Below are 57,671 nucleotides of genomic sequence, written 5' to 3' on the forward strand. Positions count from 1 at the left end.
ATGATCCTGTTCTCGGTGCTCGCCTCGATCGCCCTGACCGTCCTGGTCAACCTGCTCCTCTGACGACGGCGGGGAGCACGGCGTGCACGCTCCCCGCCGGTCGACGTCACAGCGGTCGCCAGGTCGATTCGTCGTCGTGGTTGGCGACCGGCCGGACGGCGGCGGCCAGGTCCTGCGCCCCGTCCTCGCCACCGAGCGCGGCGCTGCCCGCCGGACTCCCCGTTCCCACCATTGCCCGGCAGCCGGCGCAGCCGGGCACGCCCCCGACCGACCAGGTGCCGGGCCCACCATGCTGGAGGAAGGTCCACGCCGGTCGGCCGTGCACGACGCCCGTCGGCTCATCCGGCCGGTCGCTGCGCTCCAGGCCGACGCTCAGGTCCCCACGGGCGGCAGCGGAACCGGGAAGCCGGTAGTCGAGGACCACCGTGTCCCACCGGCCGTCCCGCCAGCGCATCCGGGCCAGGTAGAGCCGGGCGTCCGACGGCAGCGCCACCGGCTGGAGCGGCACCCGGACCGGTTGCCGCTCCCACACCATCCCCTCGGCCACCCGCCGCAGCACCTCCGCAGGCCGGTCGATGGTGACCGCGGTGATCGTGACCCAGGCGTCCGGGGCGTACTGCCAGGAGAGCACCGTCTCCTTGCCGTTGGGGCTGGTGTGCAGGAACGCCGGGTGCCCCTGCACCGGCTCGACAGGTGAACCGGGCGGGGTGGCCCAGGGGGTCGGGCCGCTGCGCAGCCTGCCCGCGTCCCTGTTGTCCCGGGTCAACTGGTCGGCGAAGAAATCCACCCCCCGCGCGCCCACGGTCACCGAGACGCTGCCGACCAACCGGCGGACCCGGGTCGCCTCGACCGGCGTGAACCGGGACGCCCCGATCGTCTGCCGGTCCGCGGCGGTGGAGAGGTTCCGTTCGGACAGGTCGGCCGGTAGCCAGGTCAACCGGAAGAGCTGCCGGGTCGGATCGAAGGCGGTCGGCGCCACCGTCGGCGGCCAGGTGCGGTCGGCCGGGGTCGGCGACTGTCGTACCCCCAGCAGGGCGGTGACGCCGAGCAGCGCCACGGCGGTGACCACCGCCGTGGCCGCCACGGCCAGCCGGCGGCGACGCCGCACCGCGCGCTCCCCCGCCGTCACCAACGCCGGGGTGTCCGGGCCTCCGGTCGGTAGGTCGTCGGCGGCCCGGGTCAGCATCTCCCGGACCAGGGTCTCGTCGTCGTGGATCATCGGGTCACCTCCGTCGGGTCCGCCAGCGGCAACCGCCGGCGCAGCGCGGCCAGCCCCCGCGCGGTCTGGCTCTTGACGTTGCCGGGTGAGCAGCCCAGCACCTCGGCGGTCTGCTCGACGCTCAGGTCGGCGTAGAAGCGCAACACCAGCACCACCCGCTGGCCGGGTGGCACCGCCGCCAACGCGGCCCGCACCGCGACCGTGTCCACCACGGCGTCGGTCGGCCGAACTCCCCCAGGCTCCGGCTCCGGCGGGCGGTCGAGCAGGCGTACCCCGAACCAGCGGGACCGGCGCTCCTGCCGGAACGCGTTGACCAGCATCCGGTGCACGTACGCCCCGATGTCGTCGGCGGACCGTGCCCGGCCCCACTTCACGTAGAGCCGGGTCAGCGTCTGCTGCACGACGTCGTCGGCACGGTGGGCATCTCCCCCGGTCAGCAGGTACGCCGTCCGGCGCAGCTTCGGTGTCGCCGCCGTCACGAAGTCGACGTACTCCTGCCGTTGCATCGCGTGCATCGACCACTCCCCGTCCCGGGCGCTGGCACTGTCACCCGTAGCGATGGCGGCGGGAGCGCAAAGGGTTGCACGGGTTTCTGCGGAGGGGCGGTCAGGCAGGGTCGAGGTCCAGCTCGGCGACGACCGGGTAGTGGTCGGAGGCATACTCGGTGTCGCCGCCGCGTACCACGTGGACGTCGCGCAGCCGGGCGGCGAGCGCCGGGGTGCCGAGCAGGTAGTCCAGCCGCATGCCGGAGAACTCGACGCCACCGCCGTGCCGGGTCGGCGCGGTCAGCCCGGCCTCGACCGACCCGGCCGGATCGACCGACCCGGCGGCGGCGTGGGTCCAGAGGTCGACCAGGCCGGCGGCGAGCAGCCGGGCCACCGCCCGGGTGTCCACCGTCCGCCCGTCGCGGCGCAGGTGCCGCCGCCGGTACGCCACCGGCAGCCGGGCCACCCGCCCGGTGTGGTCGGTGCCCGGGTCGAGGGTGTTGAGGTCACCGGCGAGCAGCGCCAGCTCCCCCGGTGCGCGGCGCACCGCTGCGGCGAGCCAGCCGGCCTCGATGCGTCGCCGCAGCCCGGTGTACGGGTCGAGGTGGGCGCTGAGCACGGTGAGCGGCCCGGCGGTGGTGGCCAGCTCGACCCGCTGCGCCGCGTGGTGCAACGGCCGACGGACCGGCCCGGCCGAGCTGGTGCGCCACGGCGGGCGGACCAGCACCGCCACCGGCTGACCGAAACAGGTGCGGGCCAGGTGCGGACGCATCCCCAGCCGGTCGGCGAACCCGGCCAGCACCCCCGGCCGGTCGAAGCCGCGCAGCTCCTGCACGGCCAGCACGTCGGGGGTCTGCGCGGTGACGACCCGGCACACCAGGTCCCGCCGGTCCGGGCCGGTACGGTCCCGTCCGCCGGTCCTGATGTTCCAGGTCATCACCCGCAGCACGGTCGGCGACTCACCCGGGGCGGCCGGCCTTGGCCAGCTCGTCGTCCAACTCGTCGACCTGCTCCGACTCGATCTCGGGGCGGTTGCCCTCGTAGACGTCGGCGTTGGGGCGGATCACCCAGTAGAGCAGCCCGATCCACAGGCCGCTGAGGATCAGCGCGCCCATGAAGTCGGTCGGGTGGTGCATGCCCCGGTACATCCGGGAGACCGCCACCCCGACCGGCATGATCACGGCCAGCGCCACGAAGAGCCACCGCCACCAGCGGTCGGTGCGGACGAACACGATGATCGCGATGACCAGCCAGAGGCAGGTGGTCGCGGCGATGTGCCCGGACGGGAAGGACGAGGTGGGCATCTGCCCGTCCAGGTTCTCCACCGCCGGGCGGGGCCGGTCCACCACCCGGGCCGAGGCGAGGAACAGGCTCAGCTCGCCGAAGAGGGCCAGCACCACGAAGAGCACCGGCCGCCACCGCTTCCAGATGGCCAGCACCAGCGGGCAGAAGACCAACGAGACGATCAGGATGGCGTGGGTGTCGCCGAACTTGCTCCACCACCAGCTCAGCTCGGTGAGGAAGTCGGTGTGCCGGTCGGCGAACCAGCGCGGCACGTCGGTGTCCAGGGTCTCGAAGACGGTGCCCTTGGCGTGGTAGCTGACGTACGTGCCGAAGGCGTACAGGGCGCCGAAGACGATCACCCAGCCGACCAGCAGTTCGGCCACGGCGGAGCGGGGGTGCTCCAGCACGTGCTCCTCGGCCGGGGCGGGGGTGATCTTGTCGCCGGCCTCCGGTTCCAGCCCCTCGGTCAGCGGCGGCACCGGTCGGCCCCGCTCGCGCCGCCACAGCCGGAAGGCGTACGCGGTGACGCCGAGCCAGGCCGCGCCGAGCAGCCAGCCGCCGATCACGTCGGAGACGAAGTGCACGCCGAGCGCGATCCGGGTCAGCCCGATCAGTGCCACCAGCACTGCGGCGACGGCGATCGCCGGCTTGCGCCAACGGGGCGACATGGCCGGCAGGAAGACCAGCAGCAGCGCCCCGTACGCGACGAACGAGCCGAGCGCGTGCCCGCTGGGGAAGCTGTTGCCGGGGGCGCTGGCGACCGGCACGTCGACCACCGGGCGGAGCCGGCCGACCAGGGCCTTGAGCGACGGGTCGAGGATCAGCCCGCCCACCCCGGTGACGATCAGGTAGACCGCCAGCCGGGACTGGCGACGGATCAGCAGGGTGACCACGGCGATGGTGACCAACCAGATCAGCACCGGTCGCCCGCCCAGGTCGGTGACCGCCTGGAGCACGGTGACCAGCGCGTGGTGCGGGGCGACGAGCCCGTTGAACCACTCGGCCGCCTCGTGGTCGGCGTGGTACATGGGGCTCCACTTGAACCGGACGAGCATCAGCAGCAGCCCGAAGGCCACGCCCGCGCCGGCCACGGCCAGCAGGCCGACGACGCTCCGTTCGGCGAAATGGCCGAGCGGCCGTCGGGCCGTTGACTCCTTGACCGCGGTCACCCCGCACCTCCCTTGCGTCGACGTGGCGAGGCGCGCTGTACCCGATTCCGCCGCCGCGTACACGCCCGTCCGGTGTGGCGGGCTCAAAGTGCGGTCATGTCACCGGTGTCGAGCAGTTCGTCCCGCTCGGCGTCGGGCTCCCACAGGTCGGGTTGGGCGGGCTCCGGGGCCCCGATCCGCATCGCCTCCAACTGGGCGGCGAAGGACAGCCCACCGAACAGCGCCATGCCGGTGAGGTTGGCCCACAGCAGCAGCGCCATCATCCCGGTCAATGCCCCGTACGTCTGGCCGAACCCGCCGCCGAACCTGACGTACGCGGCGAGCAGCAGGCTGGCCAGCCACCACAGGACGGTGGCGATGCCGGCGCCGAAGAAGAGCCAGGACAGGCCGGGCTGCTTGCGCCGGGGCGCGTGCCGGAAGATCACCGCCACCGCGACCACGGTCAGCACGAGGCTCAGCGGCCAGCGCACCACCTCCCACACCCCGGCGGCGAAATCCCCCCACCGGTAGTGCCGCTGCACCGACTCGCCCATCGCCCCGCCGCCGACCAGGATCAGGAACCCGGCCAGCGCGGGCAGGCCGGCGACCACGGCCAGCACCGCCGCCCGCAGGTACTTCCACAGCGCGGGACGGTCCCGTTCCACGCCGTAGATCCGGTTGGCGCCGCGTTCGATCTGCGCCATCGTGGTGGTCAACGCGACCAGACCGGTGATCAGGCCGAGGGTCAACGCCAACTCGCCGGCGCTCTCGGTGCGGTCGCCCTCGCCGAGCAGGTCCTGCACCACCTGTTCGCTCTGCCCCGGGGTCAGCGCCAGCACGGTGTCGGCGACCACCCGGCCACCCTCCTCGACACCGAGGTCGCTGATCAGGCCGGTGAGGGCGATCAGGAACGGCACGACGGCGAGGCAGAGTTGCAGGGCGAAGGCCCGGGAGTGGCTGAACCCGTCGCCGTAGCGGAACCGGATGAACGCGTCCCGCATGAGGTGCCAGCCGCCGTGGCGGCGCAGCGTACGCCAGGCGTCGTCGGCAGCGAGTTCGTCCGACGCCATCAACCGGGTCTCGGGGACGAGCCGGGTGCTACTCACGGCGCGCTTCCCCGACCAGCTTCTCCCCGCGCCGCGCGGCCGCGTCGGCGTCGTGGGCCAGGTCGGGGTCGCCGGCCGGACGTGGCACGCAGAGCCAGAGCGACTCGGGTTTGATCTCGGCGGTCAGGGTCCGGCCGGGTGCGATCAGGTCGCCGTCGAGTTGCCGGGGCTGGGCCCGGTTGCTGGTGATGACGACCTTCCGGGCCCGGTACACCTCCATCCGGGGGACGCTGTCCCGGCGGCGGACCAGGGCCCAGCCCATGGCGAGCCAGTGCCGGACCCGGTTGGGGGTGAGCACGGCGACGTCGAGCCACCCGTCGTCCGGCTCGGCCTCGGTGAGCAGGCGCACCCCGCCCTGCAGCCGCCCGACGTTGGCGACCAGCACGGTGCGGGCCCGGCGACGCATCGGCGGCCGGTCGTCGATGCGGATGCTGAGCCGCATCGGGCGGTCCCGCAGGTGCTTCGCGGCCCCCACCACGTACGCGGGCCAGCCGATGCGGGCCTTGGTGGTCTCGGAGGTGTCCGCCAGCATCTGCGCGTCGAAGCCCATCCCGGCCATCACCGCGAAGCACCGGTCGTCGACGACGCCGACGTCGAGCCGGCGGCGGCCCCGTTCGACGGCCACCTGCAGGCCTGCGGCGAGGTCGTTGGAGAGCCCCAGGTTGGCGGCGAGCAGGTTGCCGGTGCCCTGGGGCAGCACGGCGAGTTCCACGTCGGTGCCGGCCAGCGCGGTGACGCAGGCCATCACCGTGCCGTCGCCGCCGCAGGCGAACACGAGTTCGGCGCCGGCGGCGACGGCCTGCTCGGTCTGCCCCCGGCCCGGGTCCTCGGCGCTGGTCTCGTACCAGGTGGGGGCGGGCCAGCCGGCGGCGGCGAGCGCCTCGTCCACGGTCGCGCGGAACTCGTCGAGATCGGCCACCTTCGTCGGGTTGACCACCACCGCCGAACGCGGGGAGCGGTCGCCGCCGGTCACCGTACGCTTCTGCTCTGCACCGTCCACGGCGTCAGTGTGCAGCACCCCGGCGCGGTCAGCGACCCGGCGACGACCGACGTTGCGTTGACCGCAAACAGGTTTGAGCCGGGCCGGACCCGTGGTGGCTGGTCAGGCCGCCGTGCGCAGCGCCGCCTCGACCCGGCGGCGCAGGTCGTCGAGGTCCGCGCCGGCCTCGGTGAGCACCGTCGCGCCCAGGCCGCCGCCCTCGCGGAGCACGCCGAGCAGCAGGTGTTCGGTGCCGATGTGCCGGTGGCGCAGCCGCAGGGCCTCGCGTAGCGCCAACTCCAGTGCCGTGCGGGAGCGCGGGGAGAGCGGCCCGCCGAGCGGCCGGCGCAGCCGCCACCGGCGGCGGGGGGCCGGGACCGCCTCGCGCAGGGCGTCGGGGCCGAAGGTGTCCTCGATCCGGGCGACGATGGCCGCGAGGTCGATGCCGATCTCGCGCAGCGCGGCGGCGTCGGCCTCGCCGAGCCCCGTGCCGCCGTCACCGGTGTGCCGCCTGATCCGGGCGCGCAGGTCGTCGGCGTCGAGGCCGGCGGCGGTGAGCACCCGGCGGGCGAGTCCGTCGCCGTCGGCCAGGACGGCGAGCAGCAGGTGCTCGGTGTCGACGGGTCGTCCCCCGTCGGCCCTGGCCTGCTCGACCGCGTGGTGGACGACCGCGCGGGCGCGGTCGGTGAACCGTTCGAACATCATGCCTCCCCGGTGCCGTGGACCGCCGGTCGCCCGGCGTGCTTCTTGTGGACCGCCTGCCGGCTGACCTCGAGCGCGTCGGCGATCTCCTGCCAGGACCAGCCCTGTCGTCGGGCGTTGTCCACCTGGACCACCTCCAGCCGTTCGAGGAGCCGGCGCAGGGCGCGCACGGCGCGCAGACCGACCCGGGGGTCGGTGCTGCCGGCGGCCGCCGCGAGTTCCGTCGCCTGACTCATGCTGTCAATGTACGTTGACACCTCCCGGGCGTCAACCTGAGTTGACGATGGCGTCGGGTACCCGACACGACGCCCGACGACCCGGTCCGGGCCGACGGCGGTGCTACGGTCCGCTGGTGTTCCGTCGCCGCAGTACCGCTGACCAGCCCGTCGAGGCGGCCCGCCGGCTGCCCGTCGGCCGGGTGGAGTGGGAGATCGCCGGCGGCACCGTGGCCGGCCACCGGTACTCGGCCAACTTCGACGCCCTGCACGTCGACCCGGAACTGCCGTTCGCGGTGGTCGTCGACGGCATGGGCGAGGGCGAGGGCAGCCGCGTCGCCGGCGACACCGCCCGGGACACCCTGCACGAACTGGTCCGCGCCGGCTGGCCCGCCGTCGGCCCGCGCGAGCTGCGCGCCGCGATCACCGAGGCCCAGATCCGGGTACGCCGGGCCGGCGCCGCCATCGACGAGCTGGCCGGCTGCACCCTGACCGCCATGCTCGCCCAGCCCGACGGCGAGCTGGCCTGGATCGTCCAGCTCGGCGACTCCCGGGCCTACCGGCTGCGCGACGGCCTGCTGGAGCTGGTCACCGTGGACCACACGATGGCCTGGCTCGGGGTGCTGCACGGCTGGTGGCCGGCGAACTCCCGGGAGGCCGCCCGCGCCCGCTACCAGCTCCTGCGCTACCTCGGCCACCCCGACCGGCCGGACCCGGACCTGCTCGGGGTGCCGCTGCGCCCCGGCGACACCTGGCTGCTGTGCACCGACGGGGTCAGCGACCAGCTCGACTACCACCGGCTGCGGGACCTGCTCGCCGAGCCGGACCCGACCCGGGCGGTACGCGGCCTGCTCGCCGCCAGCCTGGCCGAGGGCGGCAGCGACAACGCCACCGCCGTCGTGCTGCGCGTCCACCCGGCGACCGGCGGGCACCCGTCCGACTGATCCGGCTCCACCGCCCGCCCGGCGCGACTAGCGTCGGTGGGGACGGCGTGGCCGTGCCGTGCGGACGCCCGGGAGGTGAACCGGATGACCGGGTCCACGGACGGGCCGGTGGTGGTCGGGGTCGGGCCGGCACCGGCCGACCTCGCGGTGGTCCGGCTGGCCGCCCGCGAGGCCGCCGCCCACGGCCGGGGTCTGACCCTGCTGCACGCCTTCAACTGGGAGGCCGCCCTCGCCGGCCCGGCGGTGGCCGGCAGCCGGGACGTCGCCGAGGAACTGGTCGCCCGGGCCGCCACCACCGCCAACGAGGTCGAACCGGCGGTGCCGGTCAGTGGGGAGATCGTCGAGGGGGCACCCGTCGAGGCCCTGATCCGCCGCTCCGGGACGGCGTTCCTGGCGGCCATCGGGGACGGCGGGATGGCCGGCTGCGGCGGCTGCGTACCGGCCGACGCGCCCGCCGTGCAGCTCGCCGCCCGCGCCGGCTGCCCGGTGCTGGTGGTCCGCCGCGACCCCCCGCCACCGGGCCCGGTGCTGGTCGGGGTGGACGGCTCACCCAGCTCCCGGGCCGCGCTCGACTTCGCCTTCGACTGCGCCGCCCGCAGGCGGGCCCGGGTCATCGCGGTCCGGGCGGTCGAGCCGGGACGCCCCGACGACGACGTGCTCGGCGCGCTGGTCGCCGAGGTCGGCCGGCAGCATCCACAGGTGCCGGCGGAGTGCCACACCGTACGCGGCGACCCCGGCACCGTCCTGGTGGAGCAGTCCCGCTCGGCGCAGGTGGCGCTGGTCGGGGCGCGGGGCGACCAGCCGGGGCGGGGCATGCTGGGCGAGGTGAGCCAGACCCTGCTCTACCATGCGCCGGCTCCGGTCATCGTCGTCCGTGGACTGGTTTCCGTTGGAGCGGGCGGGGCATGACGTCCCCAACGGCCGGGACCAACGGCCCTGACCGGTGACCGCTCGAACGCGAAGACTGGGTCTGCCCGGGGCGAATCGGCGCTTCCGGGTGCAGAACCCCCCGACCCGCGAGAGGCTTTGGCAGCATGGACACCGCTCTCGACCTGCACAGCCCCCTGACCGACGACGAGCTGCGCCGGCTGGACGCCTACTGGCGGGCGGCGAACTACCTGACCGTCGGGCAGATCTACCTGCTCGACAACCCGCTGCTGCGCGAGCCGCTCGCCCCGGAGCACGTGAAGCCCCGGCTGCTCGGCCACTGGGGCACCAGCCCCGGCCTCAACCTGCTCTACGCCCACCTCAACCGGGTCATTGTCAACCGTGACCTGTCGGCCATCTTCGTCACCGGCCCCGGCCACGGCGGCCCGGCCCTGGTGGCGAACACCTGGCTGGAGGGCACCTACAGCGAGCTGTACCACTCGGTGAGCCGCGACGAGACCGGCATGCAGCGGCTGTTCCGCCAGTTCTCCTTCCCCGGCGGCATCCCGAGCCACGTGGCACCGGAGGTGCCGGGCTCGATCCACGAGGGTGGCGAGCTGGGGTACGCCCTGAGCCACGCCTACGGCGCCGCCTTCGACAACCCGGACCTGCTGGTCGCCTGTGTCATCGGCGACGGGGAGGCGGAGACCGGGCCGCTGGCGGGCAGCTGGCAGTCAAGCGTCTTCCTCAACCCGGCCCGCGACGGCGCGGTGCTGCCGATCCTGCACCTCAACGGCTACAAGATCGCCAACCCGACGGTCATGGACCGGATCCCCACCGAGGACCTGCTCAACCAGATGCGCGGCCACGGCTACCAGCCGTACCTGGTCGCCGGGGACGACCCGGAGCAGGTGCACCAGCTCCTCGCCGCCACCCTGGACCGGGCCTGCGACGAGATCGCCGAGATCCAGCGGGTGGCCCGCTCCGGCGGCCACGTCGAGCGTCCCCGCTGGCCGATGATCATCCTGCGGACCCCGAAGGGCTGGACCGGCCCGGCCCAGGTCGACGGCAAGCAGGTCGAGGGGACCTTCCGCGCCCACCAGGTGCCCATCGCCGAGGTACGCGACAACCCGGCGCACCGGGCCGAGCTGGAGCGCTGGCTGCGCAGCTACCGGCCGGAGGAGCTGTTCGACGCCACCGGCGCCCCGGTCCCCGAACTGACCGCGCTGCCGCCGAAGGGCGAGCACCGGATGAGCGCCAACCCGGTCACCAACGGCGGTCGGGTGCTGCGCGACCTGACCCTGCCGGACTTCCGCGACTACGCCGTCGACGTCAAGCGGCCGGGTGAGCCGGTGGTCGGCGCGGCCGGGGTGCTCGGCACCTGGGTCCGCGACGTGATCACCGCCAACCCGCAGACGTTCCGGTTGTTCGGCCCGGACGAGGTCGCCTCCAACCGGCTCGGTGCCGCGTTCGAGGTCACCGACCGGTCCTTCGACGGCCGGATCGAGACCACCGACGACCACCTCTCCCCCGACGGCCGGGTGATGGAGGTGCTCTCCGAACACCTCTGCGAGGGCTGGCTGGAGGGCTACCTGCTGACCGGCCGGCACGGCATCTTCACCAGCTACGAGGCGTTCATCCACATCGTCGACTCGATGGTCAACCAGCACGCCAAGTGGCTGAAGGTGACCCGGGGCATCCCCTGGCGGGAGCCGATCGCCTCGCTGAACTACCTGCTGTCCAGCCATGTGTGGCGGCAGGACCACAACGGCTTCTCGCACCAGGACCCGGGCTTCATCGACCACGTGGTCAACAAGAAGGCCGAGGTGGTCCGGGTCTATCTGCCGCCGGACGGCAACACCCTGCTCTCCACCATGGACCACTGCCTGCGCAGCCGGCACTACATCAACGTGGTGGTCGCCGGCAAGCAGCCCGCCCCGAACTGGCTGACCATGGACGAGGCGGTCCAGCACTGCCGGCGCGGCCTGGGCATCTGGGACTGGGCCAGCACCGACGACGGCCGGGAACCCGACGTGGTGCTCGCCTGCGCCGGTGACGTGCCGACCCTGGAGACCCTGGCCGCCGCCGACCTGCTGCACCAGCACCTGCCCGAGCTGAAGGTGCGGGTCGTCAACGTGGTCGACCTGATGCGGCTGCAGCCGTCGTCGGAGCACCCGCACGGCCTGCCGGACAACGAGTTCGACACCATCTTCACCCGCGACAAGCCGATCATCTTCGCCTACCACGGCTACCCGTGGCTGATCCACCGGCTCACCTACCGGCGGGCCAACCACGACAACCTGCACGTGCGCGGCTACAAGGAGGAGGGCACCACCACCACCCCGTTCGACATGGTCATGCTCAACGACCTGGACCGCTTCCACCTGGTCATCGACGTCATCGACCGGGTGCCCGGCCTGGCCGCCCGCGCCGCCCACCTGCGGCAGGAGATGGTCGACACCCGGCAGGCCTGCCGCGACTACACCCGCCGCCACGGTGAGGACGACCCCCGGGTCGCCGAGTGGCGCTGGATCCGGGAGACCCACCCGCAGCAGCTCGACGGGCAGTGACACCCCCGGGGCCCGTGGTGGGCCGGTCACCGGCCGGCCCACCATCGGCCACCCGCCAGGAAAGGACGAGACGATGAACCCCGACGAGATCCTGGTCGGCTACGACGGTTCCGCCGACGCGAGCGTCGCCGTGGACTGGGCACTGGCCGAGGCACAGCGCAGCGGACGCCCGGTCCGGCTGGCGTACGTCTTCGAGTGGATGACCGTCGCCGGTTGGGTCGGCCCGGGGGTGGCCCCCGGGGTCTGGCCCGACGACAACGCCCGGCGGCAGGTCGAGGAGCTGGTGCACCAGGCCGCCTCGGACGCCACCGCCGCCTGGCCCGGCGTCACCGTGCACGGTGAGGTCTTCGACGGCCCGCCCGCGCTGGTGCTGGAGGAGCGTTCCGCCGAGGCCGGGCTGCTGGTGCTCGGCAGCCGGGGCCACGGCGGCTTCACCGGCCTGCTCGCCGGCTCCACGGCGGTCTCGGTGGCCGCCCACGCGCACTGCCCGGTCGTGGTGGTACGCGAGGCGCAGGCCAAGGTCACCGGCCCGGTGGTGGTCGGCTACGACGGCTCCGAGCAGGCCGGTACGGCACTCGGGTTCGCCGTGGAACGGGCCGCCCAGCGCGACGCCCCGCTGCGCGTGCTGCGGGCCTTCGAACCGCCGGACGACCGCTGGCGGCCCTCCGACCCGGACGCCGAGGCCCGGCTCGCGGCGGACCGGGCCGAGATCGACCAGGCCCTCGCCGGATGGCGGGAGACCTTCCCCGAGGTGCCGGTCACGGTGGAGATCGCCCCGGCCCGCCCGGCTGCCGCGCTCGTCGAGGCGAGCCGGGAGGCGCAGCTCGTGGTGGTCGGCAGCCGGGGCCGGGGCGGGCTGCGCGGGATGCTGCTCGGCTCGGTCGGCCAGCAGCTCATCCAGCACGCGCACTGCCCGGTCGCCGTCGTCCGCGAACGCTGACCGGACGCTGACCTGGCGGGGCGGGCGGGGCGGGCGGCTGTTGGGCCGATGTTGCGGTGATCCGACGACCTGACACCGCACCATCGGCCCCGGAGCGTGGATCACCACCGGGGTGGGCGATCACCCCAGGGGCGGGTGGATCAACGCGGGGCGGGCGGGTCGGGGTCCAGGGCGAGGTAGGTCTCCTCCTCCTGGGCCAGATGCAGGCGCAGCACCGCGTCCAGCCCGTACAGGCTGGCGAGCAGGTCGGGCACCTGGTCGGGGCGCAACCGCCCGTCCGCCCGGACCAGGTGACCGCCGATCGCGTCCACCAGCCGGTGGATCTCCACGTGCTCCCGGCTCATCGTGGACGTCGCCTCCCCGCCGAGCGGGCCGGTCAACGCCGGATAGAGCTGCCGTTCCTCGGCGCTGTCGTGCGGCAGCACCTCGTCGGTGAGCCGGCGGTGCGTGTCGCGCAACGCCGGCAGGCACCCCTCGGCCGTCGGCCGGGTCGCCACCAGGTCGGCGGTGTCCCGTACCCGGGCGAGCACGTCCCGTACGCCGGCGTGCTGGCCCGCGTACCGGTCGAGCAGGGCGCGGGCGGCCGGCGGGACGTCCGGGCGGCGCAGCCCGCCGCGCAGCGCCCGCAACGCGTTGAGGATCACCAGCACGTCGATGCCCTCCTGGAGGAACGCGCCCGCCACCGGCGGTAGCCGGCCGGCGGCGGCGACCAGCATCGCGGCCACCGCCAACCCCATCCCGACGGCGGCGCTCTGCACCGCGATCCGGCGGGCGTGCCGGGCGATCTCGACGGCGTCGGCGAGCCGGTCCAACCGGTCCACGGTGATCACCGCGTCGGCGACGTCCGCCGAGGCGGTCGCCCCGGTCGCCCCCATCGCCACTCCGACGTGCGCCGCCGCCAGCGCCGGCGCGTCGTTCACCCCGTCGCCGACCATCACGGTGACGGCCCGCCGCGCCTCCTGCCGGACCCGGTCCACCTTCTGCTCCGGGGAACACCGGGCCAGCGCCTCGTCCACCCCCACCAGCCGGGCCACCTGTTCGGCGGTGCGCGGACGGTCCCCGCTGAGCAGCAGCAGCCGGGACAGACCGGCGTCCCGCAGCCGCCGTACCGTCCGCCGGGCGTCCGGGCGGACCGGGTCCTCCAGCAGGACCGCCCCGAGCGGGCCCTGGTCGTCGCTCACCCACACCGTCGACCAGCCGGCCAGCTCGGCCCGCTGGCGGGCCTGCTCCGCCCAGTCCGGCAGGTCGCCGGTGAGCTGCCCGACCCGCACCGGCCGGCCGTCGACCCGGCCGCTGACCCCGCGCCCCGGCTCCTCGGTCACCTCCGTCGGCGTGGTCAGCCGCAGCCGCCGCTCGCGGGCCTGCCGCACCAGCGCCACCGCCAGCACGTGCGGGGAGAGCTGCTCCACCGACGCGGCCAGCCGCAGCACCTCGTCCCGGTCGCCGCCGGGGCCGGCCACCGTCTCCGCCGCCCGGGGCCGCCCGGCGGTCAACGTGCCGGTCTTGTCGACCAGCAGGGTCCGGGCCCGGCCGAGCAGCTCCAGCGCACCGCCGTCACGCACCAGGACGCCCCGGCGGGCCGCCCGGGACAGCCCGGAGACGATCGCGATCGGGGTGGCCAGCAGCAGCGGGCACGGCGTCGCCACCACCAGCACGGCGACCGCCCGGACGACCTCCCCCGACCACCACCACGCCACCCCGGCCAGCAGCAGGGTGAACGGCACGAACGCCGCCGCGTACCGGTCGGCGAGCCGGACCGTCGGCGCCCGGTGGGCGGTCGCCTCCCGCGCCAGCCGGACGATCCCCGCGTAGGTGCTGCCCGCCGCGTCCCGGCTGGCTTTCAGGCCCACGGCGGCGCCCGCGTTGACCACCCCGCTGGACACCTGCTCCCCGGCGGCCCGGCCCACCAGCTGCGACTCGCCGGTCACCACCGACTCGTCGAGCGTCGCCGGGGCCGCGAGCACCCCGTCCACGGGCACCACGTCCCCCGGCCCGACCAGCAGGTCGTCCCCCACCGCGACCCGGTCCAGCGAGACCACCTCGATGCCCCCGTCCGGGGTGCGCCGCCGCGCCTGCCGGGGTGCCCGCGCCAACAGCGCCCGCAGGTCGCGGGTCGCCCGCCCCCGGGCGTACGCCTCCAGCGCCCGGCCGGTCGCCACCATCACCGCGATCACAGCCCCGGCCAGGTACTCCCCGACCAGCAGCGCACCGGCCAACGCCAGCACGGCGATGACGTCCACCCCGAACCGCCGCCGCCACCACTGACGCAGCACCGCCCCGACCGCCGGCACCAGCGCCCCCAGGGTCGCCGCCGCCCACACCGCGTCGGCGGGGCCACGCCGCCCGGTCAGCCACAGCGCCGCCCCGACCAGCAACGCCCCGCCGAGCAGGGTCAGGGGCGTCCACTCGCGCCAGCGCACCGGACGCCTGTCGACCGGCCGCTGCGGAACACACTCCTGCGGTGCCGCGTCCACCTGCGGATCGTCCCAGCAGGGGGCCGGCGGGGGCCGGGAACCGGGAAACCGTCGGGCCGAAATGCCCCCGAGGAGGGACCTGCGGGCCGTGCGCAGGGCCGGGTCGGCAGGCCAGGATGGAACGGTATCCCCACCCCGGGGCCGACGGGGTGGGGCACGATGGGAAAGAAACGGAAAGGTCGTGCCGATGAGCCACCAGACACCCGCGACGGACCGCCCGCTGACCACCGCGCTCGCGGAGGCCGCGGCGACGGCAGGTCACGCCCCCTCGGTGCACAACACGCAGCCGTGGCGCTGGCGGGTCCTGCCGGACGCCCTGGAGCTGCGGGTGGTCCGGGAACGGCAGCTCTCCGCCACCGACCCGGAGGGCCGGCTGGTGGCGGTGAGCTGCGGCGCGGCCCTGCACCACGCCCGGGTGGCGTTGGCGGCCGAGGGCTGGACGGCGGTGGTCGAGCGGCTGCCCGACCCGCAGCAGCCGGACCTGCTGGCCCGGTTGACCGGCCTGACCCGGTCCGGGGCCGACCCGGAGGCGATGCGCCTGGTGCAGTGCATGCAGGTGCGGCACACCGACCGCCGGCCGGTCAGCGACGAGCCGGTGCCCGCCGGGGTGCTCGACGACATCGTCCGTGCCGCCGACGCCGAGGGTTCCCGGTTGCAGATCCTCGACGCCGACCAGGTGATGGAGCTGGCCGCCACCGCCTCCCACGCGGGCACGGTCGAGGCGGAGGACCCGCAGACCCGCGAGGAGTTGCAGTACTGGACGCACCGGGCCGGGACCGGCACCGGCCTCCCGCCGGAGGTGCTGCCGCAGGACCAGCCGCAGACCACCGTCCCGGCCCGGGACTTCGGCAGCCCCGGCGACCTGCCGGTCGGCCCGGGGCACGACAAGGCCGCCGTGTACGGGCTGCTCTACGGTGACGAGGACGAACCGGACAGCTGGCTGCGGGCAGGTGAGGCGCTCTCCGCGCTGTGGCTGACCGCCACCCGGCACGGGGCGTCGGTGGTGCCGCTGTCCGGCGTGGTCGAGGTGGCCGGCACCCGGCAGACGCTGCGGCACCTGCTCAGCGGGCTCGGCTACCCGTACCTGGTGCTGCGGATCGGGATCGCGGACCCGGCGCACGCCGGCCCGCCGCACACCCCCCGGCTGCCGGCCGCGCAGGTGGTCGACACCTCCGCCGTACGCGACCAGCGGCCCTGACGATCTCGTGCCCGGCGGTCACGGGGCGGTAACATCGCCCGCGTGGCCGCCAGCACCCCTGCTTCCCGCAACGAACACCAGGTCCCCTCGCTCGGGCTGAGCCCGTTGTCCCGGGTCCGCCTCGACGAGCTGCTCCAGGAGATGCTCGACCGGGTCGGCGACGTGGTGACCAGCCGGGAGCGGCTGCGGGCACTGCTCGACGCGGTGGTCGGCATCGGCACCGACCTCGACCTGCGCAGCACCCTGCAACGGATCGTGCAGGCGGCCTGCGAGCTGGTCGGTGCGCGTTACGGCGCGCTCGGCGTGATCGGTCCCGACCGGCTGCTGCACGACTTCATCACCCACGGCATCGACGCCGAACTGCACGCGAAGATCGGTGACCTGCCGCACGGGCGGGGGGTGCTCGGCCTGCTGATCGACGAGCCCCGCCCGGTCCGCATGCCCGACATCACCCAACACCCCCAGTCGTACGGCTTCCCGCCGAACCACCCGCCGATGCACAGCTTCCTCGGCGTGCCGGTCCGTATCCGCGAGCAGGTCTTCGGCAACCTCTACCTGGCCGAGAAGCAGGGTGCCCCGGAGTTCACCGAGGACGACGAGGAGATCGTCGTGGCGCTGGCCGCGGCTGCCGGTGTGGCCATCGAGAACGCCCGGCTCTACGCGCTGGCCCACCGCCGGGAACGCTGGCTGGCCGCCACCGCCGAGATCACCTCGGTGCTGCTCGGCGAGGTACGCCGGACCGACGCGCTGACCCTGGTGGCCCGCCGGGCCCGCGAGGTCGCCGAGGCGGAGCTGGCACTGGTGCTGCTCTACGACGAGGACGCCGGCCACTTCACCGTCGAGGTGGTCGACTCCGCCGACGGTGCCGCCGACGGGCTGGTCGGCGCGCTGCTGCCGGCCAGCGAGACCAGCTTCGCCGGCCCGGTCACCGAACGTCGCCGGGAGCTGCTCGACAACCTGGCCGAGGCGGCACCCTGGCCGGTGCCGGTGGTCGCCGGCCCGGCCGTGGTCTCCCCGCTCGCCGCCGCCGACACCCTGCACGGGGTGCTGGTGGTGGCCCACCGGCCCGACGCCGGCCGGGCCGCCGACGCCGACGTCACCCTGCTGGCCAGCTTCGCCGGTCAGGCGGCCCTGGCCATGGAGCGGGCCCGCGGGCAGGAGGAACGGGAGCTGCTGGTGGTCCTGGAGGACCGCGAACGCATCGCCCGGGACCTGCACGACGTGGTGATCCAGCGACTGTTCGCCACCGGCCTGCAGCTGCAGAGCGGCGCGATGCACGCCCGCCCCGACGTCGCCAAGCGGATCAACGCGGCCGTCGACGACCTCGACGCCACCATCCGGGACATCCGCCGCACCATCTTCGAGCTGCGTACCCCGATGAGCGCGGCGCTGCGTACCGAGATCCGGGAGGCGGTCGACGTGGCCGCCGGGTCGCTCGGTTTCCGGCCCGCCGTCGAGTTGGACGGCCCGATCGACAGCGCCGTGCCGGAACCGGTCCGCCCCGACCTCACCGCAGTGCTCCGCGAGGCGCTGTCCAACGCGGTACGCCACGCCGAGGCCACCCGGGTCGCCGTCGCCGTGCGGGTCGACGCCGGCCGGGTCACCGTGACGGTCACCGACGACGGGGTGGGCTGTGATCCGGCCGCTGCCCGGGGCGGCCTGGTGAACCTGCGCGAACGCGCCGAGCGGCACGGCGGCGAGTTCCAGGTACGCCGGGTCGAGCCGCACGGCACCGAAATCTGCTGGTCGGTCCCGCTGCGCGACTGATCCGGGCGGCCGGGCGGATCGTGCTCAGCCGGCCGGTTCCTGCTCAGCCGGCCGACCGGCGCGGCCGGGCGGTTCCTACTCGGCCAGCCGGTGGTCCCCGCTCGGTCGGTGGGGCGGTGGGTCAGTGGCGTTGGCCGAGCAGGCGGGTGGCGAGCACGGCGGCCTGGGTGCGCCGTTCCAGGCCCAGCTTGGCCAGCACGCTGGAGACGTAGTTCTTCACCGTCTTCTCGGCGAGGAACATCTTGCCGGCGATCTCCCGGTTGGTCAGCCCCTCGGCCACGTACTCCAGGATGCGGCGTTCCTGCTCGGTGAGGGTCTTCAACTCGCGGGGCTGCTCGACGCCGCTGCGGATGCGTTCCAGCACCCGGGTGGTGATGGCCGGGTCGAGCAGCGACTGACCGGCCGCGACCCGACGGACGGCGTCGACCAGGTCGGTGCCCCGGATCTGCTTGAGCACGTACCCCGCCGCACCCGCCATGATCGCGGCGAACAGCGCCTCGTCGTCCTCGTACGAGGTGAGGATCAACCCCTTGATCGACGAGTCGACCGCCCGGACGTCCCGGCACACGTCGATGCCGTTGCCGTCGGGCAGCCGGGCGTCGAGGATCGCCACGTCGGGGCGGAGGGCGGGAATCCGCCGGGCCGCCTCCTGCGCGGAGCCGGACTCGCCGACCACTTCGATGTCGCCGCTGCTCTGCAGCAGGTCGGCCAGGCCACGGCGGACGACTTCGTGGTCGTCGAGGAGGAACACCCGGATCATCCCTCGTTTCTACCCGCCCGGACCGGCCCGTGCACGGGCCGAAGGTCCCTAACCTGGCGCGTCACTCCGGGGAGGGCGGCCCGGTGGGTCGGGACGTCCGGCCCTGCCCGGCCTGCCTGCCGGTGGCGGACCGTGGAGGGGAACCACCACCGGGAACCGGGTCGGCGTCGGCCGGCCGGGGCGACGCGTTCCCCGCTCGGGGTGGAGCGGCACCAACCGCCACGGAAGGAGCACGACCATGGGCACCGGATACAGCGAGGCGCAACTACGGGCCGCCGTCACGGACGCCGTCCGGGCGCCCTCCCTGCACAACACCCAGCCGTGGCGGTTCCGCCTGCGCGACGGCGGGATCGAGGTGTCGGTCGACCCGACCCGCCGGCTGCCGGCCACCGACCCGAGCGGCTGGGGCACCCGGATCTCCGGTGGGGCGGCCCTGTTCAACCTGCGGCTGTCCCTGGCGGTGGCGGGTACCCCGGCCACCGTACGGCTACGCCCGTACCCGGCCGACCCGGACGTGCTGGCCCGGTTGGTCCCGGACCTGCCGCGCCGCCCCACCCCCACCGAGCAGAGCCTGTACGCGGCCATCAGCCGCCGGTTCAGCAACCGGGCGCCGTTCTGGCCCGACCCGGTGCCCGCCGAGGCCCGCTGGCGGCTCGGTGAGGCGGCCCGCGCCGAACAGTGCTGGCTGGAGCTGGTGATCGGGGTGAGCGCCGTCAACGCCTTCGCCGAGGTCGCCCGCAGCGCCCACCGGGTGCTCGAACGCGACCCCGCCTACCGGGCCGAACGTGCCGACTGGGTGCGCACCGAGCCCGCCCCCGACGGGGTGCCGGCCCGCGCCGGTGGCCCGCAGACCGAGCCGCAGGACCTGCTGCCGTCGCGGGGCTTCGGTGGCCTGGACCGCGCCCCCGGCCGCGACTTCGAACCGGAACCGCTGGTGGCGGTGCTCGGCGCGGCTGGCAACACCGTCGTCGACCAGGTGCTCGCCGGGCAGGCGTTGCAGCGGGTGCTGCTGACCGCCACCGATGCGGGACTCGCCGTGTCGATGCTGTCGCAGCCGATCGAGGTGTCGGGGGCACGGGAGGCGCTGCGGCTGTCGCTGGGACGTTTCGGCACGCCGCAGATGGTGATGCGCATCGGGTACGGCCAGCCGGGGGTGGCCACCCCGAGGCGGGGCGTGGACGAGGTGCTGGACGTGGCGGTGGCTTCCGGCTGAACCATCGTCACCCGCCCCTAACGCCAAGTTAGCCCACGACGAGTTCATCGAGTTTGTCTAAAGGACGTCTCGTAACTCGGACCCTGGTCCATGGTGGATCATGTCGGGGTGCAGGTGATCTCAGCGGCCCGTCAGGAGTGGATCTTCCCGTTCACCGGGCTGCAGCCCGCTCAGTTCTGCAGGCTGGTCAGGGTGGTCGCCGAGCGGGGCGGTGACGCGATCGCTGACGGCTGGGCCGGCAGTGGTCGCTCGACCTCGCCGACCGGGTGCTGCTGGTGGCCGCGTACTGGCGCACGAACCTGACGATGCGGCAGATCGGCCCGCTGTTCGGGGTGTCGCACTCCGCCGCGCACCGGGTCATCGACCCTCGGCCCCCCTGCTGGCTCTCACCCCGGGACGCCGGCGTCGCGTCGATCAGATCACCGTCGTCGACGGCACCCTCATCCCGACCCGGGACCACCGCCTGGCCGCCCCGAGCAAGAACTACCGCTACTCCACGAACCTGCAGGTCGCCATCGACGCCCACACCCGCCCTGTCGTGGCCCTGGGCGATCCGCAGCCCGGCAACCGCAACGACACCATCGTCTACCGCACCTCCGGCATCGAACGCACACGACGGTGGCCGTGCCACCCGATTCGCCTTTCACTGAAAGCAGCGCCAAAGAACTCACATCAGCCCATTTTTGCTTAATCCCCAAGGAACCATAGATAGAGATGGGAGCCATTTTCGACCTGTCGACAAAGCGTCTCGATCTCTGCCGCAGTTTCCTCACCCAGGATGTCGCGCACAGATTGACTTGCCACTTCCATTCTCAGCCTTTCTACCTGTCGCTCATTGAACATGGCATCCGCATACGGAAGCAGTCCACCAAGGCAGGGGAATTTTTCTCGATCGATCTGCGCCAGGGCATCTGACCAGCGAATACCCGAAGTTGACCCACGAGTCACGATCTCACCCCCTTCGGAGCGCACTTGCATGTTTATCATCACAGCACCTCAGTATGGGTGGACACTTTCCACTTCGCCGTTCTTAACCCACACGGCCACTGAGTGCAGGTCATTCCCATCCGCGTCATAACCAATCGGGCACCGACTCCTAATGTCCAGGACGTGGCGCTTGCCACCCCCTAGTGCAACCCATCCGCTATTTCCGAACTCACGTCAAGACGTCAAATCAACCCACGATCAATTTGCGCAAACAAATTCTGCACGCCCGGGGATCGGTCACCAGCCCGGCAGGCAGAAAAAATGGCAGACCTCCTCTTATGATCCACCTCGACTTTGCACAGGGTCAGCAAAGCGCACTCCCGTACGTCATTGTCGGAATCCGTTAGCCATCCATAGAATACCCAGACCGCCCCGAAGGCAAGAGACTTGCACGCACTTGCAATTCCTGCATTGCCAAGCTCGACTTCCGAGGGGTGCGGCTCCCCGAACACTATCTGTTGAATTAATTCCGCCACCGATCTACGTGGAGGCCCGGACGGAGCGGTCGATGCCATGGATAGGAGAACTTCGAGCGTCGGCACAGCCGCCTCATAGAGTTCCCCTTGCACAAGGGCCTCGTTGTCGATCCTCCAGTACGCGTCGTCGGCTGCTTCCTTTGACGCCGCCGCGAACAAATCTTCAAACGCCCGGGGCAATCCAGCGCCACTTCCCGAGTCGGTCCTTAGCGAAGGCCAGTCCACTTCCTCAATCAAAGCGCGCGTCACCAAATTCACCGCACGACCTCCATTCCCCACGCTCCGCCAGGTTTCACGAGAGTGCCCGATGGAAATTGAGAAGGACTATAGGTTTCCTGGCAGCGGTGACAGATCGGGACTTGCCTTCCGGTACGGGGCCTGATCGCTTCAGTAAATTGAACCGACTGTGGATCAGTTCCAAGTTGACGTACCACATCAGCCTCTGCGCAACCCGTCGGATTGCTGTTGCACCCCGCCGCCACGCGGCCTGTCGCAGGATCCACTCCACCAGTCACCGTGGCCTTACTCGCGCCAACTTTATCAGCAAGTGCATCGCGCGCGGCACGGGCATCACCAATTCCGCAAGCGGCATTCGTGTTGTGTACGAGCACCGGCGTTGTGCCGGCTAGCACATAGTACGTGTGGATGTCGGCGACGGTCAGGTCGTGCATGACCTTCATGGCCGTGTACGAGCGCGAGGCCCGCAGCGTCACCCTCGTGCCGTCGAGCGACCGGAGTCGCTCCCCCACCCGCAGGTCCTTGGCATCGATCCAGTCGTGGCGGGTCTCGCTCCAGAACGGGTGATGCTGGGTGGTCTCGACGGTGGTCTGCTTGCCGGCCGCCGCGACCCGCAGGTCGGTCAGCTCGGTGTCCTCATGGCGGTAGGTCTGGGTGACCTCCCGCTCCTCCGTCCGACCTGTCTCGGGGTCCGTGGCGACGACTTCGTCGCCTTCCTTCAACTCACCGATGGCCTTGGTGGCACCAGCAGCCATCACCACCCTGGTCGAAGGGGCGAAGCTGTGTGGAGCTACACATTTCTCCGCTCGTGCAAGGATTTCGCGCGACCATTTCGCCTCGTCGGCCCACTTCATCAATGCCTTGCCGGCCCGGCCGAGCAGCTTGACGATCGTGCCGGCCTTACGGGCAATCTGGAGCGCCTTGGTTCCCGGAACCATGCCGATGAGCGTCCAGGCACACGCCGCCAGATCACCGTGGATGCAGCCCAGGATGTCATCGATACCGAAGAACTTGATCAGTAGCTCGCCACCGGCCCGGACGACAATCGAGACCGCGTTCTGCTTCTTGATCTCGTTGGCCCGTTTGATCTGCTCGATGGTGGGAGTGCCGTCTTTGCCGCCGCCCTTGCCGCCACCACCGCCGTTGCCCCCGCCGGCATTGTTGGCCGCCTGGGCCTCTGCCCACTCCTGGTCGCCGCAGGAACCGCCGCAGCCGTCGTTGTCGCCCTTCGTCTCGTGAACGTTGCCGGACGGGTCCTCGTAGTCGGCACCGGCTCCACAGTTATCGTCGGAGCACATGATGAGGCCGGTCGGGTCAGAGAACGTGATCGGGCTGTTGTTGCTGTAGGCGTAGGCGTTCCACTGCTGCGGGTCGGCCAGGTCCTGCACAGGGTCGACGGAGACGAACCGCCCGAGGCCGGAGTCGTACTGACGGGCGCCGATGTGGGTAAGGCCGGTGGGGTCCTTGTCGCCGCCGACGAAGCCCTTGCTGTTGGTCCAGAGCGGCGGGTTGCCCCGGGGGTCGCCGTACGGAGTCTGCCGGCGGATCGTCACCGCCTGGGTGGCGGCGTCGACCGCCGTCTGCTGGGTGCCCTGGTGGTCGGAGAAGAGCCAGGTCAACGCGGTAGGCGTACGGTTGCCGACCACTTTGCCGGCGAAGCTGTAGTAGCGGGTGCCGGTGACGATGGAGCTGTTGTCCCGCCGGAGCTCCTGGCCGGGCAGGTAGAGGGTGGTGCCGGTGGTGTCCCGCCGGATCAGTCGGGCACCGTCGGCGTCGTAGATGTTGGTCTCGACGGTCTGCCCGCCGACGCTCACCGAGGCGAGCCTGCCCTCGGCGTTCCAGTTCAGCGTCTGGGAGTTGGTGCCCGTCGTGCAGTTGTTCGCGGCGCCGCTGACGGGCCGGCAGCGCATGTTGCCGACGTTGTCGTAGCTGTAGTTGGTGGTGACGTCAGCCTGGCCGGGCACCGTGGTCAGGACCGAGGTGACGGCGTGCGGCCGGACGACGTTCGCGCCGCCGGTGGGCGTGGTGTACGTGCGGACGGTGTCCCCGGCCGCCGTGTGCACCTTCTCGGTGCTGCGGTTGCCGACCTCGTCGAGCGCCCACTCGTGCCAGTACTGGGCCGGACCGCCGAGATCGGCGACCTTCGGGTCGGCGGCGCAGGCGACGCCGGCCTTCGGGGTCCAGGCGTGCCGCATCCGGCGCAGTTCGTCGTAGCGGAAGCACTGGGTGTCGGCAGCACCGACCTGGGGGGTGTCGGCGATGGACGTGATGTTGCCCGCCGCGTCGTAGCTGTAGCTGGTGTCGTTGACGGTGCCGGTGGCGGTCTCCGGCTTGACCTTCGTGCGGGTCACCCGCCGGGTGACGGAGTCGTAGTAGGTGTCGTCCTGGACGTAGACCCCGCCGTCGGTCTTGCGGGTGGTCAGCGTCGGCTCGCCATACCGGGTGTAGTCCTGCCCGATCACGTAACGGCCGACGTTGGTCAGGGTCGAGGACAGTTGGGTCGGCAGGCCGGTCGTCGCGTCGTATCCGGTCTGTACGGTTTCGGCGGTCAGGCCCCCGGCCGCCGGGTAGTTGATGCTGGTGGGGCTGCCGTCGTACGACGAGTAGCCGTAGCTGTACATCCAGGTGCCGGACAGACCGCTGCCCTCGTTGGCGGGGATGACGTAGTTCGCGCCGGTGGGCTGGTAGCGGGTGTTGAAGGTGCGCGCCTGCCACTTGTAGGCGTTGGTGGAGCCAGCCGACTCGTAGCGGATGCTCTCGGTGAGCTGACCGCGCAACGTCTGCCCGGTGTAGAGCTTGTCGTACTTCCACTCGGCTAGCTTGTTCGTCGCGGCGATGCTGCCCGAGTAGAGCGCCTTGCGTCGGCCCATCCCGTCGTACTCGTTGACCAGCACGGTGTTGGTGGCGTCGGTGGTCGTCTCCACCTCGTCGTACACCGTGTAGGTCGTCTGGGTGGTGCCCTTGTCCGGGTCCTTCGCGGTGATCTGCCGGCCCTTGACGTCGTAGGTGTTCACCCACTCGTTGCCGTCGGTGTCGGTGACCTTGCCCAGCTGCCCCTTGCGGTTGTAGGCGTAGGTGGTGACGAGGTCGGGGGTGGCCTGGGCGTCGTCGGTCCGCTGGCGCAGCTCGACGGTCCGTCCCTCGATATCGGTCTTGGTGGTGGTGACCGTGCCGCCCTCCGGCGGGGTCACCGTGACCGTGTCACCCAGGTACGTCGTCGTGGTGCGCCACTTCTCCACCAGGTTGGTGACGCCGTCGGTGCCGAAGAGGATCTGGTCGGTGGCCCGGGAGGCGTTGTCGTACAGCGTCCTGGTGACCGCCGGCACGGACCACTCCGGCTCCCACCAGAGCGCGCCTGCGGGCGTGCCCGGCTCGGCGTGCGCCTGGTAGGTGGTGACCGCGCGGCCGGTCGCGTCGTAGAGGGTGTCGGTGACCACCCGGTCGCCGCCCACCCCGGCGGTCTGCGTCTGCCGGGGCCGCAGGAAGGCGTCCTTGATCTCGTACGAGGTCAGGTATCCGCCACCGGCGTGCAGCTTGCGGGTCGTCGTGTAGGGGTAGGCGTCCCGGTTCGGCGCGTACCAGTAGGTGTGTTCGACCGACGGGGTCGTCGGATGGTCCGCCTTCGCCCAGCCGACCTCCCAGCCCTTGGCGAGTCGACCCATCGGGTCGTACTCCATGTCGGCGAGACGGCCGTTGTAGTCGGTGGTGCGGACGGGTTGCCCCCAGTAGGGGCGGGTGTCGACGGTGTTGACCCAGTCGGTGGTGCTGCCGTTCGGGTCCGGAGTCCTGGTGGTCACCTTGGTCACCGGGCCACCGGTGGCCGGGGTGTACTCGGTGGTCACCGTTCGACCGCGGTTGTCGGTGGCGGTCTTCGGCCGGCCGTACGCGTCGAAGGTGGCCTGACTGGTGGTCTGCCAGACGGTGCCACCCGACGACGACCAGTCCTTGAGCTTGTCGACCCGGGTGGCCTCACCCCGGGTGGGCGCGGTGTCCACGCTGGTCGCGCCGTCGTAGAACTTGCGCTCGTCGGCGACGATGTCGGCCTCGGTGGCCGGTGTGGTCGCGCAGGGCACCGCCTTGACGGTGATCTGCTTGACGGTCTGCACGATGTTGGCGGCGACGTTCCGGTTGTAGAGGTAGGTGGTGCACTTCTCGTCGCCGGTGCTGGCGATGTCCCCGTCGGCCTGGATGGTGTCGGTGGTGCCGTAGGTGTCGTTGAAGGTCGACACGGTCCGCGCGGTCCGCCAGCCCCCGGCCCCGTTGACGCCCAGCGCGGTGGCGGTGTAGGCGACCCGGGTGTTGGTGTAGCGGGCGGTCACCTCGTCGTCGTTGATGGTGCGGCTCGCGGTGGCCGGTGAACGCCACGGCACGTTGACAGTCTTGGAGACCGGCTTGGTGTCGACACCGTTGTAGACGACCTGTTCCCGGACCATGCCCGCGAACTGGTCCTCGTCGTACACCGTCTCGGTGCCCAGGGAGGCGGCCACGGTGACGGTGCGCTTGGCGGTGCTCGACTTGCTCACCCGGTCGCCGTGCATGCCGCGCAGGAACGTGGTGCGGGTCAGGGTCTGCGCCGGGGCGTCGCCCTTGCGTACCTCGACCTGGCCGTAGCCACGGAACTGGTTCCAGGTCTTGCGCTTCGGCTTGACCAGGCCGTTGTCGTCGGCGAAGTGCCAGGCCGGGGTGCCGAGGTAGCTGTAGTAGGTGTTCTGCACCGGCTGGCCGTGGTCGGTGCTGCCCACCATGACCTTGATGTCGGATTCGGACACCTGGGTGACGACGTACTTGTGCCAGTACTCGGTGATCTCGAGGTCGGCGTCGTACGGGTCCGGGCCGACCACCGGGTAGCAGCGCCGGGTGTTGGTCTCCGGCGCGGACGGCAGACTGGTGGAGGTGCAGTCGCGCTGGCTGTAGCTGACCTGGATCTTGCCACCGGTCTCGGTGAGGATGTTGCCGATCCGCATCCGGTTGTTGCTGGTGTTGTTCCTGGTGAGCACCCGGTTGGGCATCGACACCGGCTCGAACGTCACCGGTGGCATGGTCACGGTGCCGCCGACCAGGCCCTGCTGCACGAGCGAGGTCAGCCACATGCCGGCGTGGTCGCTGCCGTCACCGACCGCCGGATAGGTGTGTCCCAGCGTCCACGAGTCGACCTGCTGCCACGCGGGAGTGGTCTTCGTGGTGTCCCAGACCTGGGTGGTGATCTTCGACAGCCGTTTCGTGCTCCAGAACGTCGGGCCGTAGTTGTCCCCGCAGTCCGGCGCCCCCGAGGCGCAGTCCTGGTCCCACGGAACGTCCTTCCAGTGCGCGGCGTCGTGGGTCTGGCAGCCCGCCTCGCACCGGTCCTGGGTTTCCAGCACCACCTGTGCCAGCGCGGTCACCGACCGGTCGCCGGAGCCACGGTCCCAGGTGCCGTAGTCGATCCGCTTGAGCGTGCCGCCGCGCACGTATTCGGCCTTGTTGGTGGAGGTCGCGTTCTTGGCGTACCGGTTGAGTTCCTTGTCGTACCAGTACGACACGGTGTTGCCGCGTGGGTCGACGACGTAGTCGAGGTTCCACCGCCACGCCTGGTTGCAGAACGACGACGCGAACGACGACACGTTGCACGGCTCGTTGGCGTGGTTGCCGGCGACCGGCACGGTCCAGGTGGAGTTCGTCGCGCTGCTCTGCCCCGGAAGGTTGTTGCGGCCGAAGAAGTACTGCACGCCGTCCGGCGTGGTCACCTTCCAGTACTCACCGTCGTTGTCGTCGTTGGTGGCGTTCGTGAGCTTCTCGATCTTGGAGCCGTCCTCGCTGCGGCTGTGCCAGCCCTTGCCCGCCTCGTAGACCAGCTCGCCGCCGCGTCCGTTGAGCGACATGGTGGCGTTGTCGGACCGCCAGCACTGGTCACCGGTGCGGTTGGCGCTGTTGTTGCCGCCGGACATGTCGTCGGCACACGGCACGTAGCTGCGCTCGATGTAACCCGACCACAGGTCGAAGCCCTCACCGACCCAGGACGGCTGGCTGTTGGACGCATCCGACTGCCCGTCCACCTTGTCGGAGGTGTAGGAGAGCCCCAGGCTTGGCGCGGGGCCGCCGATCGTCGGCGGCATCCGCATCGGGTACGACCAGGAGAAGCCACCGGTCGACGTGCCGGCGGACCAGGTCGCGCTCGCCGACATCGGGGTGGCCGCGAAGTCGCCCTCGGGACCGGACGCACCTGCGGCCAGCGCGACCAGCGACGGAGCCGCGGTCCCGGCCCGGCCGGCAACGGCCGCACCCAGGGTCACCTCGGCGCTCACCGACGATCCGTCGTTGCGTGAGGGCAACGGCTGCACCGCGCATCCGGCCCGGTCCGGAGTCCGCAGGGCGCAGTCCGGCACCTGCCACAACCGCAGACGGGAGGACCAGTTGCCGCCGAAGGCGTTGCGGAAGGCCCGGTAGTCGACCGAGACGGTCACCGCGCCCGGCCGCTTCGCGGTGGTCGCGCCGACGGCACCGCCACCCTCGGCGGTCCCGTCGAGCCGCAGCAGCAGACCGTTGCGCCAGCGTTGCGGTGCGGCGGCCCGGTCCAGTACCTCCACCGAGACCGCTGACGTGTCGGCTCCCGCCGCGCCGGGTGCCCGACCCACCGTGACCGGCAGCTTTCCTGCCTTCACCCGGGCCGGTGCCGCCCGACGCCCGTCGTCGACGGCCGGCAGGGTCACCGACGCCCGGCCCGGAGCGGGCCACACCGGCGGGCTCAGCTTCGCGCTGGTGGCCGGGCTGGCGGGGTTGGCCCTCCCCCGGGCGGTCTGCCCGTCCCGGTCGAGCTTCTCCCGCTGCCGGCTGAGGCTGACCGACCCCGGGGAAGCCTGGGCGGGCACCGTCATGCCGGAGACGACCAGTACGGAGGTGAGCACCGCCGCGACCACCTGGGTGAAGCGGCGCACGGGGGCAGGACGTCCTACGGAGGCTTTCACCAGACTCCCAGCGGAGATCGCGTTCGCGGCTGACGGGGTGTGCGTAGTGCGCGGCAAGCCGTCAGCCCGTGACATCGACTTCCCTGACAGCTTCGGTCTCGTTGATCTCGCGGACGTCGTTGTCACTCAACGCACCCTGGTAGAGACTCACGTCGTCGATGTCGCCGTCCCAACGGTCGACCAACTGGGTGGCGGCACCGAACGGGGTGAAACGGGCAGCGCCCACGTACAGCGGGCCGGTCGCGTCGAACGCCCCGGTGAAGGAGCCGGTGCCGAACGGGGTCGTCGCCGCGAGTTTGCCGTCCACGTAGAGCCGGACCTCGCGGCCGGCAACGTCATGGACGCCGACCAGATGGGTCCAGTGGGACAGATCCGCCTCCTCGGTCATGTTCCGGGACGTCATGAACGCGTCGGCGAACCGACTGCCCAGGGCATCGCTGTCGATGCCGAAGACACTGAACGACCACCAGTTGACGGGGTTCCCGCTGACGATCTTGGTGCGTTGGCCGAGATAGAACGAGGACTGCTTGGTGCCGATCTGGGAGACGGCGGTCTGGATGCCGAGCGACCTCGGCTGGACCCAGGCGGACACCGAGAAGGACTGGTCGGTGCGGAGCACGCGTCCGTCCTGCCAGTTCGGGTTCTGCGGATCGCCGGCCACGTTGTCCTGGCTGCGGCCGTACTCGACTGTCGGTTGGGTGGGGTCGTCGATGGCCTGCGAGTCGAAGGAGAGGAAGCTCGCGCGGCTGCCGTCGCCGACGTCGACGCCCTTGGTGAAGGCGATCCGCCGCCCGAAGGAGGTGTTCTCCGGGCTCATGCACAGCGTCCAGTCGGAGGGATTGTCCTCATAGCAGCCGGTGGCCCCGTCGAAGGTCCACTGGCCCACCCGGACGGGCTTCAGCATGCCCGGTTCGTCGAAACCGCCGGAGCCTTCCTCGTCCCGGCGCTGTCCGGTGAAGTCGTGCGGCACCAGGGCCCGGTTGTACACCTGCATCTGGGCAACGGAGCCCTGGAAGAAGTTGTTCGTGAGACCACCGGCGGCGTTACGTCCCACCTGGAACCCGTTGGTGGCGTTCCAGGCGGTGGTCCACGGTGCAGTGGCGACGGACGCCCCGTTGACGTACAACGTGATCAGCTTCGCGTCCTCGTCGTAGGAGAAGGCCACGTGCTGCCATCGGCCGACGTCCGCATTCGTGATCGTGGCGTTCTGCGGCTGCACGTTGGTGTAGGTGGCCGTCGCCGCGCAGTCGTTGCTTCGGGTGGTGACGTCCCACTTCGGTACGCCCGCCGCGACGTAGACCCCGAAGAAGAAGCCGTACATGCAGTCGCCAGCCTGCGTGGCGATGGCCATGTTCTCGGTGGGAAGGGAGGACAGGCGTACCCATGCCGCGACGCCGTACGACTTCGTGGTGTCGACCACCGGTCCCGTCGTGTGCAGACTCGACGAGGTGCCGTTGAAGGTACTGGTCGCACCCTTGATGATCCGCATGTCCGGGGTCCACCCGACGTTGCTGGCCGTCAGCGGGGTGTTGCCGCCCAGGGCGGGCTGGCCGTCCGCCAGCGCCGCACTCGTGGTGACGCCGGGCAGGGTCTCCAGGCCCCACCGGGCGATCGCCGGCGACGGTCGACCCGCGATGAACTCGGCGGAGGCGTCACCGGGGTTACCCGCGCCGTCGTACGCCCGGACGTGCAGCGTGTTCTGGCCGTACTTCGGCACCGACAGCGTCACCGAGCCGATCCGGTAGCAGATGTTGGTACCCGCCGGCACGCTGGCGCTACAGGCGGTGGTCGCCGGTACCTCGATGGTGCCGGGGAAGGTCCAGCCGTACCGGAACTTCGTCACGCTGGTGTCCGTGGAGGAGAAACCGAAGGTGACCTTCTCGCCGGGCAGCGGCTCGTCGGTGCCGTTACGGGTCACCACCACAGGGGGGATGGTCGTGTCGACCCGGAACTCGCACCAGGCTGACCAGGCACTGGTCTTGCTGTAGGGCGCCGGATCGGTGGCCCGGGCCCGGAACGCGTACACCTGCCCCTCGGTCAGCTGGGGTAACGGTGCCGTCGTGGAACGGCCACCGGCCGGAACGGACGCGCCCGAAGGCGCGGGCTTGCGTGGAGTAGCGTCTCCGTAGGTGCCGGAGCTGGGCACCTGCAGCCACTCGTAGGCAGTCGTCAACGCCTGGGTGGTGTCGGCGTCGGGGAAGATGCCCGAGAAGGTGGGGGTGAGCGTGCCGATGCTGATCCGCTGGCCCGGAGCGCATGCCACGCCGGAGGTCTGGAGGCTGTAGGGCGCGCCGGGTACCGAGTCGTAGTCGACGACCAGCTTCGCGCTGTTGGGCCAGAACTTCTTCCACCTGTCGGTGGTGGATTCGCCCGAGCCGTCGGTGCCGCTACAGGCGCAGAACCCCAGGGTCACGTTCGAGTAGTTGTTCGTGGCATGGGTCTGGATGAGGGACGTCACGGCCGACCCGGTGAAGTTGACAGTCATGTCCGGCTGCGGGGAGTCCGAGCAGCCGTAGCCCTCGTTGGCGTGGGACTGTGCGGTCGCCTTCTGGCTGTGCAGCTTCGGTGCCCACGCGGTGCGGGGCGTCGAGGCGATGCCGCTGGAGTGGTACATGTACGTCGGGGTGTCCGTGCAGGACCAGGAATGATCCAGCTTCATCTGCACGTACGCGGACTCGATGTGCTTGCCCCTGATGGCCGACAGCGGGAAGTCGAAGTACGAACGGTAGATCTTTCCCGAGTCCGGGTCCTTGCCGACGCGGGCGATGGTGGTGTCGGTGTTGTTCGTGTTGTTCTGCGTGGCGTAGGCCCAGCGGGACCTGGCGGTGGACCACGCCGGGTCGATGAACACCGGGAAGGTGACGTCCCGCCCGGCGAGCAGCCGCGCATCCGGGCGGAGAACCAGGTGTCCGTCGGCCACGGCGGCACCGACGGGCGCTGTCCTGGCCCGGTCGCCGGGTCCGGCCGCCGAGGAACGTACGACGGATGCGGCCCCTGATGCGCCCGACCGCCGGCCGGTCGGGTCGGCATCGCCCGACTGCGTGGACGAGTCCCACATCAACGCGGGCTCGGCGGTGGCGATCTCCTGGCCGTTCACCACAGCGGACAGACGTCCGTCCCCGGTCTTCGTGACCCGCGCACCGCCACCGAACGCGAAGCGCAGTTCCCGCAGGCGGGGGTCGGCCGCAGCCTGCGGCGTCCGCACCACGAGGACATGGGTGAATCCGGTACGCGTCGCGCGCAGCACCAGGTCGGTTCCCGGCAACACGTTCGGGTAGGTGGCCGCGTCACCGGACACGGTCGGCCTGGGCAACCCGCCCGGCCAGGACAACGACAACGACCTGCCGCCGCGCGAGAGGACCACCGCCGGACCGCGTCCCCCGGCTGAGAACCGCACCTGCGCCACGGATGCCGCCGGTGCCCAACCGTCCGCCGACCGGCGCAACGACAGATCGATGTCCGCCCAGGAGCCGTTGCTGCGCTTGACGCGCTGTGGCATCACCGCGGTCTCGGCGGTGAAGCCGCCTGACGGGTTGGCGAACACCTGGGTCAACTCCGTACGGGCGGACTCCACCTCGACCCGGCGACCCGACCGCTGCGCTGCGGACACGGCGGATGCCGCGTCCGGTGCCACCGCGACATCGACCGACGGCGGTGCGGGTGGCGGGGCCGCCTGCACCCGCCCCGGTCCGGTCAGCACCGAGCCGGCCAGTACGCAGGTCAACGCGAGAATTGCGATCGTCCGTGGCCGTTCCGTTGGTCGCTGAGCGCGCCCGTCGGTCGGTCGGTGAGCGGCTGTCACAGTGCCTCCACAGGCAGGAGTCTCGGGGGGCTTGAATGGGGGTGGGCGGCGCACCAACTCCCGAGATCTCCCGGCGGAGACCTCGTGGGATTTAATCGAAGGCAACCGATAGATGGTTGACGGGGGATCAGCCGACGGGAACGCGGGCCGCTCTCGTCATGGGTGGCCGCCTCCCGGGCGTCACGACATTGCCCACTAGGCGAGCAGACAGCGAAATGCCCGCGAGACAGCGGTTCCAGAAATGTGGACAGGCAGCAACCAGCCACCAGCCGTCATGGCGATCCCCCGTGAAGATGATTGGCAGTGGCCGAACTCTAAGGGCGCTGACGATAGTTGTCTACGTCGATTACTTTCCGTGAAGGACAAAGAGCTTCAGATATCATTAAAAGGTGCGCCGACTGGCCCTGACTGGTCCCGTACACAGGGCTCGCGGCGCACCAGCCACCCATCCCCAGACCGGGTCGGTGGCTATCGGGGATGCTGCGCGGTGAGCAGGGCGGCTTCCCGGGTCGGGTCGAGGCCGACGGTCGCCCGCATCGGCCGCCCCGCACGGGGCGGGACCGTGCCCACCCGGTCCAGCCAGCGCCAGGTGTCACCGACCGTCTCGGCCACCGGGCGACAGGTCAGTCCCGCCGCGTACGCCTTCTCGACGCCACACTGCTGCAACCACCGGTACTCGTGGCCCGGCGGGATCCAGATCGGCAGGTCGTTCCACGGTTCGATCCCGGCGGCGAGGATCACCTCGGGGTCGGTCCACCGCAGCCGGGCATCCGCTCCGGTCGCCGCCACCGCCTCGGCCAGCAGTTCGCCCATCGTGGTGTGCCCCGGCCGGCTGATCACGTTGAACGCCCCGCCGACCCCCTCGGCGGCCCGGTCGAGCGTGAAGGCCGCCAGGTCCCGGACGTCGACGTACTGCACCGGCAGGTCGGCCGGCCCCGGGGCGAGCACGTCACCACCCCGGGCCACCCGGCGCAGCCACCACGGCAACCGCCCGATGTCCTCCCCCGGCCCGAGGATCAGCCCCGCCCGCACCAGCAGCGCGCGGTCCCCGAACACCCCGGTCGCGGCCAGTTCACCGCCGGCCTTGCACCGGGCGTAGTCGTCGTCGCCGGTGTCGTCGGCCGCCGACGACACCACCGCCGACTCCTCGCCGCCCCCGGGGAGCACTGGCGGGGCGTAGACCGAGCAGCTGGAGACGTAGGCGTAGTGCCCGGCGGAGCGCAGCAGCGTGGCCGCGTCACGTACCGCGCGGGGCGCGCCGTCCCAGGTGTCGACCACGACGTCCCACGCGCCGCCGGCCAGTTCGGCCAACCCGCCCGGCGCGGTCCGATCACCCCGCAACCGGTGTACGCCCGGCGGGGTCGGTCCGTGTATCCCCCGGTTGAACATGGTCACCGTCCAGCCCCGGCGTACGCCCTCGGCCACGATGGCGGAGCCGACGAAACCCGTGCCGCCCAGCATCAGCAGTCTCATACGTCCCACCCTGCCGGCCCGGGACATCAGCGGGGCATCCTGTTCACCGGCAGCGGATCTGCCATCGGCAGAACCCGCTCCCCCGCCACCCCGCCCGGGTCCTGAGGGTGCGGGGGCGGCCGCGCCCGAACGGGTCCCCGACCGGATGTGGTCGTCGCGCATACTCGCGATACAGCGGTATCCGCTCGACTTAAAGCCACTGTTTCGGCCCCGAGGATGGGCAGATGCCGTAGCCGGGAGAGGATGCCCGGGCCTATCGTCGCGGCAAAGGACGGACCGAACATTCGGCGCACATTCCTATCCGTCCACCGATGCGCCAAAATGAGCTCCGAGGGCGGGCAACTTCGCGGCACTCGTATGCCTGTCAGGCATATTTATGACTCACAGGAATGAAGCTCCGCGCAAGACCAACCACACCGGCCACCACAGGTAACAGGTAGCGGCATGCGCTGACGGCGACCGGTTGCACCCCCTGGCGGCGGGCGAATCGGGCCGGCACCACCTCGAGGCGCAGGAGCAGAGCGCCAGTGGGAACGGCCAGGGGTGACGGCCGGACCCCGCGCACCGTCATCCAGCCCGGACCACCCCGGCCCAGCCCAGCCCGGACCAGCCCAGCCCAGCCGGCCCGGACGAGAGCGGCCCCAGAGCGGACCCAGACCGGACCGGACCGGCCGGACCGGCCAGACCGCCCCAGACGGGACTGGACCGGACAACGGTGACGGCCGAGGCCCATGCGCCGGAATCCAGGCCGACCCGCAGGTGCCACGCCCCGCTGCGGGCCCGGCGGCAGCCCCGCTACCAGGCTCGATGCAGCATCCGCCGACGGAATGACCAGGCACCGTCCGGCGTTACACCCTCTGTACGACCGCAGCAGCACCCCCGGGCCGCCCGACGCCCCGGCCGCCGGCGGAATGACCCGGCACCGACGGTCGTTACACCCCGGTACGACCGCAGCAGCACCCCGGCCGACCCCGCACCCCCGGCGGGAATGACCCCGGGACCCCGGTCGTTACACCTGACCCCGGCACGAGCGGCCACCGCCCCACGCGGCAGGCCCCGGCCGGGAACCCCCCACAGACTTTCCCCCGTATGAGCGCCCCCGACGTGGTGCCCACGCCCCTACGCTGCCCGACCCCCACGGGCACACCCAGCCCTCCACGGGCCGGACGGGGCGTCTACCCCCGAAGGAGCTTCCCCATGAACACCACCATCCTGAACACCACTATCCTGCGTAAGAGCGTCCTCGGCATCGCCGGTCTCGCCGTCGCCGGTGGTCTGGCCGCCGGCCCGCTCAACCACGACACCCCCACCATCGACACCCGCCCCGTCGCCACCGTCCAGGCCGACAAGCCGGCCGTGGACAAGGCCAAGCTGATCCCGCACGGCGTGCAGGGCAAGCAGTCCCGCATCGACCTGAACGACGAGCAGACCGGCAACGCCAAGGCGATCATCGCCGCCACGAAGAAGGCCGGCATGGACGAGCGGGCCGCGGTGGTGTCGATCGCGACCAGCCTGCAGGAGTCGAAGCTGGAGAACCTGGGCCACCTCGGCGACCGCAACGACCACGACTCGCAGGGCCTGTTCCAGCAGCGCCCCTCCAGCGGCTGGGGCACCGTGGAGCAGATCACCGACCCCGAGTACGCCACCCTGGCGTTCCTCAAGGGCCTCAAGCAGGTCGACGGCTGGCAGGACATGCCCCTGACCAAGGCCGCCCAGACCGTCCAGGTCTCGGCCTACCCCGACCACTACGCCCAGTGGGAGACCCAGGCCGCCGACCTCGTCGCCAAGCACTGGAACAGCTGACCCGCACACGACACCACGACGAAGCAACATCATGCGAAGGCCCCTGGCTCAGCTGAGCCAGGGGCCTTCGCATGATGCTCTGGTGGGCGATACTGGGTTTGAACCAGTGACCTCTTCCGTGTCAAGGAAGCGCGCTCCCACTGCGCCAATCGCCCGTGGTCGAGAGCGGACGACGGGATTCGAACCCGCGACCCTCACCTTGGCAAGGTGATGCGCTACCAGCTGCGCTACGTCCGCGTGCCGCCCGGTCTCCCCGGCGACGGGGTGAACTCTACCCCATTCCAAGATCGCCTGCCCGGCCGACCCCACCACGTGGTCCCCTCCCGGCGATTGCCCTGCTCATCGACGGGGTACTGCATCACGACAGCACACCCCCGTCCCCCAAGGAGCTGTCATGGGAATCGGAACGAGCATTTTCCTGCTCGCCGTCGGCGCGATCCTCACCTTCGCGGTGAACGCGAGCGTCGGCGGTGTCGATCTCGACGTCGTCGGCTGGATCCTGATGGCCGCCGGTGTCCTCGGCCTCGTCATGGTCCTGCTGATGCGCGGTCGCCGCCGTACGGTCACCACCGCCGAGCCGGTGGCGTACCAGCGGGTCGAGGAGCGTCGGGACGTCGCCCCGCCGCTGTGAGGCGACCCGCCCGGCACCCCGCGGCGCGGGTGTGGACTACCGCCCGGACGGCAGCGCGTCGAGCCGGTCGCGCACCAGCGCGGCGTCCGGGTGGCTGAGCTGGTCGAGCACGTCGAGTGCCTGCCCCCAGGCGGCACGGGCCGCGTCGGGTTCGGCGGCGGCCAGGTGGCTGTCACCGACGTGCATCAGCGTGACGGACTCGTAGTAGCGTTCGCCGGTCTCCCGCCACAGCGCGAGCGCCTGCCGAAAGCAGTCGAGAGCGTCGCGGTGCCGGCCGAGGTGGTGGTGGGCGAAGCCCAGGCTGTCCCACGCGTGCGCCTCCCAGTAGCGGTTGCCGGTCTGCTGCTGCCGCACCAGGGCCTGGCCGCAGTAGTCCAGCGCACGGAGGTGGTCGCCGAGCTGGATGTGGTACCAGCCGATGTTGTTGAGGGCGTTGGCCTGCCCCTGCGCGTGCCCGGCTGCCTCGAACAGGCGGTGCGCCCGTTGCGCGTGGTGCAGCGCCCGTCGGTGGTCGTCCTGCCGCTCCGCGAGGATGCCGAGGTTCAGCTCGGTCCGCCCGCCACCGACCCGGTCGCCGAGTTCGGCGTACAACTGCCGGGAGCGTTCCAGATGCTCGTGGGCTTCGTCGTACGCGCCGAGGCGCAGGCAGGCGACGGCCCGGTTGCGGTGGGCGCGGGCCTGCCCGTCGCGGTCCCCGGCCGCCGTGGCGGCCCGCAGCGCCAGCTCCTGGGCGCGGGACTGGTCCGTCCAGGCACCCACCCGGTCGAGGTAGGTGTTGACGCTCCACGCCAACTGCCAGGCGTGGGTGGGCAACCCGTGTTCGACGGCCAGGCCGATCGCGGCGAGCAGCGCCCGGTGCTCGGCGGCCAGCCACGCCCACGCCTCGTCCCGGTCGGCCGGCGTGGGCACCGCCGTCCCGGGGTGCGCCGCCGGCAGGTCGATGTCGTCGCGGTGCTTGTGCAGCAGCAGAGCGGCGGCGTACGCGGTGTGCAGGTAGTGGTCGAGCAGCCGGCACAGCGCCGCCCGCCGCAGGCCGGCGGAGTCGGTGGCGACGGCCAACTCGACGGCGTACGCCCGGAGCAGGTCGTGCAGGACGTACCGGCCGGGGGCGTGCTCGGTGAGCAGGTTCGCCCGGGTCAGCACCGCCAGCGGCCGGCGCACCTCGGCCGGGGCCAGGGCGGCGAGGCTGGCAGCCGCCGCCACGGACACGTCGGGCCCGGGGTGCGTGCCGAGCGCCCGGAACAGGTCGGCCGCCGCCGGATCGAGACCCCGGTACGACCAGGACAGCACCGCCCGGACGTCGACGCCGGCCTCGCCGCCGCTGAACGCGTCGAGGGCGCCCCGGCTGGCGGTCAGCTCGGCGGCGAGGCGGACCAGCCGGAAATCGGGGTAGGTGGCGGCCCGCGCGGCCACGATCGCCAACGCCAGGGGCAGCCCGGCCGCCGCGGCGACGATCCGGTCCACCGCCTCCGGCTCCGCCGCGACCCGCTCCACGCCCAGCCGGCGGGACAGCAGCTCGCGCGCCTCCGCCGGGGAGAGCAGGCCCAGCGGCAGCGGGCGGGCCCCCTCGGCGGTGACCAGCCCCGGAAGCTGGTTACGGCTGGTGACCAGGACCAGGCATCCCGGCGAGCTGGGCAGCAGCGGGCGTACCTGGTCGGCGTCGCGGGCGTTGTCCAGCAGCACCAGCACCCGCCGGTCGGCGAGCAGGCTGCGGTAGAGGGCGGCCTGTGCCGCCAGCCCCACCGGGATGCGCTCCGGCGGCACCGCGAGCGCCTCCAGGAACCCGGCCACCGCCTCGGCGGGACTCAGCGCGGGCGACTCGGCGTCGAAGCCGCGCAGGTCGACGTAGAGCTGACCGTCCGGGAAGCGGTCGGCGACCCGGTGCGCCCAGTGCACGGCCAGGGCCGTCTTGCCCACGCCGGCCGTACCGCCGATGGTCGAGACGGGGACGGTGCCCGGCGGGCCGGCCGGCTCGGTGAGCAGGGCGGTCAGGGCGGTCAGCGGTGCGGAGCGGCCGGCGAAGTGCCGTACCGCCGCCGGTAGCTGGCGGGGCACGAACGGGGCCGGGGCCGACGGCGCGGTGCCGGCGTGGGCCTGCCGGTCCGGTTCGGCACGGGCGGCGGTGGCGAGCCGGTCGTCGGCCCGCGCCGCGTCCGCCGCCGCCAGCAGCCGCCAGTACGCCGCCTCCCAGCGGGCCTGGTCGGTCAGCTCGGCGGGCAACCGGATGCCGGCCTGTCCGGCGTACGCGACGCAGGCACCCAGGTAACCGGTGACGAAGTCCCAGTCGGGCAGCGACTTGGCGTTGAGCTTGTCGCTGAGGGTGGAGCGGGCCAGCGGCCTGCCCCGGGCGGCGGCGACCGCCACCAGGGAGTTCAACGACGGCCCGCCCGCCTGCTGGCGTAGTCGCCGCAGTTCGTCGGCGAACGCGAGCAGCGCCTCCCGACCCGTCTCCCCCACCCCACACCCACCCGGCGTCGCGATGTTCCCCTGGAAGAACCGGAGCCAGGATAGCCTGACATCGATGTGCGGTGATGCCCCGGAACGGGGGCGGTGACCGGGCCGACGACCGGACAGCAGTAGGGCCACCTTCCGTGTCGGAAGGTGGCCCTACTGCTGTCCGCGTGGGCGATACTGGGTTTGAACCAGTGACCTCTTCCGTGTCAAGGAAGCGCGCTCCCACTGCGCCAATCGCCCGTGCTTGTTACCGAGGTGGGGACGGGATTTGAACCCGCGTACACGGCTTTGCAGGCCGTTGCCTCGCCTCTCGGCCACCCCACCGAGGTTGCCCCCGTCATGCGTGGCGGCAGCTCCGAGCGGACGACGGGATTCGAACCCGCGACCCTCACCTTGGCAAGGTGATGCGCTACCAGCTGCGCTACGTCCGCTTGCCTCCGGGATGACACCCGGTGACGGATGGAAACTCTAGCCGAGCGCCCTCACCGATGCCAAATCGGGGCCACCGACGGCGCGTCCGGTCTCCGCAGTGGTGACCGGCACCACCGCCCGCAGAGCTTCCTAGGAGAGTTGGTCGGCGCGGATGGGACACGTCGCCCGCACCGCTACCGAACAGGTCGGCAAGGTAGCCGACCCGCCGGTGCGATGCTGTCCGGCTTCCGACTACCGGCAGTCGGATCGGGCGGGTCGGTAACTCCCCGTGGTCGGTTCGATAGGTTACCGTAGCGGCGTGACGAGACGTGCCGCCGCCGATGTCCGCCTGGATTCCCTGCTGCGCACGGCCTGCGACGTGATCGTCGAGCGTGGACTCGCCAACACCCGCACCGCCGACGTGGCCGCCGCCGCCGGGGTCAGCCAGGCGCTGGTCTTCTACCACTTCGCCACCAAGGAGCGGCTGCTCGCACAGGCGTTCGCGTACGCCGTCGAGCAGGAACTGTCCCGGCTGGACGCGGTGCTGCGCTCCGCCACCCCGCCGCTGACCAAGCTCCGGCGCATCCTGCGCCTCTACACCCCCACCGGCCGACCCTGGGCGATGTGGATCGACGGCTGGGCGGAGTCGCTGCGCACCCCGGAACTGGAGAAGGTCTGCCGGCGGCTGGACCTGCGCTGGCGGCAGGACCTGGCGGCGGTGATCTCGGCCGGGGTGGCCGACGGGACCTTCGACTGCGCCGACCCCGCCGGTGCCGCCTGGCGGATCAACGCGGTGATGGACGGGCTCGCCGTCCAGCTCGCCGTGCACGAGCGGGTGATCTCCCGGCGACAGTTCGGCGAGTGGATCCGGCTGGTCACGGCCCGGGAACTGGGGCTCGACCCCGCCCAGCTCGTCTGATCCGCGCACCGCACGCCATTGCCCCCGCCCGATCCGCCTGGTATCCACGTATGCGCATGCGTTACCCCGCCTGCGCCGGGCCGGCGGTGCGCCGGTCCCCGCTCCCACGAGGAGGATCCGTGCCCAGACCGGAGTGGACACCCCGAACGAGCCGGCATCGACGCCGGCTCGTTCCCGTACTGGCGACCGCCGCCGTGGTCGCCGCCCTGCTGCCCGGCGGAGGCACCGCCACGGCCGCGCCGGGCGACACCGCGGCCCCGGCCCCGGGCCGCTCCGGCTCGTTCGCCGACGACCGCCACCAGGCCGCCGACGTCGACAACCGCACCGGTACGGCCGCACCCGACGCCCGCCAACGCAGCCTGGCCCGTGCCACCGGCGCCCCGGTGCGCTGGAACCGGCTCGGCACCCCGCACGCCCTCGGCCCGGCCCGGCTCGCCACCGGCCTGCCCACCGACCCGGAGGCCGCCGCCCGGCGTTACCTCACCACCCAGCGGGACCTGTTCGGGCTGGACGCCGACGCGGTGACCGCGCTCGACCGGGTGCTGGTCCGGCGGATCGGCGACGGCGCGGTGGTCACCCTGCGGCAGCGCTTCGGTGACCTGCCCGCCGGCCACGACGGGCTGGTCACCGTGGCGGTCGCCGACGGCACCGTGCTCTCGGTCAGCTCCTCGCTGACCCGGGACGCCTCGGCCCCCACCCCGGCCACCCGCACCGCCGGGCAGGCGTACGCCGACGCGCTCGCCGACGCCGGCCTGGCCGCCGACGCGGTGGCCAGCCACCGGGTGCGCCCGGTCGCCGTGCCCACCCCGGCCGACGGCAACCGGGCCGCCTACGAGGTGACCCTGATCGGGCGGGACAGCGACCACCCGGCCGCGTTCACCACCTACGTCGACGGGATCACCGGGAAGGTGCTGGTCCGCGAGGACCTCGTCGACTTCGACTCCGACAACCCGAGCTGGGCGGTCTACCCGGCCACCCCGCCGCAGGACCTCGCCCCCGGGCAGGACCCCCGGGTCCGCTGGTGCGCCAGCCCCGCACCCGACTGCGCCGCCGCCTTCCGCGACCCGGCGGGCGGGCAACCCTGGGACGTCGACCTCGCCACCGGGGCACCCACCGGCACCACCCGGGGCAACTCCGCCAACACCGTGGTCTCCTGGGGTGCCGGCAGCCCGATGGTCAACGCCCCCGACCGCCCCGACCGGCGCTACGAGTACCCGTTCACCGACCAGTGGCACCAGGCCCGCTGCAACCCGGCGGCGTTCACCTCCGCCCAACGCAACGACGCCGACGCCGCCACCGCCAACCTGTTCGCCATGCACAACCGGATGCACGACTGGGCCTGGCACCTGGGCTTCACCGAGACCACCTGGAACCTCCAGGCGGTCAACGTCAGCGGCGCCGGGCTGGGCGGCGACGCCGAGCAGGGGCGGGCCCAGCAGGGCGCACTGAGCGGCAACCGGAACAACGCCAACCAGTCCACCCCGCGCGACGGGCTGCCGCCGAGCACCAACATGTACCTGTGGCAGCCGCAGGCCGGTGGGCCGTACCCGCCGTGCGTCGACGGCGACTACGACATGACGGTGATCGGCCACGAGTACACCCACGCCATCACCAACCGGATGATCGCCGGCCCGGACAGCGGGATCGGCGGCCACCAGGGCGGGGCGATGGGCGAGTCGTGGAGCGACCTGCTCGCCGCCGAGTACCTCTACGAGCACGGCCTGCGCGCCCCCGGCGAGACGCCCTTCGTCACCGGCGGCTACGTCACCGGCAACCTGGTCAGCGGCATCCGCAACTACGACCTGAGCCGCAGCCCGCTCAACTACTCCGACGTCGGTTACAACACCGGCGGGCCGGCGGTGCACGCCGACGGGGAGATCTGGGGCGCGACCAACTTCCGCATCCGCGCCGCCCTGGTCAAGAAGTACGGCCTGGGCACCCCGGCGCGGCAGCTCGACTGCGCCCAGGGCCGGGTGGCCGCCGAGAACTGCCCCGGCAACCGGCGCTGGGTGCAGCTGGTCTTCGACTCGTTCCTGCTCCAGGCGGCCAGCCAGGTCAGCATGCTCGACATGCGGGACAACCTGCTCACCGCCGACCGGCTGCGCTTCGGCGGGGCCAACCAGGAGCTGATCTGGGCCGAGTTCGCCCGCTCCGGGATGGGTCGGGACGCCGCCACCGTCGGCGCCGCCGACACCGATCCGACGCCGAGCTTCGCCAGCCCGGCCGGCGGCAACGCCACGCTGACCCTGCGCCCCCGGGGCGACAGCGCCAACGCGCCGATCCGGCTCTACGTCGGTGACTACGAGGCGCGGGCCACCCCCGTCGCCGACACCGACCCGGCCACCCCGCTGCCGGCCACCTTCGAGGCCGTCGCCGGGACGTACCAGCTGCTGGCGGTCGCCCCCGGCTTCGGCCACCAGCGCCTGGAGGTGGTCGCGAAGGCCGGCCAGCAGGGGTACGTCGACCTGCGGCTGAGCCAGAACCTGGCGTCCACCAGGTCGGGGGCGAGCATCGCCGGGGACGGGGTGAACCTGGACCGGATCGCCGACGACACCGAGGCCACCAACTGGGCGTCGTTGACCGGGGTGGCCGGCAAGCAGGTCACCGTGACACTGCCCTTCGGCACGCCGCAGCCGGTGCAGCGGGTCAACGTCAGCGCCATGCTCCGCCCGGCGATCACCGGCGACGCCGACCCCGGTGCGCAGAACGCGCTGAGCGCGCTGCGGTCGTTCGCGGTGTCGACCTGCGACGCGACCACCACCGACTGCGCCGACCCGGCCCGCTGGACCCGGGTCTACACCAGCGCCGACGACGCGTTCCCCGGTGGGAGGTACCGGGCCTACAGCCGGGACCTGATCGCCCGGTCGTTCCGGGTGTCGGCCACCGTCGCCACCCACGTCCGGCTGGAGGTGCTGGCCAGTCAGTGCACCGGCGGCCCGGCGTACGCCGGTGAGCAGGACGACGATCCGGCGACCCGGACCGACTGCGCGACCGCCAGCCCGGCGCGCGACCAGGTGCGGATCGCCGAGTTCCAGGTGTTCGCGAAGTGAAACCCGCCGGGGCCGGGTGGTGGCGCCACCCGGCCCCGGCGGCCCCCGATCACCGTCGGACGGTGGTCCAGCGGACCGGGCGACGGACCGGGCGGGCATCGTCGCCCGCCACACCGTCGGCCGTGGTCCGGGTGAGCTGCCGCAGCCGCATCAGCAGGCCGACACCGAGGAAGAGCAGCAGGCCGCCGAGCAGGAACGCCGCCTGCACCAGCCCGAAGCCCCCGCTCTGGTCGGCCGAACGGTTCGCCGCGGCCGGTGGCGGCACCTCGGCCAGCGCCTCCTCGGTCGGTTCGGTCTCCTCCTCGCTCGGCTCCAGCACCTCCTCGGTCGGCTCCGGCGACGCGGTGGTCGGCTCGGGTGCGGCCGTGGTGGGCGCAGGGGCCGTACCGACGACCTGCCGGGTGGCGGTGCGTCGGGCGAGCAGCCGCAGGTTCGGGTCGTACGCCTCGGCGGCCATGGTGATCCGGCCCCGGGTGACGTCCTCGGCGAAGGCCACCCGGTAGGTGGCGGTGACCGTACGGTCCGGGCAGAGGGTGCCCGGGTCGAGCTGCCGGTCGGTCAACCGGGCCACGTCCCCCTGTGCCCGGATGTCCAGCGGGAACGAGCCGGTCTCCTCGACCCGGTCCATCTTGACCTGGTCCAGTCGCAGCCCCTGCACCGAGAGCACCATCGACCAGCGGACCTTCACACAGCCGCCGTTGCCCTGGCGGGACACCACCGCCGAGACCGTCCGCACCTGGTCCCCGGCGGTGAACTGGGCGGGCAGGCCGCTCAGCTCGGTGGAGAAGCGGTCCGCCGCCGACGCCGGTGTCGGCCCGACGAGCCCTGTCCCCGACAGGCAGGCCAGCACCGCCCCGACCCGTAGCGCGTTCCGCCACACCATCACCACCGCCTCGCTCCTCCCGTCGGTCTTGTCCACTCGCCACGCTATGAGCAGGATGGGGAAGCCGGTAGACGGGCGTGTTCGCGCCGGTCGGCAAGTACGGTGCGGGTTAACACCGACAGTGGTGAACCGGTCACCCGTCCTCGCCGACACGCCGGGTGACGGTGTGGGCTAGGCCGCTTCGTCGGGCCGGTGAGGGTCGACCGCGCCGGGGTTCGCCCGGCTGACATCCTGGGCGGGTGTCCGATCTTTCTGCGGCCTTCGTCCGGCTGCACGCCCGGCTCGCCCCGGTCGCCTTCGTGCCCGAGGTGCGGTTGCACCAGGCCGACGAGCCGATCGGCCTGTGGGAGCTGACCGAGGGCGAGTTCCGCAGCTCCCAGCCGCCGCCGTTCTGGGCCTTCGCCTGGGCCGGTGGGCAGGGCCTGGCCCGGTACGTCACCGACCACCCGGAGACGGTCGCCGGTCGCCGGGTGCTCGACCTCGCCTCCGGCTCCGGCCTGGTCGCCATCGCCGCCGCACGGGCCGGCGCGGCGGCCGTGCGGGCGGTGGAGATCGACGAGCGGGCCGTCGCCGCCGTCGCCCTCAACGCCCACGCCAACGGGGTACGCGTCGACGCCGAGCTGGCCGACGTGCTCGACGGCGACGCCGGGGACGCCGAGGTGCTGCTCGCCGGGGACGTCTTCTACAGCGAGGCGATGGCCCGCCGGGTGCTGCGCTTCCTGCTGCGGGCCGCCCGCTCCGGTGCCCGGGTGCTGGTCGGCGATCCGGGCCGGGCGTTCCTGCCCCGGGAACGGTTCCGCGAGCTGGTCGGCTACGACGTGCCGGTGCCGGAGGCGTTGGAGAGCGTCCGGGTGAAGCACACCACGGTGTGGGAACTGGACCCCGCCCCGCCGGGGGCCGCCCGCTAGCGTGACCGGGTGCTGTTCCGGGGGTGGGAGGCTTCCGTCGACGGGCCCTGGCCGGACGTGGCGACGGTCGTCGACCGGGTCGGCGGCGTGCACCTGGTGGTGACCCGGCACGCGCTGGTCCGGCAGGTGCTCGCCGACGCGGCGACCTGGCGGCCCGACAACGCCCTGGACGCGGTGACGCCGATTCCGGTGGCCGCGCTGCGGGTGCTCACCGCGCACCGGTTCCGGCTGCCGCCGACGCTGGCGAACAACGCCGGTCCGACCCACCCGGCGATCCGGGCGATCGTCGCCGAGGCGCTGCACCCCGACCGGGTGGCCGCCCAGCGACCGTGGCTGACCGCCCTGGTCCGGGCCCGGGTGGTCGACATCGCCGCCGACCTGGCCGCCGGTCGGCCGGTCGACCTGCACGCCCGGCTCGCCGCCGACCTGCCGCTGCTGGCGCTGGCCCGGCTGGTCGAGCTGCCGGACGCCCCGGTGGGTGCGGTGAAGGACTTCGCGCGGGCGGCACTGGAACTGTTCTGGGCCCCGCTGGACGCCGACCGGCAGCAGACCCTCGCCGTCGAGGTGGGCCGGTTCCACGCCGTACTGCGGGAGTTCGCCGGCACCGGCGGCGGCCTGGCCGGTCGGCTGCGCGCCGCCGGGCACCCCCCGGACGTTGTGGTCGGGGCGCTGTTCTTCCTGCTGGTCGCCGGCCAGGAGACCACCAGTCAGTTCCTGACCCTGCTGCTGCACCGGCTCACCGGCGAACCGGGGGTGCGCGCCGGGCTGCGGGCCGGCACGGTCGCCGTCGCCGACGTGGTCGAGGAGGGCCTGCGCCGGGAGCCACCGATCGTCACCTGGCGGCGGGTGGCCGCGGTCGACACGACCCTTGGCGGTACGCCGGTGCCGGCGGGCAGCTCGATGCTGCTGTGGCTGGCCCGCGCCGGCTGTGACCCGGAGGTGGTGGCCGACCCGGCCGGGTTCCGCCCGGGGCAGCGCGGGTCCCGCCGGCACCTGGCCTTCGGGGCGGGGGCGCACCGCTGCGTCGGCGCGCACCTGGCCCGGCTGGAGGCGGCGGTGGTGGTCGCCGAGGCGACGCCGCTGCTGGACGCGGTGACGGTGGTCCGTCCGCCGTGGTGTCCGGACAACCTCACCTTCCGGATGCCCGACGCCTTCGTGGTCCGCCGCACCACCACGCCGTAGCCTGCCCGAACGCCGCTCACCTGCGGAAACAGGCGTAACTCCCACTCCCCACCAAGGGTTGAACCCGGCGTGACGCCCAGCGCCACACCGAGCCGGGAGGTCCACATGCACCCCACCCCCTCCCCACTCCCCCCGCCCTTCCCGCTCCCCCCGCCCTGCCAGGTTGATCAAGAGGTTCGAGTCAGTTCGGAGATCAACGTTGACGCGAACCTCTTGATCACCGGAGCGGGTGGGGTGGCACGGGACGGGGTGGCGTGCACGGGTGGGGTGGCGTCGGGTGGTGGGGGGCGGTGAGGTGGGGAGAGTGGCGGCGGGACGTCCCGGCGTCGCTCGTGGTGTTCCTGGTGGCGTTGCCGCTGTGCGTCGGGATCGCGGTCGCCTCCGGGGTGCCCGTCGAACTCGGGCTGGTGACCGGGGTGGTCGGTGGGCTGGTGGTGGGGGTGATGCCGGGCAGCAGCCTCCAGGTGAGCGGGCCCGCCGCCGGACTGACCGTGCTCGTCGCCGAGGCCGTGGAACGGTACGGCCTGGCCGGCCTCGGCACCATCGTGCTGGTCGCCGGCCTGCTCCAGATCGGACTGGGACTGTTGCGGCTCGGCCGGTGGTTCCGGGCCATCTCGGTGGCCGTGGTGCACGGCATGCTCACCGGGATCGGCCTGCTGCTGGTCGCCGGACAGCTGCACGTGCTGGCCGGGGCGGACACGCCACCGACCGGGCTCGCCGGATTCACCGGGCTACCCGCCCTGGCCGGCGAGCTGACCGGCTCCGGCACGGCGCGGGTGTCACTCGCCCTCGGCCTCGCCACGCTCGCGGTCATGCTGCTGTGGGACCGGCTGCCCGGCCGGCCGGGCCTGGTCCCCGGCGCGCTGGTCGCCGTGGTCGCCGCCGCGGCGGCGAGCGCCGCCCTGCGGCTGCCCGTGGACACGATCACGGTGGAGGGGATACTCGCCGCGCTCACCCCGTCACTCGGACACTGGACGGCCCTCACCGACCCGGGGATGCTCGCCACCATCGTCACGTTCGCCCTGGTCGCCTCGGCGGAGAGTCTGTTCAGCGCGGCGGCCGTCGACCGGATGCACCAGGGCCCCCGGACCGACTTCGACCGGGAACTCGTCGCCCAGGGCACCGGCAACACGGTCTGCGGGCTGCTCGGCGCGCTGCCGATGACCGCCGTCATCGTGCGCAGCTCCGCCAACGTACGGGCCGGCGCGCGGACGAAGGCGTCCCGGGTGCTGCACGGCGGGTGGCTGCTGCTCTTCGTCGCCGCCGTACCCGGGCTGGTCGGGTTGATCCCGATGCCCGCGCTGGCCGCCGTGCTGGTGCACGCGGGGTGCAAGCTGCTGCCGTGGCGGGCCCTGCCCGAGCTGTGGCGGCAGCACCGGGGCGAGGCGGTGGTGCTGGTGGTGACCGCCGCGGCGATCCTCGGCACCGACCTGTTCACCGGTGTGCTCCTCGGCCTCGGGCTGGCCGTGGTCAAGACCGCCTGGGAGACCTCCCACGTGCGGGTCGTCGTGCACGACGACGTCGACCCGGTGCAGGTGGCGATCACCGGCAACGCCACGTTCCTGCGGCTGCCCACCATCCTCGCCACGCTCGACGCCCTGCCCGACGACCGGCGGGTACGGCTGGACCTCGGCGGCCTGCGGCACGTCGACCACGCCTGCCGGACCGCCCTGGACACCTGGATCGAGGCGCAGAACCGCGACGCCGACGTCGGCGTGCAGGTCGTCGCCCCACGGCCGGCGCAGGACGACCGACCCAGGCCGGTCCCGGCCGCCGAGTGAGAGCACCGGCAGCGCCGGTCAGGTGTTCAGCCGGCGTCCTCGGCCCAGGTGCGCCAGTCGTCGAGCACCCCGTACAGGTCGGGGGTGAGCCAGCCCGGGGCGGACCGGCGGAACACCCCCGGGTCCATCGCCCCGGCCCCCGCCGGCAGCGCGCCGAGCAGGTTCGGCACCAGCTCCGTCAGGTTCGCCCAGTGCACCAGCTGCGGCTCCGCCGGCCACGCACCGATCACCACCCCGGCGGGCACGGCCCGGCGCTCCAGGGCCTCCAGGGTGAGCGCGGTGTGGTTGAGGGTGCCCAACCCGGCCCGGGCCACCACCACCGCCGGGGCGCCCAGCGACACCGCCAGGTCGGCGACGGTCCACGCCTCGCCCGACGGACGCAGCCCCATCGGCACCAGCAGTCCCCCGGCCCCCTCGACGAGCACCAGGTCGTGCTTGTCGACCTCCGCGCGGATCGCGTCGACGGCCGTGTACAGCTCCAACGGCTCCAGCTCGGCCACCCGGGCGGCGGCCAGCGGGGCCAACGGGTCGGGGTAGCTGGCCAGGGTACGACCGGTCAGCGGGGCGGCCAGCCGGGTCACCGCGTCCACGTCGCCGGGCTCGCCGGTGGCCGTCCCCGACTGGCCCGGCTTGACCACCGCGACCCGCAGGCCGGCGGCCTGCGCGGCGGCCGTGATCGCCGCTGTCACCACCGTCTTGCCGACCTCGGTGTCGGTCCCGGTGACCAGCACCGCACCCTTCCACCCACTCAAGGCAGGACCACCTCGGTTCGCGACTGCGGGGCTCGCAAACCCGGCTCACTCCTCACGCTCACAGGACCACCTCGGTTCGCGACTGCGGGGCTCGCAAACCCGGCTCACTCCTCACGCTCACAGAACCACCTCGGTTCGCGACTGCGGGGCGCACTCCACGATGGTCTCCAGGGCGTGTTCGAAATCCGCCCGGGTGACCCCGGTGGAGAGGGTCAGCCGAAGGCGGGAGCGGTGGTCCGGGGTGGACGGTGGGCGGAAACAGCCGACCGCGACGCCCCGGGCCCGGCAGTCGGCCGCCCAGGCGGTGGCGGCCTCCGGGCCGGGTGCGGTCACCGACACCACGGCGGCGTCGGGGGTGGACACCGGCAGCCCGGCCGCGCCGAGGCGGCGTACCGCGTAGCCGGCCCGGTCGGCCAGTTCGGCGCGCAGGTCGTCGGCGGCGCGGGCCAGCGCCACGGCGGCGCGTACCCCGGCGGCGACGGCCGGCGGCGGCGCGGTGTCGAAGATGAAGGTCCGCCCGGTCTCCACCAGGTGCCTGACGAACTCGGCCGGGCCGGCGACCACCCCACCGGCACCGCCGAGCGCCTTGGACAGGGTCGCGGTGACCACCACGTCCGGCGCGCCGGCGAGCCCGGCGGCGGCCACCGCGCCGGCACCGGCCGGGCCGGTGACGCCGAGCCCGTGCGCGTCGTCGATCAGCAGCAGCGCGCCGTGCCGCCGGGCCACCGCGTGCAGCGCGGCCAGCGGCGCGAGGTCGCCGTCGACGGAGAACACCGACTCGGTGACCACCACCGCCGGGCGGCCCGGCGCGGCGGCGAGCGCGGCGGCCACCGCGTCGACGTCGGCGTGCGCGGTGACCACCGTCTCCGCGCCGGAGATCCGGCAGCCGTCGATCAGCGAGGCGTGGTTGTGGGCGTCGGAGACGAGCAGGGTACGCGGCTGCACCAGGCCCCGGACGGCCGCCAGGTTGGCCAGGTAGCCGGAGGAGAAGACGAGTGCCCGGTCGACGCCGAGCCAGTCGGCCAGGTCGTCCTCGAGCGCGTGGTGGACGTCGGTGGAGCCCCGGACCAGCCGGGAGCCGGTGGCGCCCAGCCCGTACCCGGACAGGGCCCGGCCGGCGGCGGCCACCACCTCGGGGTGGGTGGAAAGGCCCAGGTAGTCGTTGCCGGCCAGATCGACGTCCGGGTCACCGGCGGCGCGGGGGCGCAGGGTACGGGTGAGCCCCGCCTTCGCCCGCAGCGCGGCGCGACGGTCCAGCGCTGCCAGCCAATCCGCCACCGGTCACCGCCTCCGTCCGTCGTCCGACCTGCCTCCCGCCCGTCCGCCGGGCGTCTGCCGCCCGGGGACGACCGGCCCGTGCCGGTGGGTGACGGCGTTGCCGCCGCCGGGCGAAATTACCATCCGCCGGGCCGGCACCGGCGTGGCGGCGGGCCCGCCGCACCGCCACGCGGAAGGGGCGGCCGGGGTGGCCGGGGGCCGTCGGCTCGGGCGTTTCCCGGCCCGCACCGGCCTTGTAGGGTACGAGCCATGCCAGAGATCCTCGACCAGGCCCGGACCCAGGTGCTGGGCGACGGCGTCGGCCTCGACCAGGCCGGTGTCCTCGCGGTGCTGACCCTGCCCGACGAGCACCTCACCGCCGCCCTCCAGCTCGCCCACGAGGTGCGGATGCGCTGGTGTGGTCCGGAGGTCGAGGTCGAGGGGATCGTCTCGCTGAAGACCGGCGGCTGCCCGGAGGACTGCCACTTCTGCTCGCAGTCCGGCCTGTTCACCTCGCCGGTCCGGTCGGTGTGGCTGGACATCCCGTCGCTGGTGGAGGCGGCGAAGCAGACGGCGGCGACCGGGGCGAGCGAGTTCTGCATCGTGGCCGCCGTGCGCGGCCCCGACGACCGGCTGATGAAGCAGATGCGCGAGGGGGTCGCCGCGATCCGCGCGGAGGTCGACATCCAGGTCGCCGCGTCGCTGGGCATGCTCAGCCAGGAGCAGGTCGACGACCTGGTCGAGATGGGCGTGCACCGCTACAACCACAACCTGGAGACCTGCCGCTCGTACTTCCCGAACGTGGTCACCACGCACTCGTGGGAGGAGCGCTGGGAGACCCTGCGGATGGTCCGCGAATCGGGCATGGAGGTCTGCTGCGGTGGCATCCTCGGCCTCGGCGAGACCGTGGAGCAGCGCGCCGAGTTCGCCGCGCAGCTCGCCGAGCTGGACCCGCACGAGGTGCCGCTGAACTTCCTCAACCCGCGTCCGGGCACGCCGCTGGGCGACCGTCCGGTGGTGGAGGGTAAGGACGCGCTGCGGGCCATCGCCGCGTTCCGGCTGGCCATGCCGCGCACCATCCTGCGGTACGCGGGCGGCCGGGAGATCACCCTCGGTGACCTGGGCACCCGCGACGGCCTGCTCGGCGGGATCAACGCGGTGATCGTCGGCAACTACCTGACCACGCTGGGGCGGCCGGCGACCGACGACCTGAAGCTGCTCGACGAGCTGAAGATGCCGGTCAAGGCGCTCTCCGCCACCCTGTGAGGTGATGATGACCGACGCGGGTGACCCGATCACCGACGGTCGTACGGCGGGCTCCGCCGTGCTGACGTCGGCCGCGACCTGGTGCGACCGCTGTGGTGCGGACGCCACGGCGGGCCCGCACCCGGGCTGCGCGGCGGCCCGCGTGCTGGAGCCCCCGCGCTACTGCGGGCACTGCCGACGGCGGATGAAGGTGCAGGTGCTGCCGGTCGGCTGGGCGGCGGTCTGCGTCGAGCACGGCGAGATCCGGGGCTGACGGCGTGCTGCGGGGGCGGACGGTCACGCTGCGGCCGATGGCGGAGGCGGACGTGCCCGCCCTGGCCGCGATCCGGGCCACCCCGGAGGTGCGCCGCTGGTGGCGCGGCGACGACGACCTGGCCGCGTCGGTGCGGGCCGACCTGGCCGACGACACGCTGGCGGTCTACGCCATCGAGGACGCCGGCCGGCTGGTCGGGGCGATCCAGTGGTACGCCGAGACCGACCCGGACTACCGCCACGTCAGCCTGGACGTCTTCCTCGACCCGGCGGTACGCGGCACCGGGCTGGGCGGGGACGCGATCCGCACCCTGGTCCGGCACCTGGTCGACGAGTACGGCCACCACCGGTTCACCGTCGATCCGGCGGCGGCGAACACGGCGGCGATCCGGGCGTACGCGAAGGTGGGGTTCCGTCCGGTGGGCGTCATGCGGCGGTACGAGCGGGGCGCGGACGGGCGCTGGCACGACGCGCTGCTGATGGACCTGCTCGCGGAGGAGCTGGCCGGCTGAAACGGGCGGGCGTGCCCGGCACCCTCAGGTGCCGGGCACGCCCCGGTTGTGCAGCGTGCGAAGGTGTGCCTCAGCGCTGGAGGGTGAGGACACCCGGCCGCCACGGCAGCAGGTTGTAGTCGGTGTTCGCGTTCGGGTCCTTGCCCTGGTAGAGCAACTGCAGGTTGCAGGCGTCGACGGTCTTGGTCTGGTCGGGGTTGGTGCGGACCAGGTCACCGTGGCTGATGTCGTTGGTCCACGTGGCACCGCTGTTGGCCTTGCCGGCGAAGGGGTTGCTCTCGCTGGTGGCCTGCGGGGTCCACGAGCCGCCCAGGCTGCTGGACGTGAACGACCGGAAGTAGCGCTGCCCCTGGCTCCCGATCGCCTCGACGAGCATCAGGTACTGGTTCTGGCCCGCCACCTTGTAGACCTCGACGCCCTCGAACAGGTTGTTGGTCGAGTCGGTCATGACCGTCGTATAGCTCGAACCGAAGCTGCCCGGGAAGTTCCCCAGCGGCATGCTCGACCGGTAGATCTTGCCGTTGTCCCCGGCGAAGAACAGGTACATGTTCTGGTCGTCACCGATGAGGGTCTGGTCGATCACCCCGTACGGGGCGTCCGGGAGGGTGGCGGTGGACAGCGTCTGCGCCGAGGACCAGCCGTTGGCGTTGGTCGGGTCGCTCGACGTCTTGTAGCTGAACGAGGTCGGTCCCCACTGGTACGCCAGCACCCAGATGTTCTTCGGGGCGAAGTAGAGCAGGGTGGGCGCGACGGTGCCCTGGCTCATGCCGTTCTGGCTGGCCGAGGCCATGTCCGACCAGTTGGTGAACGTGCCGAAGTTCATCGAGCTGTACTGGCCGCTGCTGTTGACGTACGAGCCGTAGACCAGGTGCTTGCCGTTGTAGACGACGTTGGTGAAGTCCTTGAGCGAGACCCAGCCGTTCTTCGGGCTGGTCAGCGCGCCGGTCGACGACCACCGGTAGGTCGACGGGAGCGCGCAGCCACCACCCGGGGGCGGCGTGGTCGTCGGCGGCGGGGTGGTCGGCGGCGCGGTGGTGGGCGGGTTGCTGCCACCGAAGTCGGTGCGCCACTGCTGGTTGGTCTGCCCGTGGCAGTCGTACAGCTGGACCTGCTGGCCGTTGCCGGTGCCCCAGACGTCCAGGCAGCGGCCGGACTGCACGCCGCTGATGGTGCCGTTGGAGTTGATGTTCCACTGCTGGTTGGCCCCGCTGTTGCAGTCCCAGATGATGATCCCGGTGCCGTTGGCGGTGGCCGCGCCGTTCGCGTCCAGGCACTTGGTGCCGTAGACCCGCAGCTGCTTGTTGGCGGTGTACGTCCACTGCTGGTTGGACTGGCTGTTGCAGTCGTAGAGCTGCACCCGGGTGCCGTTGGTCTGGGTGGAGTTCGGCACGTCGATGCACCGGTTCGACGCCACGCCGACGATCCGTCCGGCGCCGCCGCTCGGCGGCGGGGTCGTGGTGGGCGGGGGCGTGGTGGGCGGGCCCGTGGTCGGCCCGGAGGTCGGGGGTGCCGCGTTGAGCGCGTTGAGGACCGAGTTGTACGCGGCCTTCTTGTTGCCGCCGCCGTCGAACAGCAGCGGGTTCTCGTTGGAGCGCCAGGAGTCGCTGTCGCGCACGCCCCACACGGTGATGCCGATGCAGCGCGGCACGTTCAGGCACGCCTGGGTCAGCCCGGCGTACTGGGTGGTGGAGGAGTTCGTGACGTCGACCTCGGTCAGCGCCACGTCCACGCCGAGGGCGGCGAAGCTGGACAGCGTGGTCTGGAAGTTGCTCGGCAGCGAGCTGCCCCCGGTGAAGTGGGTCTGCAGGCCGACGCAGTCGATCGGCACGCCCCGGGACTTGAAGTCCTGGATCATGCGGTAGACGCCCTGCGTCTTGCCGTACGACCAGTTCTCGATGTTGTAGTCGTTGTAGCAGAGCTTCACCGACGGGTCGGCGGCGCGCGCGGTGCGGAACGCCACCTCGATCCAGTCGTTGCCGGTGCCCTGCAGGTTCGACGACCGGCGGCTGCCGTCCTCGTTGAACGCCTCGTTGACCACGTCCCACGCGGCGAGCTTGCCCTTGTAGTGGCCCATCACGCCGTTGATGTGGTCGATCATCGCCTGGCGCAGGTTGCTGCCGCTCAGGCTCTGCATCCACGGCGGCTGCTGCGCGTGCCAGGCCAGGGTGTGCCCCCGGACCTTCAGGCCGCGCTGGGTCGCCCAGTTGTAGATCTGGTCACCGGAGCTGAAGTTGAACTGGCCCCGCTGGGGCTGCGTCGCTTCCGGCTTCATCTCGTTCTCGGCCGTGATCATGTTGAACTCGCGGCCGGCGATCGTGCTGTACGTCGAGTCGCCGAGCCGGCCGGCCGCAATGGCCGTGCCGAAGTACCGGCCCGACTGCGCGGCGGCCGCGCCCAGCGTGCTCGCGGCGGCGTTCGCCGACGGCATCATCACCGCGGCGGATACCACCGTCACGACGCCGACCGCGCCGGCGAGCAGCGCCCGGACGGCGGGCGATCGCCGTCGCCGGCCGCCGTCGTGGTGGACGGATGGACCTGTTGCCATCGTGGCCTCCTTGCTGGCCAACACCCGGGCCGTCGGGGCGGGACGGCCGGGCGTCTTCGGTTGTTAAATCTAGTAGCGTCGATGTTTCCATCCTGCACCGGCCGGAACAAAGGTGTTTCGGAAAAGTTTCGGAACATTTTTGGCCCGGTCTGGTCCGACGCCACGTGGCCGGTCACCGCAGGTGCGGTGCCGGCCACGTCACGTCGATGCTCAGGAGACCGTGCAGGTGGCCCCGTTGAGCGTGAAGCTCGTCGGCTTCGGGTTGCCGCCGGTGTGGGTGCCGTTGAACCCGATGCTGGTGGACGCACCGGGGGCCAACGCCCCGTTGTAGGTCATGCTGGTCGCGGTCACCGCCGCCCCCGTCTGGGCGAACGTCGCCGACCAACCCTGGCTGACCTTCTGACCGCTGGTCGGGAAGGTGAAGGCCAGGCTCCAACCGTTGAGCGCGGTCGTACCGGTGTTGGTGATGCTGATGCTGGCGGTGAAGCCGTTGGTCCAGTCGGTGGTGGTGTAACCGACCTTGCACGACGAGGCGGGCGTGGTCGGGGTCGGGGTGGGCGTCGGGGTGGAGGTCGGCGTCGGGGTCGGCGTCGAGGTGCCCGGCAGGGTCTGCACGGTGAGCGTCTTCGACGGGGTGGACGGGTTGCCGGCGGCGTCCACCGCCACCACGTAGAACCCGTACGAGGTGTCCGGCGTCAGCCCGGTCACCTGGGCGGTGGTGCCGGTGCTCGTGGCGACGACGAGATGGGCCGGCCAGGACGTCTTGTAGACCCGGTAACCGGTGACCCCGACGTTGTCGGTGGACGGCGTCCAGCTCAGGGTGAGCCCGGTCGCGCCGATGTTCGACGCGGTCGGGGTGCCGGGCGGGGTCGGCCCGCTGGTGTCCGAACCGGTGCCCGCCGGGGTGGCCACCGCGAGCGCCGACGACCACAACGAGCTGTTGCCGGCGCCGTCGCGGGCCAGGACCGAGAACCGGTAGTTGCTGGCGGGCGAGAGCGTGGTCAGGGTCAGACTGTTGGTGGTGGTGCGGAAGGTGGAGCGCACGTCGCTGCCGACCGGCTCCATGGCGACGTCGTAGCCGGCCAGGCCGCTCCCACCGGTGTCGGTGGACGCGGGCCAGGTCAGCGTCATGCCGGTGGGCGTGATCGCCGAGGCGACGGGGGTGCCGGGGACGGTGGGCGGGGTGGTGTCGGTGGGCGTCGAGGTCGGCTCGTCACCCCAGACCCGGGTGGTCCCGGCGTACAGCGGCACCTTCGGGTTCGGTCCGGCGGTGGCCTGGTACGACGGGTCGTTGGTCGGGTCCCAGGTGCCGCCCTCCGGTACGCCGATCTTGAACTGCACCTCCATCCGGTGCTGCGACTGCCCGGCCGGGGCGATCGTCTGACCGGTGCAGTCCACCTCGACGTACCAGATGTCGCCGGAGAGCTGCTTGGCGGTCGACGGCGACGGGCAACCCTGGGTGTAGCCGGGGGTGACCTGCACGGCGGTGCTGCCCTCGGGGCGGAAGTAGTAGCGGAACTTCCCGTTGGTCAGCGCCCGCGCCGGGAACGCCGACTTGTTGTAGATGATCGCCTTGAGCCCGGTGGCCCGGGGCTCGGCCTGCATCACCGTGGTCTCCACGGTCAGCTCGGGGATGTCCGGCTGCTCGGCAATGGGGAAGTTGGCGAGCGGGGTGCCGCCGTACTCCTGGGAGAGCCGGGCCAGGGCGGAGGTGAAACCGGCGTTGTAGTCGGTGGCGACCTCGTTCATCACGTAGTCGGACCGGCTGTCGGTGTAGGCGTCGTTGGCCGAGGACGGGCCGCCGACCAGCGCGCCGTAGAGCACGTGCCGGGTCTCGACCGGCACCGTCTGGCTGTCCCACCAGGAACCGTGGGCGGTGCGGTGGTGCGGGTTCTTCGGCGCGTTGGCACCGAACCCGATCACGTAGCTGGACTTGCGCGGGTTGTCGCCGAGCGCGTAGTTGATCTGCCGGACGGCGAAGTCGTGGAACCGGGCCTTGCGGGTGGCGTCGGTGGTCTTGTCGCTGTAGACCAGCGCCGCGAAGCTGGTGTTGGCGGCGTACCGCAGCGCACCCCAGGAGTCGAGGACGGCCATCCCACCGGGCGAGTAGGGCACCTTCTGGCCGTTGACGCCCACCGTCCAGTAGTCGAGCCACCGGTTGGCGTCGTCGACGTACTTCTGCTTGCCGGTCAGGTTGGCCAGCAGCACGTACGCCCCGAACTGCTTGTTGTCCCAGGCGATCGTCCACTTGTAGGACCGGGTGGTGGACTGCGGCTCGGTGCCGAGCTTGTCGTACTCGCTCTCGGCCTTGGCCAGGTAGGCGGCGTCACCGGTGGCCCGGTGCAGCCAGATCGCACCCCAGACGAGTTCGTCCTGGTAGCCGCTCCACGACTTGTAGAAGCTCGTCGCGTCGGTGATGCACTCGTGGTAGCTCTTACGCACCGTGTCGGCGAACGTGTAGAGCTGCTTGGCGTGGGTGAGCAGCTTGTCGGCGTAGGCGGCGTCGGTGGGCCGGAACACCATCGACGACGCGGCCATCGCCGCCGCCGTCTCCCCCGCCAGGTCCGCGCCGCCACAGCTCGCATCGATCTTGTACGCGGGCCGCGCCATCGGCAGCACCTCGGCCGGGCCCCACCACTTGTGGTCGTCGTCGCCCTTGCCGACCTGCCCGTAGAGCACGTTGGCCGAGGGGTGCGCCTTGATGAAGTAGTCGTTGACGAAGCGCAGGTTGTTCAGCAGCGGAGTGAGCTGGCCTGACGCGACGTACCCGTCGCGGTACTCGACCGCGCCCCAGGCGAGCATGGTGGCGCTGAACGCCATCGGGAAGCCGAACTTCACGTGGTCGCCGGCGTCGTACCAGCCGCCGGTGAGGTCCACGCCGACGTCCGCCCCGTCGGTGAGCGCGGAGTCGCCCCGCCAGGAGACCCGGTTCCAGGACGGCTTCTTGCCGGACTGCTGCGCCTCGTAGAACAGCAGCGACTTCTGCAGCGCCTCGGGGTAGTTGAACATGCCGGTGCCGGCGGCCTCGGCGCGCCCGGCAGCGGTGGGAGCGGCCCCGGCGGTGAGCGGGACCGCGCTGATGGCGAGAGTCAGACCGCTGGCCAGGGCGGCACCGGCGGCGAGCAGGCGGCGGAGCCGGGGCCGGCCCGCGCCCGACCGGCCGGGCCGGTTCGGGTGCTGCATGCGGAACTCCTGTCGATGGTGCCTCCGGCGACGCCCACCGGACGCGGGGACGGGGGCGTCGCGGGTGGTGGGCGTCGCCGGAGGCGGGTGGTGGT

The 57,671-nt window shown here is 72.4% G+C and carries 38 protein-coding genes, 5 tRNA genes and 1 pseudogene; 19 read left to right on the top strand and 25 right to left on the bottom strand.

Annotation, left to right across the window (positions count from 1 at the left end; translation table 11 throughout):
• Positions 1-106 precede the first annotated feature (106 nt).
• The 8 genes from ACN265_RS22515 to ACN265_RS22550 all read right to left on the bottom strand — a co-directional run bounded on the left by ACN265_RS22515 (position 107) and on the right by ACN265_RS22550 (position 7,159).
• Positions 107-1,219, bottom strand: coding sequence for a hypothetical protein (locus ACN265_RS22515; RefSeq protein WP_421409336.1), 1,113 nt, complete (start codon positions 1,217-1,219; stop codon positions 107-109).
• Positions 1,216-1,734 (bottom strand): SigE family RNA polymerase sigma factor, encoded by a 519-nt coding sequence (locus ACN265_RS22520; protein ID WP_204924066.1) that lies wholly within the window; start codon positions 1,732-1,734, stop codon positions 1,216-1,218. Before ACN265_RS22520 ends, ACN265_RS22515 begins: the two co-directional genes overlap by 4 nt.
• 91 nt (positions 1,735-1,825) lie before the next feature.
• Positions 1,826-2,653, bottom strand: coding sequence for an endonuclease/exonuclease/phosphatase family protein (locus tag ACN265_RS22525; protein WP_421409339.1), 828 nt, complete (start codon positions 2,651-2,653; stop codon positions 1,826-1,828).
• A gap of 10 nt (positions 2,654-2,663) precedes the next feature.
• Entirely contained in the window at positions 2,664-4,157 is a 1,494-nt protein-coding gene (locus ACN265_RS22530) for a phosphatase PAP2 family protein (RefSeq protein ID WP_363657020.1), read from the bottom strand.
• Positions 4,158-4,240: 83 nt separating this feature from the next.
• Positions 4,241-5,242, bottom strand: coding sequence for a YihY/virulence factor BrkB family protein (locus tag ACN265_RS22535; protein WP_357932574.1), 1,002 nt, complete (start codon positions 5,240-5,242; stop codon positions 4,241-4,243).
• Positions 5,235-6,242 (bottom strand): diacylglycerol/lipid kinase family protein, encoded by a 1,008-nt coding sequence (locus ACN265_RS22540; RefSeq protein WP_377682241.1) that lies wholly within the window; start codon positions 6,240-6,242, stop codon positions 5,235-5,237. Before ACN265_RS22540 ends, ACN265_RS22535 begins: the two co-directional genes overlap by 8 nt.
• A gap of 102 nt (positions 6,243-6,344) precedes the next feature.
• Complete coding sequence (locus tag ACN265_RS22545) at positions 6,345-6,923, bottom strand: Clp protease N-terminal domain-containing protein (protein ID WP_357932580.1); 579 nt, start codon at positions 6,921-6,923, stop codon at positions 6,345-6,347.
• The gene (locus ACN265_RS22550; protein ID WP_088642213.1) at positions 6,923-7,159 is read right to left on the bottom strand and encodes an HTH domain-containing protein; all 237 of its coding nucleotides are present in this window, start codon (positions 7,157-7,159) and stop codon (positions 6,923-6,925) included. Before ACN265_RS22550 ends, ACN265_RS22545 begins: the two co-directional genes overlap by 1 nt.
• 116 nt (positions 7,160-7,275) lie before the next feature.
• Here ACN265_RS22550 and ACN265_RS22555 point away from each other — a divergent pair, with 116 nt between their 5' ends.
• The 4 genes from ACN265_RS22555 (at position 7,276) to ACN265_RS22570 (ending at position 12,459) form a co-directional block, all read left to right on the top strand.
• Entirely contained in the window at positions 7,276-8,082 is an 807-nt protein-coding gene (locus ACN265_RS22555; RefSeq protein ID WP_204924060.1) for a PP2C family protein-serine/threonine phosphatase, read from the top strand.
• Between the two features lie 84 nt (positions 8,083-8,166).
• A complete protein-coding gene (locus tag ACN265_RS22560) occupies positions 8,167-8,991 on the top strand; it encodes a universal stress protein (protein ID WP_421409345.1) in 825 nt (274 codons plus the stop codon).
• A gap of 125 nt (positions 8,992-9,116) precedes the next feature.
• Entirely contained in the window at positions 9,117-11,519 is a 2,403-nt protein-coding gene (locus tag ACN265_RS22565) for a phosphoketolase family protein (RefSeq protein ID WP_204924058.1), read from the top strand.
• Between the two features lie 73 nt (positions 11,520-11,592).
• Complete coding sequence (locus ACN265_RS22570; RefSeq protein ID WP_377687670.1) at positions 11,593-12,459, top strand: universal stress protein; 867 nt, start codon at positions 11,593-11,595, stop codon at positions 12,457-12,459.
• Between the two features lie 140 nt (positions 12,460-12,599).
• Here ACN265_RS22570 and ACN265_RS22575 read toward each other — a convergent pair whose 3' ends face one another.
• On the bottom strand, positions 12,600-14,933 hold the full coding sequence (locus ACN265_RS22575) for a heavy metal translocating P-type ATPase (RefSeq protein ID WP_421409348.1): 2,334 nt from the start codon (positions 14,931-14,933) through the stop codon (positions 12,600-12,602).
• A gap of 187 nt (positions 14,934-15,120) precedes the next feature.
• On the opposite strand from ACN265_RS22575, the gene ACN265_RS22580 reads away from it, so the two are divergent.
• On the top strand, positions 15,121-16,131 hold the full coding sequence (locus ACN265_RS22580) for an Acg family FMN-binding oxidoreductase (RefSeq protein ID WP_421409350.1): 1,011 nt from the start codon (positions 15,121-15,123) through the stop codon (positions 16,129-16,131).
• A gap of 96 nt (positions 16,132-16,227) precedes the next feature.
• A complete protein-coding gene (locus ACN265_RS22585; protein ID WP_421411590.1) occupies positions 16,228-17,898 on the top strand; it encodes a GAF domain-containing protein in 1,671 nt (556 codons plus the stop codon).
• A gap of 121 nt (positions 17,899-18,019) precedes the next feature.
• Here ACN265_RS22585 and ACN265_RS22590 read toward each other — a convergent pair whose 3' ends face one another.
• A complete protein-coding gene (locus tag ACN265_RS22590; RefSeq protein ID WP_067310092.1) occupies positions 18,020-18,658 on the bottom strand; it encodes a response regulator in 639 nt (212 codons plus the stop codon).
• Positions 18,659-18,896: 238 nt separating this feature from the next.
• Here ACN265_RS22590 and ACN265_RS22595 point away from each other — a divergent pair, with 238 nt between their 5' ends.
• The 3 genes and pseudogenes from ACN265_RS22595 to ACN265_RS22605 all read left to right on the top strand — a co-directional run bounded on the left by ACN265_RS22595 (position 18,897) and on the right by ACN265_RS22605 (position 20,786).
• Positions 18,897-19,871, top strand: coding sequence for an Acg family FMN-binding oxidoreductase (locus ACN265_RS22595; protein ID WP_421409353.1), 975 nt, complete (start codon positions 18,897-18,899; stop codon positions 19,869-19,871).
• Positions 19,872-19,979: 108 nt separating this feature from the next.
• Positions 19,980-20,484, top strand: a pseudogene (locus tag ACN265_RS22600) (transposase family protein); the annotation flags it as partial.
• 101 nt (positions 20,485-20,585) lie between these two features.
• Entirely contained in the window at positions 20,586-20,786 is a 201-nt protein-coding gene (locus ACN265_RS22605; RefSeq protein ID WP_421409355.1) for a hypothetical protein, read from the top strand.
• A gap of 254 nt (positions 20,787-21,040) precedes the next feature.
• Here ACN265_RS22605 and ACN265_RS22610 read toward each other — a convergent pair whose 3' ends face one another.
• The 4 genes from ACN265_RS22610 to ACN265_RS22625 all read right to left on the bottom strand — a co-directional run bounded on the left by ACN265_RS22610 (position 21,041) and on the right by ACN265_RS22625 (position 33,787).
• The gene (locus ACN265_RS22610; RefSeq protein ID WP_421409357.1) at positions 21,041-21,592 is read right to left on the bottom strand and encodes a hypothetical protein; all 552 of its coding nucleotides are present in this window, start codon (positions 21,590-21,592) and stop codon (positions 21,041-21,043) included.
• A complete protein-coding gene (locus ACN265_RS22615) occupies positions 21,589-28,482 on the bottom strand; it encodes a polymorphic toxin-type HINT domain-containing protein (RefSeq protein WP_421409359.1) in 6,894 nt (2,297 codons plus the stop codon). Before ACN265_RS22615 ends, ACN265_RS22610 begins: the two co-directional genes overlap by 4 nt.
• Before the next feature lie 91 nt (positions 28,483-28,573).
• The gene (locus ACN265_RS22620; RefSeq protein WP_421409361.1) at positions 28,574-32,236 is read right to left on the bottom strand and encodes a LamG domain-containing protein; all 3,663 of its coding nucleotides are present in this window, start codon (positions 32,234-32,236) and stop codon (positions 28,574-28,576) included.
• Between the two features lie 546 nt (positions 32,237-32,782).
• A complete protein-coding gene (locus tag ACN265_RS22625) occupies positions 32,783-33,787 on the bottom strand; it encodes an NAD-dependent epimerase/dehydratase family protein (RefSeq protein ID WP_421409363.1) in 1,005 nt (334 codons plus the stop codon).
• Between the two features lie 1,197 nt (positions 33,788-34,984).
• Between ACN265_RS22625 and ACN265_RS22630 the strand changes: the two genes are divergently transcribed.
• On the top strand, positions 34,985-35,590 hold the full coding sequence (locus ACN265_RS22630; protein ID WP_421409365.1) for a hypothetical protein: 606 nt from the start codon (positions 34,985-34,987) through the stop codon (positions 35,588-35,590).
• 80 nt (positions 35,591-35,670) lie between these two features.
• On the opposite strand, the gene ACN265_RS22635 is transcribed toward ACN265_RS22630, so the two are convergent.
• A tRNA-Val gene (locus ACN265_RS22635) sits at positions 35,671-35,745 on the bottom strand.
• Between the two features lie 9 nt (positions 35,746-35,754).
• Positions 35,755-35,827, bottom strand: a tRNA-Gly gene (locus ACN265_RS22640).
• 157 nt (positions 35,828-35,984) lie between these two features.
• On the opposite strand from ACN265_RS22640, the gene ACN265_RS22645 reads away from it, so the two are divergent.
• Positions 35,985-36,221 (top strand): DUF6458 family protein, encoded by a 237-nt coding sequence (locus ACN265_RS22645; protein WP_088646915.1) that lies wholly within the window; start codon positions 35,985-35,987, stop codon positions 36,219-36,221.
• A gap of 36 nt (positions 36,222-36,257) precedes the next feature.
• Here the strand turns inward: ACN265_RS22645 and ACN265_RS22650 are convergent, their stop codons facing one another.
• From ACN265_RS22650 to ACN265_RS22665, 4 genes are all read right to left on the bottom strand, one after another.
• Positions 36,258-38,678 carry an ATP-binding protein gene (locus ACN265_RS22650; protein WP_421409367.1) on the bottom strand — a complete coding sequence of 807 codons (2,421 nt, stop codon included), beginning with the start codon at positions 38,676-38,678 and terminating at the stop codon, positions 36,258-36,260.
• A 165-nt stretch (positions 38,679-38,843) separates the two neighbouring features.
• A tRNA-Val gene (locus ACN265_RS22655) sits at positions 38,844-38,915 on the bottom strand.
• 13 nt (positions 38,916-38,928) lie between these two features.
• A tRNA-Cys gene (locus ACN265_RS22660) sits at positions 38,929-38,999 on the bottom strand.
• 34 nt (positions 39,000-39,033) lie between these two features.
• Positions 39,034-39,106: transfer RNA gene (locus ACN265_RS22665), tRNA-Gly, on the bottom strand.
• Between the two features lie 299 nt (positions 39,107-39,405).
• Here ACN265_RS22665 and ACN265_RS22670 point away from each other — a divergent pair.
• The gene (locus tag ACN265_RS22670; protein WP_204924047.1) at positions 39,406-40,005 is read left to right on the top strand and encodes a TetR/AcrR family transcriptional regulator; all 600 of its coding nucleotides are present in this window, start codon (positions 39,406-39,408) and stop codon (positions 40,003-40,005) included.
• Between the two features lie 119 nt (positions 40,006-40,124).
• A complete protein-coding gene (locus ACN265_RS22675; RefSeq protein ID WP_421409370.1) occupies positions 40,125-43,055 on the top strand; it encodes a M36 family metallopeptidase in 2,931 nt (976 codons plus the stop codon).
• A 49-nt stretch (positions 43,056-43,104) separates the two neighbouring features.
• On the opposite strand, the gene ACN265_RS22680 is transcribed toward ACN265_RS22675, so the two are convergent.
• The gene (locus ACN265_RS22680) at positions 43,105-43,974 is read right to left on the bottom strand and encodes a hypothetical protein (RefSeq protein ID WP_421409371.1); all 870 of its coding nucleotides are present in this window, start codon (positions 43,972-43,974) and stop codon (positions 43,105-43,107) included.
• Positions 43,975-44,177: 203 nt separating this feature from the next.
• Between ACN265_RS22680 and ACN265_RS22685 the strand changes: the two genes are divergently transcribed.
• The 3 genes from ACN265_RS22685 (at position 44,178) to ACN265_RS22695 (ending at position 47,809) form a co-directional block, all read left to right on the top strand.
• The gene (locus ACN265_RS22685; protein ID WP_421409373.1) at positions 44,178-44,846 is read left to right on the top strand and encodes a class I SAM-dependent methyltransferase; all 669 of its coding nucleotides are present in this window, start codon (positions 44,178-44,180) and stop codon (positions 44,844-44,846) included.
• Between the two features lie 9 nt (positions 44,847-44,855).
• Positions 44,856-46,028: a cytochrome P450 gene (locus ACN265_RS22690; RefSeq protein ID WP_421409374.1), complete on the top strand. Its 1,173-nt coding sequence runs from the start codon at positions 44,856-44,858 to the stop codon at positions 46,026-46,028.
• A gap of 290 nt (positions 46,029-46,318) precedes the next feature.
• Complete coding sequence (locus ACN265_RS22695) at positions 46,319-47,809, top strand: SulP family inorganic anion transporter (RefSeq protein ID WP_204924043.1); 1,491 nt, start codon at positions 46,319-46,321, stop codon at positions 47,807-47,809.
• A gap of 26 nt (positions 47,810-47,835) precedes the next feature.
• Here ACN265_RS22695 and bioD read toward each other — a convergent pair whose 3' ends face one another.
• Positions 47,836-48,540, bottom strand: a complete 705-nt coding sequence (gene bioD, locus ACN265_RS22700) for a dethiobiotin synthase (protein WP_204924168.1) — start codon at positions 48,538-48,540, stop codon at positions 47,836-47,838.
• A 138-nt stretch (positions 48,541-48,678) separates the two neighbouring features.
• On the bottom strand, positions 48,679-49,839 hold the full coding sequence (locus tag ACN265_RS22705) for an 8-amino-7-oxononanoate synthase (protein ID WP_357928151.1): 1,161 nt from the start codon (positions 49,837-49,839) through the stop codon (positions 48,679-48,681).
• 249 nt (positions 49,840-50,088) lie between these two features.
• Here ACN265_RS22705 and bioB point away from each other — a divergent pair, with 249 nt between their 5' ends.
• Genes bioB through ACN265_RS22720 form a run of 3 tightly spaced genes read left to right on the top strand, consistent with a single transcriptional unit; the run spans position 50,089 to position 51,848 of the window.
• A complete protein-coding gene (bioB, locus tag ACN265_RS22710) occupies positions 50,089-51,084 on the top strand; it encodes a biotin synthase BioB (protein WP_088645442.1) in 996 nt (331 codons plus the stop codon).
• A 4-nt stretch (positions 51,085-51,088) separates the two neighbouring features.
• A complete protein-coding gene (locus ACN265_RS22715) occupies positions 51,089-51,337 on the top strand; it encodes a hypothetical protein (protein ID WP_420119729.1) in 249 nt (82 codons plus the stop codon).
• Between the two features lie 4 nt (positions 51,338-51,341).
• A complete protein-coding gene (locus ACN265_RS22720) occupies positions 51,342-51,848 on the top strand; it encodes a GNAT family N-acetyltransferase (RefSeq protein ID WP_204924041.1) in 507 nt (168 codons plus the stop codon).
• A 70-nt stretch (positions 51,849-51,918) separates the two neighbouring features.
• Here ACN265_RS22720 and ACN265_RS22725 read toward each other — a convergent pair whose 3' ends face one another.
• Positions 51,919-54,393 (bottom strand): non-reducing end alpha-L-arabinofuranosidase family hydrolase, encoded by a 2,475-nt coding sequence (locus ACN265_RS22725; protein WP_420116205.1) that lies wholly within the window; start codon positions 54,391-54,393, stop codon positions 51,919-51,921.
• A gap of 210 nt (positions 54,394-54,603) precedes the next feature.
• Complete coding sequence (locus ACN265_RS22730; protein ID WP_421409379.1) at positions 54,604-57,576, bottom strand: glycoside hydrolase family 9 protein; 2,973 nt, start codon at positions 57,574-57,576, stop codon at positions 54,604-54,606.
• Positions 57,577-57,671 lie beyond the last annotated feature (95 nt).

The organism is Micromonospora sp. WMMD730 (assembly GCF_049178955.1).
In the GTDB taxonomy this organism is placed as follows: domain Bacteria; phylum Actinomycetota; class Actinomycetes; order Mycobacteriales; family Micromonosporaceae; genus Micromonospora; species Micromonospora wenchangensis.

Bases quoted from the DNA above. Each gene is read 5' to 3' on its own strand.
- ACN265_RS22515 (WP_421409336.1), bottom strand. From the start codon at position 1,219: ATGATCCACGACGACGAGACCCTGGTCCGGGAGATGCTGACCCGGGCC.
- ACN265_RS22520 (WP_204924066.1), bottom strand. From the start codon at position 1,734: ATGCACGCGATGCAACGGCAGGAGTACGTCGACTTCGTGACGGCGGCG.
- ACN265_RS22545 (WP_357932580.1), bottom strand. From the start codon at position 6,923: ATGTTCGAACGGTTCACCGACCGCGCCCGCGCGGTCGTCCACCACGCG.
- ACN265_RS22550 (WP_088642213.1), bottom strand. From the start codon at position 7,159: ATGAGTCAGGCGACGGAACTCGCGGCGGCCGCCGGCAGCACCGACCCC.
- ACN265_RS22560 (WP_421409345.1), top strand. From the start codon at position 8,167: ATGACCGGGTCCACGGACGGGCCGGTGGTGGTCGGGGTCGGGCCGGCA.
- ACN265_RS22565 (WP_204924058.1), top strand. From the start codon at position 9,117: ATGGACACCGCTCTCGACCTGCACAGCCCCCTGACCGACGACGAGCTG.
- ACN265_RS22570 (WP_377687670.1), top strand. From the start codon at position 11,593: ATGAACCCCGACGAGATCCTGGTCGGCTACGACGGTTCCGCCGACGCG.
- ACN265_RS22580 (WP_421409350.1), top strand. From the start codon at position 15,121: ATGAGCCACCAGACACCCGCGACGGACCGCCCGCTGACCACCGCGCTC.
- ACN265_RS22590 (WP_067310092.1), bottom strand. From the start codon at position 18,658: ATGATCCGGGTGTTCCTCCTCGACGACCACGAAGTCGTCCGCCGTGGC.
- ACN265_RS22595 (WP_421409353.1), top strand. From the start codon at position 18,897: ATGGGCACCGGATACAGCGAGGCGCAACTACGGGCCGCCGTCACGGAC.
- ACN265_RS22605 (WP_421409355.1), top strand. From the start codon at position 20,586: ATGGGAGCCATTTTCGACCTGTCGACAAAGCGTCTCGATCTCTGCCGC.
- ACN265_RS22625 (WP_421409363.1), bottom strand. From the start codon at position 33,787: ATGAGACTGCTGATGCTGGGCGGCACGGGTTTCGTCGGCTCCGCCATC.
- ACN265_RS22630 (WP_421409365.1), top strand. From the start codon at position 34,985: ATGAACACCACCATCCTGAACACCACTATCCTGCGTAAGAGCGTCCTC.
- ACN265_RS22645 (WP_088646915.1), top strand. From the start codon at position 35,985: ATGGGAATCGGAACGAGCATTTTCCTGCTCGCCGTCGGCGCGATCCTC.
- bioB (WP_088645442.1), top strand. From the start codon at position 50,089: ATGCCAGAGATCCTCGACCAGGCCCGGACCCAGGTGCTGGGCGACGGC.
- ACN265_RS22715 (WP_420119729.1), top strand. From the start codon at position 51,089: ATGATGACCGACGCGGGTGACCCGATCACCGACGGTCGTACGGCGGGC.
- ACN265_RS22725 (WP_420116205.1), bottom strand. From the start codon at position 54,393: ATGGCAACAGGTCCATCCGTCCACCACGACGGCGGCCGGCGACGGCGA.
- ACN265_RS22730 (WP_421409379.1), bottom strand. From the start codon at position 57,576: ATGCAGCACCCGAACCGGCCCGGCCGGTCGGGCGCGGGCCGGCCCCGG.